The 56,399-nt window shown below is 69.0% G+C and carries 51 protein-coding genes (1 of these 51 running past the window's edge); 20 read left to right on the forward strand and 31 right to left on the reverse strand.

What is annotated here, in order from left to right:
- Positions 1-732 precede the first annotated feature (732 nt).
- On the forward strand, positions 733-1,125 hold the full coding sequence (locus P2PM1_RS15615) for a DUF2852 domain-containing protein (RefSeq protein ID WP_244301556.1): 393 nt from the start codon (positions 733-735) through the stop codon (positions 1,123-1,125).
- A 99-nt stretch (positions 1,126-1,224) separates the two neighbouring features.
- On the opposite strand, the gene secB is transcribed toward P2PM1_RS15615, so the two are convergent.
- Positions 1,225-1,716 (reverse strand): protein-export chaperone SecB, encoded by a 492-nt coding sequence (secB, locus tag P2PM1_RS15620; RefSeq protein WP_186390222.1) that lies wholly within the window; start codon positions 1,714-1,716, stop codon positions 1,225-1,227.
- Positions 1,717-2,026: 310 nt separating this feature from the next.
- On the opposite strand from secB, the gene P2PM1_RS15625 reads away from it, so the two are divergent.
- On the forward strand, positions 2,027-3,400 hold the full coding sequence (locus P2PM1_RS15625) for an ActS/PrrB/RegB family redox-sensitive histidine kinase (RefSeq protein WP_186399697.1): 1,374 nt from the start codon (positions 2,027-2,029) through the stop codon (positions 3,398-3,400).
- A 75-nt stretch (positions 3,401-3,475) separates the two neighbouring features.
- Entirely contained in the window at positions 3,476-4,030 is a 555-nt protein-coding gene (locus P2PM1_RS15630; RefSeq protein WP_186390220.1) for an ActR/PrrA/RegA family redox response regulator transcription factor, read from the forward strand.
- Between the two features lie 46 nt (positions 4,031-4,076).
- On the opposite strand, the gene P2PM1_RS15635 is transcribed toward P2PM1_RS15630, so the two are convergent.
- Positions 4,077-4,574 carry an MmcB family DNA repair protein gene (locus tag P2PM1_RS15635; RefSeq protein ID WP_186390219.1) on the reverse strand — a complete coding sequence of 166 codons (498 nt, stop codon included), beginning with the start codon at positions 4,572-4,574 and terminating at the stop codon, positions 4,077-4,079.
- A 175-nt stretch (positions 4,575-4,749) separates the two neighbouring features.
- On the reverse strand, positions 4,750-5,826 hold the full coding sequence (trpS, locus tag P2PM1_RS15640; protein ID WP_186399698.1) for a tryptophan--tRNA ligase: 1,077 nt from the start codon (positions 5,824-5,826) through the stop codon (positions 4,750-4,752).
- Positions 5,827-6,169: 343 nt separating this feature from the next.
- Between trpS and hemA the strand changes: the two genes are divergently transcribed.
- Positions 6,170-7,390, forward strand: coding sequence for a 5-aminolevulinate synthase (gene hemA / locus P2PM1_RS15645; protein WP_186399699.1), 1,221 nt, complete (start codon positions 6,170-6,172; stop codon positions 7,388-7,390).
- A 101-nt stretch (positions 7,391-7,491) separates the two neighbouring features.
- Here the strand turns inward: hemA and P2PM1_RS15650 are convergent, their stop codons facing one another.
- The 7 genes from P2PM1_RS15650 to P2PM1_RS15680 all read right to left on the reverse strand — a co-directional run bounded on the left by P2PM1_RS15650 (position 7,492) and on the right by P2PM1_RS15680 (position 14,193).
- Complete coding sequence (locus P2PM1_RS15650) at positions 7,492-7,881, reverse strand: Rap1a/Tai family immunity protein (protein ID WP_186399700.1); 390 nt, start codon at positions 7,879-7,881, stop codon at positions 7,492-7,494.
- A 153-nt stretch (positions 7,882-8,034) separates the two neighbouring features.
- On the reverse strand, positions 8,035-8,316 hold the full coding sequence (locus P2PM1_RS15655) for a DUF2160 domain-containing protein (protein ID WP_186390215.1): 282 nt from the start codon (positions 8,314-8,316) through the stop codon (positions 8,035-8,037).
- A 24-nt stretch (positions 8,317-8,340) separates the two neighbouring features.
- Complete coding sequence (locus tag P2PM1_RS15660; RefSeq protein ID WP_186399701.1) at positions 8,341-9,141, reverse strand: carbohydrate ABC transporter permease; 801 nt, start codon at positions 9,139-9,141, stop codon at positions 8,341-8,343.
- A gap of 12 nt (positions 9,142-9,153) precedes the next feature.
- The gene (locus tag P2PM1_RS15665; RefSeq protein WP_186397407.1) at positions 9,154-10,017 is read right to left on the reverse strand and encodes a carbohydrate ABC transporter permease; all 864 of its coding nucleotides are present in this window, start codon (positions 10,015-10,017) and stop codon (positions 9,154-9,156) included.
- 10 nt (positions 10,018-10,027) lie between these two features.
- Complete coding sequence (locus P2PM1_RS15670; protein WP_186399702.1) at positions 10,028-11,104, reverse strand: ABC transporter ATP-binding protein; 1,077 nt, start codon at positions 11,102-11,104, stop codon at positions 10,028-10,030.
- 9 nt (positions 11,105-11,113) lie between these two features.
- A complete protein-coding gene (locus tag P2PM1_RS15675) occupies positions 11,114-12,193 on the reverse strand; it encodes an ABC transporter ATP-binding protein (protein ID WP_186399703.1) in 1,080 nt (359 codons plus the stop codon).
- A 263-nt stretch (positions 12,194-12,456) separates the two neighbouring features.
- On the reverse strand, positions 12,457-14,193 hold the full coding sequence (locus P2PM1_RS15680) for an ABC transporter substrate-binding protein (protein WP_186399704.1): 1,737 nt from the start codon (positions 14,191-14,193) through the stop codon (positions 12,457-12,459).
- A 188-nt stretch (positions 14,194-14,381) separates the two neighbouring features.
- On the opposite strand from P2PM1_RS15680, the gene P2PM1_RS15685 reads away from it, so the two are divergent.
- Together P2PM1_RS15685 and glpD are read left to right on the forward strand one after the other, a co-directional pair.
- Positions 14,382-15,206: a DeoR/GlpR family DNA-binding transcription regulator gene (locus P2PM1_RS15685; RefSeq protein ID WP_186399705.1), complete on the forward strand. Its 825-nt coding sequence runs from the start codon at positions 14,382-14,384 to the stop codon at positions 15,204-15,206.
- Positions 15,203-16,756: a glycerol-3-phosphate dehydrogenase gene (glpD, locus tag P2PM1_RS15690; protein ID WP_186399706.1), complete on the forward strand. Its 1,554-nt coding sequence runs from the start codon at positions 15,203-15,205 to the stop codon at positions 16,754-16,756. Before P2PM1_RS15685 ends, glpD begins: the two co-directional genes overlap by 4 nt.
- A 144-nt stretch (positions 16,757-16,900) precedes the next feature.
- On the opposite strand, the gene P2PM1_RS15695 is transcribed toward glpD, so the two are convergent.
- The 9 genes from P2PM1_RS15695 to P2PM1_RS15735 all read right to left on the reverse strand — a co-directional run bounded on the left by P2PM1_RS15695 (position 16,901) and on the right by P2PM1_RS15735 (position 26,375).
- Positions 16,901-17,878, reverse strand: coding sequence for an ABC transporter substrate-binding protein (locus tag P2PM1_RS15695; protein WP_186397413.1), 978 nt, complete (start codon positions 17,876-17,878; stop codon positions 16,901-16,903).
- A gap of 34 nt (positions 17,879-17,912) precedes the next feature.
- Positions 17,913-19,091: an ABC transporter permease gene (locus P2PM1_RS15700; RefSeq protein WP_244301537.1), complete on the reverse strand. Its 1,179-nt coding sequence runs from the start codon at positions 19,089-19,091 to the stop codon at positions 17,913-17,915.
- Positions 19,088-19,957, reverse strand: coding sequence for an ABC transporter permease (locus P2PM1_RS15705; protein WP_244301557.1), 870 nt, complete (start codon positions 19,955-19,957; stop codon positions 19,088-19,090). Before P2PM1_RS15705 ends, P2PM1_RS15700 begins: the two co-directional genes overlap by 4 nt.
- Before the next feature lie 43 nt (positions 19,958-20,000).
- The gene (locus P2PM1_RS15710; protein ID WP_186390205.1) at positions 20,001-20,792 is read right to left on the reverse strand and encodes an ABC transporter ATP-binding protein; all 792 of its coding nucleotides are present in this window, start codon (positions 20,790-20,792) and stop codon (positions 20,001-20,003) included.
- Between the two features lie 121 nt (positions 20,793-20,913).
- Complete coding sequence (locus tag P2PM1_RS15715) at positions 20,914-21,300, reverse strand: hypothetical protein (protein ID WP_186399708.1); 387 nt, start codon at positions 21,298-21,300, stop codon at positions 20,914-20,916.
- Positions 21,301-21,308: 8 nt separating this feature from the next.
- Positions 21,309-22,766: a dihydropyrimidinase gene (hydA, locus tag P2PM1_RS15720; RefSeq protein WP_186399709.1), complete on the reverse strand. Its 1,458-nt coding sequence runs from the start codon at positions 22,764-22,766 to the stop codon at positions 21,309-21,311.
- Positions 22,767-22,884: 118 nt separating this feature from the next.
- Positions 22,885-23,172, reverse strand: a complete 288-nt coding sequence (locus P2PM1_RS15725; protein WP_208985304.1) for a GIY-YIG nuclease family protein — start codon at positions 23,170-23,172, stop codon at positions 22,885-22,887.
- A gap of 397 nt (positions 23,173-23,569) precedes the next feature.
- Positions 23,570-24,820, reverse strand: coding sequence for a Zn-dependent hydrolase (locus P2PM1_RS15730; RefSeq protein WP_186399710.1), 1,251 nt, complete (start codon positions 24,818-24,820; stop codon positions 23,570-23,572).
- Between the two features lie 43 nt (positions 24,821-24,863).
- Positions 24,864-26,375, reverse strand: a complete 1,512-nt coding sequence (locus tag P2PM1_RS15735) for a CoA-acylating methylmalonate-semialdehyde dehydrogenase (protein WP_186399711.1) — start codon at positions 26,373-26,375, stop codon at positions 24,864-24,866.
- 411 nt (positions 26,376-26,786) lie between these two features.
- Between P2PM1_RS15735 and P2PM1_RS15740 the strand changes: the two genes are divergently transcribed.
- From P2PM1_RS15740 to P2PM1_RS15750, 3 genes are all read left to right on the forward strand, one after another.
- A complete protein-coding gene (locus P2PM1_RS15740; RefSeq protein ID WP_186399712.1) occupies positions 26,787-27,518 on the forward strand; it encodes a TetR/AcrR family transcriptional regulator in 732 nt (243 codons plus the stop codon).
- On the forward strand, positions 27,515-28,231 hold the full coding sequence (gene rutR, locus P2PM1_RS15745; protein WP_244293216.1) for an HTH-type transcriptional regulator RutR: 717 nt from the start codon (positions 27,515-27,517) through the stop codon (positions 28,229-28,231). The genes P2PM1_RS15740 and rutR overlap by 4 nt, the downstream gene beginning before the upstream one ends.
- 88 nt (positions 28,232-28,319) lie before the next feature.
- Complete coding sequence (locus P2PM1_RS15750; protein WP_186390198.1) at positions 28,320-29,135, forward strand: lytic transglycosylase domain-containing protein; 816 nt, start codon at positions 28,320-28,322, stop codon at positions 29,133-29,135.
- 67 nt (positions 29,136-29,202) lie between these two features.
- On the opposite strand, the gene P2PM1_RS15755 is transcribed toward P2PM1_RS15750, so the two are convergent.
- From P2PM1_RS15755 to P2PM1_RS15765, 3 genes are all read right to left on the reverse strand, one after another.
- Positions 29,203-31,284, reverse strand: coding sequence for a methyl-accepting chemotaxis protein (locus tag P2PM1_RS15755; protein WP_186399713.1), 2,082 nt, complete (start codon positions 31,282-31,284; stop codon positions 29,203-29,205).
- Between the two features lie 207 nt (positions 31,285-31,491).
- On the reverse strand, positions 31,492-32,802 hold the full coding sequence (gene preA / locus P2PM1_RS15760) for an NAD-dependent dihydropyrimidine dehydrogenase subunit PreA (protein ID WP_186390196.1): 1,311 nt from the start codon (positions 32,800-32,802) through the stop codon (positions 31,492-31,494).
- Positions 32,803-32,864: 62 nt separating this feature from the next.
- A complete protein-coding gene (locus tag P2PM1_RS15765; RefSeq protein ID WP_186399714.1) occupies positions 32,865-34,220 on the reverse strand; it encodes an NAD(P)-dependent oxidoreductase in 1,356 nt (451 codons plus the stop codon).
- A gap of 371 nt (positions 34,221-34,591) precedes the next feature.
- On the opposite strand from P2PM1_RS15765, the gene maiA reads away from it, so the two are divergent.
- On the forward strand, positions 34,592-35,239 hold the full coding sequence (gene maiA / locus P2PM1_RS15770; protein ID WP_244301538.1) for a maleylacetoacetate isomerase: 648 nt from the start codon (positions 34,592-34,594) through the stop codon (positions 35,237-35,239).
- 164 nt (positions 35,240-35,403) lie between these two features.
- Here maiA and cysK read toward each other — a convergent pair whose 3' ends face one another.
- The 4 genes from cysK to P2PM1_RS15790 all read right to left on the reverse strand — a co-directional run bounded on the left by cysK (position 35,404) and on the right by P2PM1_RS15790 (position 39,576).
- Positions 35,404-36,366: a cysteine synthase A gene (gene cysK / locus P2PM1_RS15775; protein ID WP_186399716.1), complete on the reverse strand. Its 963-nt coding sequence runs from the start codon at positions 36,364-36,366 to the stop codon at positions 35,404-35,406.
- A 172-nt stretch (positions 36,367-36,538) separates the two neighbouring features.
- Positions 36,539-36,988, reverse strand: a complete 450-nt coding sequence (dut, locus tag P2PM1_RS15780; RefSeq protein ID WP_186397428.1) for a dUTP diphosphatase — start codon at positions 36,986-36,988, stop codon at positions 36,539-36,541.
- 106 nt (positions 36,989-37,094) lie between these two features.
- Complete coding sequence (gene coaBC / locus P2PM1_RS15785) at positions 37,095-38,321, reverse strand: bifunctional phosphopantothenoylcysteine decarboxylase/phosphopantothenate--cysteine ligase CoaBC (RefSeq protein ID WP_186399717.1); 1,227 nt, start codon at positions 38,319-38,321, stop codon at positions 37,095-37,097.
- 46 nt (positions 38,322-38,367) lie between these two features.
- Complete coding sequence (locus tag P2PM1_RS15790) at positions 38,368-39,576, reverse strand: penicillin-binding protein activator (RefSeq protein ID WP_244301539.1); 1,209 nt, start codon at positions 39,574-39,576, stop codon at positions 38,368-38,370.
- A 176-nt stretch (positions 39,577-39,752) separates the two neighbouring features.
- Here P2PM1_RS15790 and rsmI point away from each other — a divergent pair, with 176 nt between their 5' ends.
- The 8 genes from rsmI (at position 39,753) to P2PM1_RS15830 (ending at position 48,911) form a co-directional block, all read left to right on the forward strand.
- The gene (rsmI, locus tag P2PM1_RS15795; protein ID WP_186399718.1) at positions 39,753-40,673 is read left to right on the forward strand and encodes a 16S rRNA (cytidine(1402)-2'-O)-methyltransferase; all 921 of its coding nucleotides are present in this window, start codon (positions 39,753-39,755) and stop codon (positions 40,671-40,673) included.
- Positions 40,674-40,761: 88 nt separating this feature from the next.
- Positions 40,762-40,935 (forward strand): hypothetical protein, encoded by a 174-nt coding sequence (locus tag P2PM1_RS15800; RefSeq protein ID WP_186390190.1) that lies wholly within the window; start codon positions 40,762-40,764, stop codon positions 40,933-40,935.
- Complete coding sequence (locus tag P2PM1_RS15805) at positions 40,932-41,333, forward strand: YraN family protein (protein ID WP_186399719.1); 402 nt, start codon at positions 40,932-40,934, stop codon at positions 41,331-41,333. Before P2PM1_RS15800 ends, P2PM1_RS15805 begins: the two co-directional genes overlap by 4 nt.
- 135 nt (positions 41,334-41,468) lie before the next feature.
- Positions 41,469-42,455 (forward strand): glutathione synthase, encoded by a 987-nt coding sequence (gshB, locus tag P2PM1_RS15810; RefSeq protein WP_186399720.1) that lies wholly within the window; start codon positions 41,469-41,471, stop codon positions 42,453-42,455.
- Between the two features lie 151 nt (positions 42,456-42,606).
- Entirely contained in the window at positions 42,607-44,133 is a 1,527-nt protein-coding gene (locus P2PM1_RS15815; protein WP_186399721.1) for a YifB family Mg chelatase-like AAA ATPase, read from the forward strand.
- A 64-nt stretch (positions 44,134-44,197) separates the two neighbouring features.
- A complete protein-coding gene (locus tag P2PM1_RS15820; protein ID WP_186399722.1) occupies positions 44,198-45,196 on the forward strand; it encodes an LLM class flavin-dependent oxidoreductase in 999 nt (332 codons plus the stop codon).
- 114 nt (positions 45,197-45,310) lie between these two features.
- Positions 45,311-47,728, forward strand: a complete 2,418-nt coding sequence (locus tag P2PM1_RS15825; RefSeq protein ID WP_186399723.1) for an ATP-binding protein — start codon at positions 45,311-45,313, stop codon at positions 47,726-47,728.
- A gap of 310 nt (positions 47,729-48,038) precedes the next feature.
- A complete protein-coding gene (locus P2PM1_RS15830) occupies positions 48,039-48,911 on the forward strand; it encodes a GNAT family N-acetyltransferase (protein ID WP_244293037.1) in 873 nt (290 codons plus the stop codon).
- Positions 48,912-48,981: 70 nt separating this feature from the next.
- On the opposite strand, the gene P2PM1_RS15835 is transcribed toward P2PM1_RS15830, so the two are convergent.
- On the reverse strand, positions 48,982-49,284 hold the full coding sequence (locus P2PM1_RS15835; RefSeq protein ID WP_186397436.1) for a DUF1330 domain-containing protein: 303 nt from the start codon (positions 49,282-49,284) through the stop codon (positions 48,982-48,984).
- A gap of 256 nt (positions 49,285-49,540) precedes the next feature.
- Between P2PM1_RS15835 and P2PM1_RS15840 the strand changes: the two genes are divergently transcribed.
- Positions 49,541-51,751 (forward strand): transglycosylase domain-containing protein, encoded by a 2,211-nt coding sequence (locus P2PM1_RS15840; RefSeq protein ID WP_244301540.1) that lies wholly within the window; start codon positions 49,541-49,543, stop codon positions 51,749-51,751.
- 41 nt (positions 51,752-51,792) lie between these two features.
- On the opposite strand, the gene P2PM1_RS15845 is transcribed toward P2PM1_RS15840, so the two are convergent.
- The 4 genes from P2PM1_RS15845 to hrcA form a co-directional block, all read right to left on the reverse strand.
- On the reverse strand, positions 51,793-52,980 hold the full coding sequence (locus P2PM1_RS15845; RefSeq protein ID WP_186399724.1) for a multidrug effflux MFS transporter: 1,188 nt from the start codon (positions 52,978-52,980) through the stop codon (positions 51,793-51,795).
- Positions 52,981-53,066: 86 nt separating this feature from the next.
- Complete coding sequence (locus P2PM1_RS15850) at positions 53,067-53,759, reverse strand: M48 family metallopeptidase (protein ID WP_186400054.1); 693 nt, start codon at positions 53,757-53,759, stop codon at positions 53,067-53,069.
- 68 nt (positions 53,760-53,827) lie between these two features.
- Positions 53,828-54,634: a molybdopterin-synthase adenylyltransferase MoeB gene (gene moeB / locus P2PM1_RS15855; RefSeq protein ID WP_186399725.1), complete on the reverse strand. Its 807-nt coding sequence runs from the start codon at positions 54,632-54,634 to the stop codon at positions 53,828-53,830.
- Positions 54,635-54,667: 33 nt separating this feature from the next.
- Positions 54,668-55,735, reverse strand: a complete 1,068-nt coding sequence (gene hrcA, locus P2PM1_RS15860; protein ID WP_186387889.1) for a heat-inducible transcriptional repressor HrcA — start codon at positions 55,733-55,735, stop codon at positions 54,668-54,670.
- 268 nt (positions 55,736-56,003) lie between these two features.
- On the opposite strand from hrcA, the gene rph reads away from it, so the two are divergent.
- Positions 56,004-56,399 carry the 5' portion of a ribonuclease PH gene (rph, locus tag P2PM1_RS15865; RefSeq protein WP_186387888.1) on the forward strand. The gene runs 318 nt beyond the window's last position, so 396 of the gene's 714 nt are visible here — the first part of the coding sequence; it begins with the start codon at positions 56,004-56,006; its stop codon lies off the right edge, out of view.

Consider the following 56,399-nt stretch of genomic DNA (forward strand, 5'->3'; position numbering starts at 1 on the left):
TTACCGAAGCGACAAGAAATCCCAGCACCCCGAAGGGCGCAACCCCATGTCAGTTCGTATCAGGTGATAGCGACAGTCAAAGCCGCCGGTGAACCCCGGCGGCGCCGTCGTTGTGGGAGCTATATACTCACCACCCCCCAACACCGTCAACCCACCTCACCAAAAAAAATCAAACCAAACCCAAAAACCAATCCAAACCCCCAACCCCACTTGGGGAAAACAACCCCAACAAACACACAAACCAAAACAATATCAATTACATAACAATATGCACAGGAGAGAGGGCACGCCGACACCGGCCGCCTGGCGCCGCGCTCGAGCCCACCGCAAGGCGCCGATTTGCGGGAAATCGGCCTGGATCCGTCATCCCCCCGTCGCAGTCCGCGGCCAGTCTTGCAGGTCTTGCCCTCGCTGTTGCGGGCCTCTCCCGTCTCACCGCCCTTGTCGCCCGCCGATCTCCCCTCGTAAGGCGGGGACGCTGCGCGGCATCTGATCGCCGCCTCGCTGGCGCCTCGGACGCCGCTCGCGGCCAGCGCCGCGCGGGTCGCTTGAATAGGGATTTCCTTGAACAGGGGGGCGTGCATTCCCACATCAAACTCGTTCTCGAACAGGAGAGGAGTGTAGATGAGCTACGGAACCGCAACCCATGCCAGTGGCCCGGCTGGCGGCCGCGCGGGGGCTACCTGCCGTCCGGCGATCCGTCCCGGCTGGTCGCCGGTGACGATCGGCCTGATGGTGCTCGGCTTCGTCGTCTTCTGGCCGCTCGGCCTGGCGATGCTGGCCTATATCCTGTGGGGCGACCGCCTTCCGAACCTCGCACGCGATGCGCGCGAGCAGTGGAACGCCAGCCCCCTCGCCCAGGGCCTGTCGTCCGGGCGCGGCTTTTCCGGCGTGCACCCGACCGGCAACGCCGCCTTCGACGACTACCGTGCCCGCGAATTGAAGCGGCTCGAGGAAGAGCGCGCCCGCATCGACGAGATGCGCGCCGAGTTCGACGCGTTCCTGCGGGAGCTGCGCCGGGCCCGTGACCAGGAAGAGTTCGACCGCTTCATGGCCGATCGCGGCCGCGGCCCGGCATCGCCGAGCGCCGGGACAGGGGCAGGGAGAGGGGCACCGGAGGCATAACGCCGCCAGTCGCCCGACACCGCCGAACACGAAAAAAGCCCCGGAGCACCAAGCTCCGGGGCTTTTTCGTATCCCTGCCGCAAGAGGCGCGCTGGCGCGTCAGTTCGGCTTCTGCGCCGCCTGGGCCTGCGCCTGGGCGGCGTTCTGGCGATAGAGGGCGGCGAAATCGATCGGGTCGAGCATCAGGGGCGGGAAACCGCCATTGCGCGAGGCCTCCGCCAGGATGTTGCGGGCGAAGGGGAACAGCATGCGCGGGCACTCGATCAGCACGAAGGGGTGCAGGTGCTCCTCCGGCACGCCGACGATGCGGAACAGGCCGCCATAGACCAGCTCGATGGCGAAGACGGTCATCGCCGAGGTCCTGGCCGTGGCGGTCAGCGTCAGCACCACCTCGAACTGGTTCTCGCCCATCGGCTGGGCGCCGACATTGACGTTGATGTCGAGCTTGGGCTGCTCCTGCGGCTGCAGCGATCCCGGCGCGTTGGGGTTCTCGAAGGAGAGATCCTTGATGTACTGGGCAAGAATGCTCATGCCCGGTACAGCGCCGGCCTCGTTGCCCTGGCCAGCGGCCGCGTCGTTCGTGTCGCTCATGCGTCAGCTATCCTGTCTCGATGACATCCCATGCCGGCAAGGTCCGGCACATTCCGGCGCGGCCGTCCCCCGTCGCTGCAAAGGCCCGGCGCGCAAACTCGCAGCATCGGCTAGCATGGCAGGGCCGCGCTGCCAAGGGCTGATTGGCCGCCGCCGCGATCGGAGCGCCGCGGCCCGCACGCCAGCGGGAAGCAGCGGCGGGAGCGGGGTCTCCCGTATTTGACGCGGCACCGGCGGCGCGCCACAACAGGCATCCAGACCTTGCCCCGTCCCGGAGCGATCGCTCCAAGGATCACGCCAGAAGGATCATATGGACGATACCGACAGACCCGAACTCGGCTCCCCGCACCGGCGGCTGAAGCTGGATACGCTGGTGCGCCTGCGCTGGCTCGCCATCGGCGGGCAGACCGCCGCCCTCGTCGTCGTGCATTTCTATCTGGCCTATCCGCTGCCCCTGTCGCTCTGCGCGGCGCTGGTCGCCGCCTCGGCCTGGCTCAACATCTTCCTCAAGGTCCGCTCGCCGCAGTCGCAGCGCCTGTCGGAACGCTCCGCCGCCCTGCAACTGGCCTATGACCTGATGCAGCTCGGCGGCCTGCTCTATCTCACCGGCGGCCTCGGCAATCCCTTCGCCTTCCTGCTGCTGGCCCCGGTGATGGTCTCGGCCGCCGGCCTGTCGGCCCGCAACACCATCTATCTCGGCCTGCTGGCCGCCGCCATCGCCACGCTGATCGCCGCCGTCCACCTGCCGCTGCCCTGGCCGGAAGGGCAGACGTTCCGCCTGCCGCCCGTCTATGCGATCGGCGTGTGGATCGCCCTGGTCTGTTCGCTGACTTTCATGAGCATCTATGCATTCCGCGTCGCGGAGGAGGCCCGGCAATTGTCCGATGCGCTGATGGCCAGCGAGCTGGTGCTGGCGCGCGAGCAGCACCTGCACGCGCTCGACGGGCTGGCCGCCGCCGCCGCCCATGAACTCGGCACGCCGCTCGCCACGGTCTATCTGTCGGCCAAGGAACTGGCGCGCGATCTCGCCAATGAAAGGGACATTCCCTCTCCCGAGATGCTCCGGGAGGAGATGGCGCTGATCCTGTCCCAGGCGGAGCGCTGCCGCGAGATCCTGTCGAAACTGTCCTCGCTGTCCGACGACCGCGACCAGCACTTCCGCGGAGAAAAGCTGTCGCATGTGCTCGACCAGGTGGCCGAGCCGGCCCGCGCGGCCGGCGCGCGGATCCGCATCGACGTGCAGGGCGAGGGCGGGGAGCCCGTCGCCCATCGCAATCCGGCGATCCATTACGGGCTCGGCAACCTGCTGGAAAACGCCGTCGACTTCGCCGACAGCACGGTGACGGTCACCGCCCGCTGGAACGACAGCCAGGTCCTGCTGGAAATCGCCGACGACGGTCACGGCTTCACGCCCGATGTGATGTCGCGGCTCGGCGAGCCCTATGTGACCGCGCGCGGGGCGCGGGACGGCCGGCCGGGGCAGGGCCAGACCGGCGGCGGGCTCGGCCTCGGCTTCTTCATCGCCAAGACGCTGCTGGAGCGCACCGGCGCGGAGCTGCGCCTGCGCAACCGGCCGCCGCCGGAGCACGGCGCGGTGGTGCGCATCGCCTGGCCGCGCGACGGCCGCTCACCCTGGCGGGCGGAGGCCGGGGCGGAGCCGGCGAGGCAGGCCGATTTGCCCTGAGCGGAAACGCACTTATAAAGGACAAAACAGGTCCGTCGGCGAGATTCGGGGCGGCAGAATGAACGGGACGATGGGATGAGTGAACAGTCAGGGGCGGACACCGTCGCACGGGGCAATCTGCTTATCGTCGACGACGACCGCCCGTTCCAGCAGCGGCTGGCGCGGGCGATGGAAAAGCGCGGCTTCACCACCGTGACCGCCGACAGCGTGCGCGAGGCGCTGGAGGCGCTGCAGAGCCTGGCGCCGGACTATGCGGTGGTCGACATGCGGCTGGAGGACGGCAGCGGCCTCGACGTGGTCGAGGCGATCCGCGCCCGCAAGCCGGAGGCCCGAGTGGTGATCCTCACCGGCTACGGCAATATCGCGACGGCGGTGACCGCGGTGAAGCTCGGCGCCGTCGACTATCTGGCCAAGCCCGCGGATGCGGACGATGTGCTCGCCGCCCTGCTGTCGGAGGGCGAGGAGAAGGCGCCGCCGCCGGAGAACCCGATGTCCGCCGACCGGGTGCGCTGGGAGCATATCCAGCGGGTCTACGAATTGTGCGACCGCAACGTGTCGGAAACCGCGCGCCGGCTCAACATGCATCGCCGCACGCTGCAGCGGATCCTCGCCAAGCGCGCGCCGCGCTGACCCCCGCGCCGGACTTCCAGAGCAGACCGGCAAAGCAGACCGGGCCTCAGATCAGGTCATAGCCCGTCGCGGCCCGGGCGTCGGGATCGTGCAGGTCGTGCAGCCGCAGCGCGGCGGATTGCGCGAAGCGCAGAAGCACCGCCTTGCGGGTCGCCGCCGGCAGACGGTGTTCGGGCGCCGGGCGCAGGATCTCGGCGGCAAAGCCGTCGGACAGGATGAGGCCGGCGTCTTGCGGAAAGACGTCCGCCGGCACCTCCGCATGGGTGGCGAAGAACAGCCGGTCGCAATGCAGGCGGTAGTCCGGCCACTTGCTGTCGGCGCGCAGATCCGCCAGCGACGACTTCACCTCGACGATCCAGATTTCGCCCTTCGGGCCGACGGCGGCGATGTCGGCGCGCCGGCCCGATGCCAGCGTCAACTCGCCGATGCAGGCAAAGCGCAACTGCCGCAACAGGCGCGCCGCGCCGCGCCAGACCCGCAAGGCCGTTTCCGACTGCCGGCCGTCGACCAGCGGCTGGTCGAGCTGGATGCGCTGTCCGCTCATCTGCCTCAATCCCGTTCCTCTTTTGTTCGACCCGAACACTAGCCCCAGACAGCCGGGAAAGACAAGCCCGTTGCCGGCGCTCCGGCGACGGGGCGGTCGATGGACGCAAAAAGGGCCGCGGACAGTGCCCGCGGCCCCCGAGGATATATGGAGACGAGATCCAGCCGCTGCCGGCTCAGCGCCCTTCCAGGAAGCCCATGATGCGGCGGGCATCGCGCAGCACCGGGCCGGCGATCTCCGAGGCCCGGCCGGCGCCGTCGCGCAGCACCGCGTCGATATGGCCGGGATCGGCGAGCAGCCGGTTCATCTCGCCGGTCATCGGCGCCAGCTTGTCGACCGCCAGATCGGCCAGCGCCGGCTTGAACACCGAGAAGGGCTGGCCGGCGAAGTCCGACAGGACCGCGTCCTTGGACTTGCCGGAGAGCGCCGCATAGATGCCGACCAGGTTGGCCGCCTCGGGGCGCTCGGCAAGGCCGTCCATCTCGCTCGGCAGCGGCTCCGGATCGGTCTTGGCCTTGCGGATCTTCTTGGCGATCTCGTCGGCCGAATCGCGCAGGTTGATGCGCGACAGGTCGGACGGGTCCGACTTCGACATCTTCTTGGTGCCGTCGCGCAGGCTCATGATGCGGGTCGCGGGACCTGCGATCATCGGCTCGGTCAGCGGGAAGAACAGTTCGTCCGGCAGTTCCGGGCTCGGCGTCGGGTTGGCGATGCCGAGACCCAGTTCCTTGATCCGGTCGGCGAAGTCGTTGTTGAACTTCTGGGCGATGTCGCGGGTCAGCTCCAGATGCTGCTTCTGGTCGTCGCCCACCGGCACATGCGTCGCCCGATAGGCGAGGATGTCGGCGGCCATCAGCGTCGGATAGGCAAAGAGGCCGACCGAGGCGTTCTCCCGGTTCTTGCCGGCCTTCTCCTTGAACTGGGTCATGCGGCTCAGCCAGCCGATGCGCGCGATGCAGTTGAACAGCCAGGCAAGCTCCGCATGCTCGCGGACCTGGCTCTGGTTGAAGATGATCGCCTTCTTCGGGTCGATGCCTGCGGCGAGATAAGCGGCAGTCACCTCGCGCGTCGTTCCGGCGAGCAGCGCCGGATCGTGCTTGACGGTGATCGCGTGCAGGTCGACGACGCAATAGATCGCCGGCATCTCGTCCTGCAGCGGCACGAAACGGGCGATGGCGCCAAGATAATTGCCAAGATGCAGGTTGCCGGTCGGCTGGACGCCGGAAAACACGCGCGGCTGGAACTCACTCAACTGATTGTCCCCCAGTTTGGGCCTCGGAGTTTGGACCTCCGGTTGATCGGGATGCGGGCGCGGCCGGTGCCGGCGCGCGCCTGCGGGTTATGGCGAAGGCGGGGGCGCGGTGCAAGCGGCAAGGCGAGGGGCCGGCGCGCTTTCCCGGTGCCCTTTGGCGGACGCGCAACGCCGCGCATCCGGCGCTGCCTGCGTCGAAACGCCCATTCGGCATATTCCCAATTCACGCAGGCGGATCGATCGGCTATAGACTGGAATAAGACTAATTTGCGAGCATTTGAAACCTCGTATGAATCGACGCATCGTTGCCGTCAGAACCCCCGCAAGAGGTCCGGAGGCCGGAATGGATTACGAGAGCTTCTTTCGACACAAGATCGAAGGGCTGCACAAGGAAGGCCGTTACCGGGTTTTCGCGGATCTCGAGCGCCAGACCGGGAATTTTCCCCGGGCGACCCGCTATACGCGGGACGGCTCCCACGAGGTCGCCGTCTGGTGTTCCAACGACTATCTCGGCATGGGCCTGCATCCGGTCGTGACCGATGCGATGCACGAGGCGATCGAGCGCTGTGGCGCCGGTGCCGGCGGCACCCGCAACATCTCCGGCACCAACCACTATCACGTGCTGCTGGAGCGCGAGCTGGCCGACCTGCATGGCAAGGAGTCGGCCCTGCTGTTCACCTCCGGCTATGTGTCCAACTGGGCCGCGCTCGGCACGCTCGCCTCGCATCTGCCGGGCTGCGTGGTGCTGTCGGACGCGCTGAACCACGCCTCGATGATCGAGGGCATCCGCCATTCGCGCGCCGAAAAGCGGATCTGGAAGCACAATGACGTTGCCGACCTGGAGCGTCAGCTTGCCGAGATCGAGCCGGGCCGGCCGAAGCTCGTCGCCTTCGAATCCGTCTATTCGATGGATGGCGACATCGCGCCGATCAAGGAGATCTGCGACGTCGCCGAGAAATACGGCGCGATGACCTATCTCGACGAGGTGCATGCGGTCGGCCTGTATGGTCCGCGCGGCGGCGGCATCGCCGAGCGCGAGGGCCTGATGGACCGGCTGACGGTGATCGAGGGCACGCTCGGCAAGGCGTTCGGCGTGATGGGCGGCTATATCGCCGCCTCCGAGGCGCTGTGCGACTTCGTCCGCTCCTTCGCCTCCGGCTTCATCTTCACCACCGCACTGCCGCCGGCACTGGCGGCCGGCGCCCGCGCCTCGATCCAGTACCTCAAGTCGGCCGAGGGCGAGGTGCTGCGCACCCGCCACCGCAACCGGGTGGCGACGCTGCGGCGCAAGCTCGATGCCGCCGGCATCCCGCACATGCCCAATCCCAGCCACATCGTCCCGGTGATGGTGAAGGACCCGGTCAAGTGCAAGATGATCTCGGACATCCTGCTCGACAATTACGGGATCTACATCCAGCCGATCAACTATCCGACGGTGCCGAAGGGGCTGGAGCGGCTGCGCATCACCCCCTCGCCGCTGCACAGCGACGGCGACATCGACCATCTGGTGCGCTCGATCGAGTCGCTGTGGTCGCAGTGTGCGCTGGCCCGGGCGGTCGCCTGACCCTTCAGGCCGACCGGTCTTTCGCCCGGTCTTCCGCAACAGCTTCGCAACGCGCCGGCCCCGCCGGCGCGTTTTGCGTTTCAGCACGAGGCCGGCGCGTCTCAGCGGGCCGAATAGCGGGGCATGTGGGCGCAGGCCGGCCAGGCCTCGGCAAAGGCGTCATAGACCAGCATCGGGCCGCTGGCGGCGAGCCTGTCGGGATGCCGCTCGGCATGCTCCACGAGGATGCGCCGCAAGCCGTTGGCATCGACCCCCGGCGGCACGCAGTTGGCGCGCCCGAGCAGGAAGGCATCGAGCGTGCCTTGCAGATAGCCAAGGCAGAAGGTCACGGCGACCGGGCTGGTTTCGGGGTCGGCCTTGCAGATGGTGGCGATCTGGCTCGCGCTCTGCCAGCCCTCCGCCGACCCCGGCGCGGCGGTGGCCAAGGCCCCCGCGAGGGCGCAAAGACAGGCGCCGGCAACGGCTGCCGCCCTGGCGCGCAGCGCCGACATGGCGGAACCGCCTCCCCCTGACGGGCGGATGCGGGTCGTCCCTGCCACCGCGATCAGGCCGCCTTCCATTCTCGCTCGCGCTTTGCCGGTTGCCATTGGGCAATCATCCGGCGAGTCGGATCGAAGGACAAGAGGCGCGGCTAGGACCGCTCGTCACACCCAGCGGAACACCGCCACCGCATAGGCCACGGCGATCGCCAGCGGCACCCACAGGTCGGGCCCGACCAGTCCGAGCCAGGCCAGGAAGATGAAGGCGCTGCCGAGCAGCGAGATGAACAGCCGGTCGCCGCGCGTCGTGTCCAGTCCGAGAACGCCGTGCCGCGGCCCGCCGCCGGGCGAGACATATTCCCAGACGGACATGGCGACAAAGCACAGGCCGATGAAGATGAAGAAGGCGGCGGTCGGCCCGGTCCAGGCCATCCAGCTCAATCCCATGACGTGTCTCCCCTTGGCCTGCCGCTACACCCGGCCGAGCGCGAAGCCCTTGGCGATGTAGTTGCGGACGAAATAGATGACGAAGGCCCCCGGAATGATGGTCAGCGTTCCCGCCGCCGCCAGCAGGCCGAGTTCGTAGCCCGATGTGCTCGCCGTTCGGGTCATGGTCGCGGCGATCGGCTTGGCGGCGACCGAGGTCAGCGTCTTGGCCAACAGCAGTTCCACCCAGGAGAACATGAAGCAGAAGAAGGCGGCGACGCCGATGCCGGCGGCGATGGTCGGCACGAAGATCTTCAGGAAAAACGACCAGAAGGAGTGGCCGTCGACATAGGCGGTCTCGTCCAGCTCCTTCGGCACGCCCGACATGAAGCCCTCCAGAATCCAGACCGCCAGCGGGATGTTGAACAGCGTATGCGCCAGCGCCACCGCGATCGGCGTGTCGAACAGGCCGATCGCCGAATAGAGCTGGAAGAAGGGCAGCGCGAAGACGGCCGGCGGCGCCATGCGGTTGGTCAGCAGCCAGAAGAACAGGTGCTTGTCGCCGAGGAAGCGGTAGCGCGAGAAGGCATAGGCGGCCGGCAGGGCGACCGTCACCGAGATCGCCGTGTTGATCAGCACATAGATCAGCGAGTTGACATAGCCCATGTACCAGGTCGGATCGGTGAGGATCTTGACGTAGTTCTCGACGGTGAAGTCGTGGGGGAACAGCGTGAAGCTGCCGAGGATCTCGTTCGTCGTCTTGAACGACATGTTGACGAGCCAGTAGATCGGCAGCATCAGGAAGATGATGTAGAGGATCGGGACGAGAGCCTTGGTCTTGTTCATCGGTGAGCCTCCTCACTGCTGCTCGTTGCGCATCATCAGGGTGTAGAACACCCAGCTCAGCAACAGGATGATCAGGAAGTAGATCAGCGACATCGCCGCCGCCGGGCCGAGGTCGAACTGGCCGAGGGCGATCTTGACGAGGTCGATCGACAGCAGCGTCGTCGCGTTGCCGGGTCCCCCGCCCGTCAGCACCGACAGTTCCGTGTAGATCATGAAACTGTCCATGAAGCGCAGCAGCACGGCGATGGTCAGCACCCGCTTCATCTTCGGCAACTGGATGTAGCGGAAGATGGCAAACGAGCTGGCCCCGTCGATCCTGGCGGCCTGGTAATAGGCGTCGGGGATCGAGACGAGACCGGCATAGGCGAGCAGCACCACCAGCGACGTCCAGTGCCAGACATCCATCAGGATCAGCGTGAACCAGGCATCGCCCGGCTGGCGGGTGAAATTGTAGTTGAAGCCGAGCGCGTTGAGGCTGCGGCCGAGCAGGCCGATATCGGGCAGCGCGAAGATGTTCCACATGGCGCCGACCACATTCCACGGAATGAGCAGCGGCAGCGCCATCAGCACCAGGCAGACCGGCACCCACGGTCCCTTGCGCGGCATGGCGAGCGCGATGGCGACGCCGAGCGGGATCTCGATGGCGAGGATGGTGAAGGTGAAGATCAACTGCCGGCCGAGCGCGTTGTGAAACCGCTCCGACTGCAGCACCTGCTCGAACCAGGTGACGCCGGCCCAGAAGAACACGTTGTCGCCGAACGTTTCCTGGACGGAATAGTTGACGACGGTCATCAGCGGAATGATGGCGTTGAAGGCTACCAGCGCCACCACCGGAAGGACGAAGAACCACGCCCTGTTGTCATGCGTCTTGTTCATCTAGAGCCCCTCAGTTCACGATCCAGCCGTCGCGATAGACCGCGGTGCGCTCCGGATCGAAGCGCAGCAGGGCGCTTTCGCCCGGGATCGCGACCCCTTCGGGCACCAGCAGCTTGACCCTGTGCCCCTGCGCCTGCGCCTCGACGATGCTGAAGCGGCCGGCATCGCTGACCTTGACGACGCTGGCCGGCAGTCCCTCGCCGCCGCCCTCCGGCGCGAAGCGGACGAATTCCGGCCGCACGCCCACCTCCAGCCGGCCACTGCCGGTCGCGGCGGCCGGCGGGCAGTCGGCAACGGGCGCGCCGGCGACCACGGCCTTGCCGCCGGCGACCTCGCAGGGCAGCACGTTCATGCCCGGCGAGCCGATGAAGTGACCGACAAACGTGTGCTGCGGCCGCTCGAACAGCTCGACCGGCGTGCCGATCTGCACCACCTCGCCCTGGTTCATCACCACCACCTTGTCGGCGAAGGTCAGCGCCTCGGTCTGGTCGTGGGTGACGTAGATCATCGTCGTGCGCACCCGCTGGTGCAGCTCCTTGAGCTTGGAGCGGAGCTGCCATTTCAGATGCGGATCGATCACCGTCAGCGGCTCGTCGAACATGATCGCGTTGACGTCCGAGCGCACCAGGCCGCGGCCGAGCGAGATCTTCTGCTTGCCGTCGGCGGTCAGCCCGGCGGCGCGCCGGCCGAGCATGTGGGTGAGGTCGATCATGCCGGCGATCTCGCGGACCCTGGCATCGACCTGGAGCTCGGCGACGCCGCGGTTGCGCAGCGGGAAGGCGAGATTGTCGTAGACGGTCATCGTGTCGTAGACGACCGGGAACTGGAACACCTGGGCGATGTGCCGGCGGTCCGGCGGCAGGGCGGTGACGTCCTCGCCGTCGAACAGCACCCGCCCTTCCGTCGGCCGCAGCAGGCCGGAAATGATCGACAGCAGCGTGGTCTTGCCGCAGCCCGACGGGCCGAGCAGCGCATAGGCGCCGCCATCCTCCCATTCCAGGTCGAGGCGCTTCAGCGCCCAGTCGCTGTCGGAGGCCGGTGCCGGACCGTAGGCATGTCGCAGGGCGTCGAGTACGATTCGTGCCATGTCGTTCTCCTAGGTCGTGGACTGGCCGGCGATGCGCCGGCCGGCGCCGTCGAAGACCAGCGCCTTCGACATGTCGGCATAGAGCCGCTGCCGCGTGCCGACCTCGAAGGGATGGATGCCATGCGCCTGCGACACCCAGGTCCGCTCGTGGAAGGTGAAATGGATGATGCTCTCCGAGCCGGAGAGTTCGGTCACCAGCACGTCGCCCTCGATGGCCACCGGCTGGGCGCCCTCCGGGGCGGGGCTGACGTGATGCGGGCGCACCCCCAGCGTATAGGCCCCGTCGGCGAGGCCGGCATGGCCGGCCGGCACCGGGAAGCTGCCGCCGTCGGCCAGGCGGAAGTCGCCGCCCGCCTTGGTCACCTGCGCCGTGTTGATCGGCGGGTCGGAAAAGACCTGGGCGCTGGTGAGGTCGAGCGGGCTGCGATAGACCTCGCCCGTCGGGCCGAACTGCACCACCCTCCCCTCGAACAGGCAGGCGGTATGCCCGCCGAACAGCAGCGCCTCGACCGGCTCGGTCGTCGCATAGACGACGATGCAGTCGCGATTGGCGAAGAGGCGGGGCAGTTCGTCGCGCAGCTCCTCGCGCAGCTTGAAGTCGAGATTGGCGAGCGGCTCGTCGAGCAGCACCAGATCGGCGTCCTTGACCAGCGCCCGCGCCATCGCCGTGCGCTGCTGCTGGCCGCCGGAAAGTTCGGACGGCCGCCGGCCGAGCATCGGCGTCAGCCGCAGCAGCTCGGCGAAGGTGCCGACCCGCCGCTTGATCTCGTCGTCCGGCAGCCGCGCCACCTTGAGCGGCGAGGCGATGTTCTCGTAGACGGTCATGTTCGGATAGTTGATGAACTGCTGGTAGACCATCGAGACGTTGCGGTTGCGCACCGACACGCCGGTGACGTCGCGGCCGCCGAAGTGAACCTCGCCGGAGGTCGGCCGCTCAAGGCCCGCCATCAGCTTCATCAAGGTGGTCTTGCCGGCCAGCGTCGTGCCGAGCAGGACGTTGAAACTGCCGGGCTCGCAGACGAGATCGGTCGGGTGAATATGCGTCTCGGCACCGACGCGCAGGCTCACGCGCCTCAATTCAAGGGACATCTCGGTCGCCTTCATGCAAGGGTCGATGGGCAGTCTCTCGGGTCCGGCGGGGTCCGGGCGGGGTCCGGGAGAGGGCCGGCCGTGCCCGGCGCTCCGCTTGCCCGCGGTTCTCGGTCCCCGCGCGGCGCGTCCCGGCAGGGCGCGCCCTGGCTGGCCGCGGCCCGCGACCATGCCGGGAGGCCCGGCCTTCCCGCATCCGCGACCGGTGCCGGGCAGGCGGCCCGGGACCTGTCCCGGACCGCCGCTCGCGTGAGCCGAAAGGCTCAGTTCTCTGCCCAGCGCTTGACCAGTTCGTCGTAGTTGACGGTCTCGCCCTGCGGCTTCTCGTTGTCGAGCTTGGCCTTGGCGCCGCCCTTGCCGATCCACTCGGACGGGTCCTTCGGCTCGTTGATGCGCGGGCCGCAGCCGCCATAGGTGTTGTTGGCCTCGTCGGCACGCTGCATGCGGATCATGATCGTGTCCATCTCGTCGGCGAGACGGTCCATGGCCTCCTGCGGCGTGAACGCACCCGAGTTCACGTCACCGATCTGCTGCCACCACAACTGGGCGAGCTTGGGATAGTCCGGCACGTTGATGCCGGTCGGCGTCCACTTGTCCCGCTCGGGCGAGCGGTAGAACTCGACCACGCCGCCGAGCTTCGACGCACGCTCGGAGAAGGACTCATGCCGGATCGAGCTGTCGCGGATGAAGGTGAGACCGACATGGCTCTTCTTCAGGTCGACGGTCTTGGAGACGACGAACTGGGCATAGAGCCAGGCCGCCTTGGCGCGGTCGGTCGGCGTCGACTTGAGGATCGTCCAGGAACCGACGTCCTGATAGCCGACCTTCATGCCCTCTTCCCAATAGGGACCATGCGGGCTCGGAGCGGCGCGCCACAGCGGCATGCCCTCGTCGTCGACCGTGTTGTTGCCCTCGGCCTTGGACTTGACCATCTCGGCCAGGAAGGCCGTGTACCAGAAGATCTGCTGGGCGACATTGCCCTGGCTGAGCGCCGGCAGCGACTGGTAGAAGTCGTAGTCGGCCGCACCCGGAGGCGCGTATTTGCGCAGCCACTCGTCCCACTTGGCGATGGCGTAGACGGCGGCCGGACCGTTGGTGGCGCCGCCGCGGGCGACCGACGCACCCGACGGATTGCACGAGCCTTCCTCCATGCGGATGCCCCATTCGTCGATGGGACGGCCGTTGGGCAGGCCGGGCGAGCCGGCACCGGCCATCGACAGCCAGGCGTCGGTCATGCGCCAGCCGAGATCGGGGGCGCGCTTGCCGTAGTCCATGTGGCCGTAGATGCGGACGCCGTCGATCTCCTTGACATCCACGGAGAAGAACTCGGCGATGTCCTCATAGGCCGACCAGTTGACCGGCACGCCGAGATCGTAGCCGTATTTCTCCTTGAACCGGGCCTGCAGGTCCTCGCGGTCGAACCAGTCCTTGCGGAACCAGTAGAGATTGGCGAACTGCTGGTCCGGGAGCTGGTAGAGATCGCCGTCCGGGCCGGTGGTGAAGGCAAGACCCATGAAGTCGCCGAGATCGAGCGTCGGCAGGGTGACGTCCTTGGCCTCGCCGGCCATCCACTCGGTCAGGTTCACGGCCTGCTGCAGGCGCGAATGCGTGCCGATCAGGTCGGAATCGTTGACATAGGCATCGTAGAGATTGCGATTGGTCTGCATCTGGGTCTGCACCGCCTGGACGACCTCGCCCTCGCCCAGGATCTGGTGGTTGACCTTGATGCCGGTGATTTCCTCGAAGGCTTTCGCAAGAACCCTCGATTCATACTCGTGTGTCGGAATACCTTCCGACAGCACGTTGATCTCCATCCCGCGGAACGGTTCGGCCGCCTTGATGAACCAGTTCATTTCCTCGATCTGCTGGTCCTTGGTCAGGGCGGAGGGCTGGAACTCGGTCTCGATCCAGCGCAACGCATCTTCGGGACCGGCGAAAGCCGAACCCGCGCCAGCCATCAGCGCGACGGCCGCAACAGCCGTCAGCATCTTGTATCTCATGTGCAGTCCTCCCTTGCACGTCTGCAATATGACTATCAAACGAAAAAAAATGAACGTCAACTCGAAAATCGACTTGCCATTCCTTGCTCTCAAGAGGCAAAATTTGTCTGCTTCCGACAGAATGTTGCAGGTGCGAACGAGACCCGCCTAAGACCCGCGCCATATCGAAAAAAAACGAAAGATCACCCATGGAGCCCGTAACCCCCCGGCAGAGCGAGATTCTCGACCGCGCGCGACGCGCCGGACGGGTCGATGTGGATGGGCTTGCGGCGGACTTCGACGTCACGCCGCAGACCATCCGCAAGGACCTCAACGACCTGTGCGAGCGCGGCATGCTGCAGCGCGTGCATGGCGGCGCCGTGCTGCCCTCGGGCATCGCCAACTACGCCTATGACGCAAGGCGCCAGCTCGCGGCCGAGGAGAAGCGGCGGATCGGCCTGCGCGCCGCCAGCCTCATTCCCGACAATGCCTCGATCATGCTCAATATCGGCACCACCACCGAACAGGTGGCCAGGGCCCTGCGCCAGCATGACGGCATCATGGCGATCACCAACAACATCAACGTCGCCAACATCCTGCGGGCGGCGCCGGCCGTCGAGGTGATCATCGCCGGCGGCCAGGTGCGCGCCTCGGACGGGGGCATCGTCGGCGAGGCGGCGGCCGACTTCATCCGCCAGTTCAAGGTCGACTACGCGCTGATCGGCGCCTCGGCGATCGATCCGGACGGGACGATCTTCGACTACGACTTCCGCGAGGTGCGCGTCGCCCGCGAGATCATCACCCATGCGCGGCAGACGATCCTCGTCGCCGACAACATGAAATTCGAGCGCAGCGCTCCGGTGCGCATCGCCCACATGTCGCAGATCGACATCTTCGTCACCGACAAGGCCCCGCCCGAGCCGGTGATGGAGATCTGCCGCGAGCATGGCGTGCGCGTCGAGATCGCCGGAGACGGGGACCCCGACGCCGGCGGCGCGGAGCCCGAGGACGGCCGGGGAGGCCACAGGAAATGACTGCAGCGACGCAAGCGGCGGAGTTCGACATCCTGGTCATCGGCGGCGGCATCAACGGCTGCGGCATCGCCCGCGACGCGGTCGGGCGGGGCTATTCCGTCTGCCTTGCCGAGATGAACGATCTCGCCAGCGGCACCTCGTCCTGGTCGACCAAGCTGATCCATGGCGGGTTGCGCTACCTGGAGCATTACGAGTTCCGCCTGGTGCGCGAGGCGCTTGGCGAGCGCGAGCTCCTGTGGGCCAACGCACCGCACATCATCCGGCCGATGCGCTTCGTGCTGCCGCACCAGAAGGGCCTGCGGCCGCGCTGGATGCTGCGCCTCGGCCTGTTCCTCTACGACCATCTGGGGGGCCGCAAGCTGCTGCCGGGAACCCGGACGCTGAACCTTGCAAGCGACCCGGCCGGCGGGCCGCTGAAGGACGGGTTCGGCACCGGCTTCGAATATTCCGACTGCTGGGTGGACGATGCAAGGCTGGTGGTGCTCAACGCCCGCGACGCCGCCGACCGGGGGGCTCAGGTCCACACCCGCACCGAGGTGGTGGCGCTGGAGCGCGAGGGCGACATCTGGCGCGCCACCCTCAAGGACCGGGAGAGCGGCGCGACCCGCTCCGTCACCGCCCGGCTTGCCGTCAACGCCGCCGGGCCCTGGGTCGACCGGGTGCTGAAGGGCGCGTTGAAGCGCAACGACACCCACAATGTCCGGCTGGTGCAGGGCAGCCATATCGTGGTGCGCAAGCTGTTCGACCACGACCGCGCCTATATCTTCCAGAACGGCGACGGGCGCATCGTCTTCGCCATTCCCTACGAGCAGGATTTCACCCTGATCGGCACCACCGACCGCGACTACGAGGGCGATCCGGCCGACGTCGCCGCGACGGAGGAGGAGATCGTCTACCTGACCGAGGCGGCGAGCGAGTATTTCCGCAAGCCGATCACCCGCGGCGACGTGGTGTGGACCTATTCGGGCGTGCGGCCGCTGTTCGACGACGGCGCCTCCAAGGCGCAGGAGGCGACCCGCGACTATGTGCTGAAGCTCGACGAGGGCGGGCGCCGCGACGGCGCGGCATTGATCAACATTTTCGGCGGCAAGATCACCACCTATCGGCGCCTTGCCCTCTCCGTGCTGGAGATGATCGAGAAGGCGCTCGGCGCCAAGGGACCGGACTGGACGGCGACGGCCTTGCTGCCGGGCGGCGACTTCCCGACCACCGGGCTTGCCGACCTCGAAGCCGCTCTTGCACGCGACTTCGCCTTCCTGCCGCGCCCGCTCATTGCCCGCCTCGCCCGCAGCTACGGCACCAGGGCGCGCGACCTGCTGGCCGGCGCGACCTCGATCGACGACCTCGGACCGCATTTCGGCGCCGATCTTTACGGCCGCGAGGTCGCCTATCTGATGCAGCACGAATGGGCCCGGCGCGCCGAGGACGTGCTGTGGCGACGCAGCAAGCTGGGCCTGCGGGTCTCCGCAGAACAGGCGCAGGCGCTGGAGGCCTGGATGGCCGGGCGCCTCGACACCGCCGCCCCGGCCGAACGCAGCCAGGGCGTCTGAAGCCAGCGTGCCGGAAGCCAGAGCACCCGAAGCCAGAGCTTGCACCGAAACGCAAACCGCCGGACGGGAGGCCCGTCCGGCGGTCTTTTCTTGCGAGGAATGCGCCTGTCCCGAAAAACAGGACCGAGGAGCAGAGCTGATCAATCAGAGCTGGTCGGTCACCACGGTGGTGGTCGCGCCGACCGGCTCCTTGGTGATCACCGGGTCGGAGCCGCCGCTCAGCAGCGTGTTGACCGTGCGCTGGTAGTCTTCCATGTCCAGCCGGCCGTCGGAGCCTTCCGTCAGCTTGTTGATCTCGCGGACCATGCGCTTCTGGTGGTTCTCGGTCTGGGCGCCGGTGGCGTCGTTCTCCAGCACGATCTCCGCCGCCTCGTCCGGGTTCTCGCGGGCATAGTCCCAGCCCTTCATGGTGGCGCGGACGAAGCGGGCCATCTTGTCGACGAAGGCCGGGTCGGAGAGCTTGTCCTCCATCACATAGAGCCCGTCCTCCAGCGTCGCGACGCCCTGCTCCTCATACTTGAAGACCACGAGATCGCTTTCGGCGATGCCGGCGTCGATCACCTGCCAGTATTCGTTGTAGGTCATGGTCGAGATGCAGTCGGCCTGCTTCTGCAGCAGCGGATCGACGTTGAAGCCCTGCTTCAGCACGGTGACGCCGTTCGGCCCGCCATCGGTCGGGATGCCGAGCTTGCTCATCCAGGACAGGAACGGATACTCGTTGCCGAAGAACCAGACGCCGAGCGTGCGGCCGCGGAAGTCCTCCGGCTTGGTGATGCCGGTCTCCTTCAGGCAGGTCAGCATCATGCCCGACGCCTTGAACGGCTGGGCGATGTTGACCAGCGGCACGCCGCGCTCGCGGCTGGCGAGCGCCGCCGGCATCCAGTCGATGATCACGTCGGCGCCGCCGCCGGCGATCACCTGCGGCGGGGCGATGTCCGGCCCGCCCGGCTTGATCGTGACGTTGAGCCCCTCTTCCTCGTAGAAGCCCTTGTCCTTGGCGACGTAATAGCCGGCGAACTGGCCCTGCGTGACCCATTTGAGCTGCAGCGTGACGTCGTCGGCCGCCTGCGCGGGACCGAATGCCAAGGCAAACGCGGCGGCGGCTAGCAAAGTCTTCCTCATTTCCTGCTCCCTCTGGTGATGCAGCCGCCGTCCGTTATCGCCGGACTGACGGATGCCAAAACGTGACCGCCCGCTCCGCGAGGGTCACCAAGCCGTAGAACAGCGACCCCGCAAGCGCGGCGACGGCGATCGAAGCCCAGACCATGTCGATGTTCATCCGCCCCACCTCGGTGGAGATGCGGAAGCCCATGCCGACGATCGGCGTGCCGAAGAATTCGGCAACAATGGCCCCGATCAGCGCCAGCGTCGAGTTGATTTTCAGGGCATTGAAAACGAAGGGCATGGCCATCGGCAGGCGCATCTTGAGCAGCGTCTGCGGATAGTTTGCCGCGTAAGTGTGCATCAGGTCGAGCTGCATGCGGTCGGCGGCGGCAAGCCCCGTCACCGTGTTCACCAGCATCGGGAAGAAGGTCATGATGACGACGACCGCCGCCTTGGACGGCCAGTCGAAGCCGAACCACATGACCATGATCGGGGCGACGCCGATGATCGGCAGGGCCGAGACGAGATTGCCGATCGGCAGCAGCCCGCGCCGCAGGAACGGCACCCGGTCGACCAGGATGGCGACCAGGAAGCCGGCGCCGCAGCCCAGGGCATAGCCGATGAGAACCCCCTTCAGGAAGGTCTGGCGGAAGTCGGCCCACAGCACCTCGGGCGAGGCGAGGAGCCGCACCCAGATGTCGGAGGGCGGCGGCAGCAGCACCTTGGGCACGGCAAAGCCGACCACCAGCACCTGCCACAGGATCAGCAGCCAGGCGCCGAAGGTGAGCGGGATGGCGAGCGCGATGGCGCGGCCCCACAGCGGCTGCCGGGGCTTCAGCCCGGCCATTTCCTCCACCGACAGCCAGGCGATGGCCCAGGCGACGACGACAAGGGCCCAGAAGCCGGATCCCGCCTGGCCCGGATGGGCGGCGATCAGCGAGATCAGCACGAAGGCCATGAGATAGGAAACGGCCGCGAGCAGGCCGGCGGCCCGCGGCCCGCGCAGCAGGCACAGGCGATAGGGCGCCAGCACGATCACCGCGGCTAGCACCATTGCCGCCAGCAGCGGAAAGGCAAGCAGCCCGAGCTGCAGCGTGTCGGAGGCGATCACCGGCATCATCGTCGCGACCAGGGCGAGGGCGAGCGCCAGCGAGGCCAGCACGGTTCTCACCGCGCCGAGCCGGTGCGGCCGCGGCGCCGGTGCGGGGGTCGTCCCCTCCCGCGCGCTCATCGCCGCATCCCCATGCGCTTCAGCGCCAGCCGCTCGGCGACGCCGATCAGCGCCACGAGCGTTGCCGCCAGCACGGCGGCGGCGATCAGCGCCGACCAGATCTGCACCGTCTGGCCGTAATAGGAGCCCGACAGCAGGCGGGCGCCGAGGCCGGCGACCGCACCGGTCGGCAGTTCGCCGACGATGGCGCCGACAAGGCTCGCGGCAACGCCGACCTTCATCGAGGCAAAGAGATAGGGCATCGCCGAGGGCAGGCGCAGCTTCCACAGCGCCTGGGCGGGCGAGGCCGAATAGGTCTTCATCAGGTCCATCTGGATCGCCTCGGGCGAGCGCAGGCCCTTCACCATGCCGACCGTCACCGGGAAGAAGGAGAGATAGGTCGAGATCATCGCCTTCGGCAGCAGGCCGGAAATGCCGATGGCGTTCAGCACCACGATAATCATCGGCGCGATGGCAAGGATCGGGATCGTCTGCGAGGAGATCACCCAGGGCATCAGGCTCTTGTCGAGGACCCGGCTGTGCACGACCAGGATCGCCAGGCCGATGCCGAGGGCGGTGCCGAGCACGAAGCCGAGCAGGGTCGAGGACAGGGTGATGCCGCCGTGATAGACGAGGCTGCGCTTGGAGGTCACCGCCTTGTTGGCGGTGGTGTCCCACAGCTCGACCGCCACCTGATGCGGGGCGGGCAGCACGGGGCGGTCCTGCGACAGCGTGTCGGCAACGAGCTGCGCCAGCGGCGCCTCCTCGATGCCGCCGCGCTTGTACATGTCGCGCTGGAACGGCGCGTTGAGCATCACCGCCGCCAGATACCAGACGGCGATGATCGCCGCGACGACCACCAGCACCGGCCCGGCGGTGCCCTGCATCAGGCCGGCGAAAGGCGAGCGGGCGGGCGGCGCCAGCGAGGCCTCAATCGTCATAGCTGTGCCCCGCCCGCAGCCCCTCGCGCACCCGGTGGGCGATCTTCAGGAATTCCGGCGTCTCGCGGATGTCGAGCGTGCGCTCGCGCGGCAGGTCGCTTTCGATCACGTCGTAGATGCGGCCCGGACGCGGGCACAGCACCACGATCCTGGTCGACAGGAACACAGCTTCCGGGATCGAATGGGTGACGAAGACCACCGTCTTGCGGGTCTTGGCCCACAGTTTCAGCAATTGCTCGTTGAGGTGATCGCGAACGATCTCGTCGAGCGCGCCGAACGGCTCGTCCATCAGCAGCAGGTCGGGATCGAAGGACAGCGCGCGGGCGATGGAGGCGCGCTGCTGCATGCCGCCCGACAGTTGCCAGGGATATTTGCGCTCGAAGCCGGAGAGGTTCACCAGCTCCATGTTGCGGCGGATGCGCTCCTCGCGCTCTCCCTTCGCAAAACCCATGATCTCCAGCGGCAGGGCGATGTTGTCGGCGATGGTCCGCCAGGGATAGAGCGCGGCGGCCTGGAAGACATAGCCATAGGCGCGCTTCAGCCGCGCCTCCTCCGGGCTCATGCCGTTGACGCTGATCGTGCCGCCGGTCGGCGCCTCCAGATCGGCGATCACCCGCAGAAGCGTGGTCTTGCCGCAGCCGGACGGACCGATCAGCGAGACGAAATCGCCCTCGCCGATCGACAGGTCGATGTCCGACAGGGCATGCACCGGGCCGTCATTGGTCTCGAAGGTCAGCGACAGGTTCTCGATGTCGATCACGCTGCGCTCCGGCCCGGTCATCCTTGCGTCCCCTGTCGCCCTTGCGGCGTCCTTGCTTGCATCTGTCGCGATCATGACCGGACTTGCGGCTCCCTGCATCCATCTCGATCCGTGCCCATCGCCCCGCACCCGCCCGTCCGGGTCATGGCGCGCAGCGCATCAACGGTCCCCATGTCATCCCGTCGGGAAAGGCGACGAGATAGCCCTCGCCTTCCCGCCGCAGGGTGAGGGTGAAGGGCGTCACCTCCTCCTCGCCTTCCTCGTGGCACTGCGCGAGGATTTCCAGGCCGTCCGCCCGCATCCGCCGCTCCGGCGAAAAGGCGCAATAGGAGACGGCGGTGGAAATGCCCTCGTCGTCCATCAGGAAGAAGAACTCGGGCCCCGTCACCGCTCCCCCCTCTGCCGCCCCCGCGGCCATCAGAGCGCAGCCTTCCGCATCGCCGTAGCGCCCGTCGATCGCCGTCGTGTCGGCGGCGGCCGGCGCGCCGGCAAGGAGCAGAGCCAGAAAGGGCAGCAACCGGATGGTCATGTCGTCCCTCACACGCCGCTTGCAGGAATGCCCGAGCGCTCCACCTTGCGCGGCGAGGTCAGTTCCTTCCAGGTCGACAGCGCCGCGTTGACCGCCTGGAACGGCGGGCGAGCGACAAACTTGCCGTGCCCCTCGCGCGTCTTGATCGCACCGTCCTCGATGGCGACCTCGCCTCGGGTCAGTGTGAAGCGCGGCAGGCCCTTCACCTTTTTGCCCTCGAACACGTTGTAGTCGATGGCCGACTGCTGGGTCGCGGCGGAAATCGTCTTTTCCTTCTGCGGATCCCAGACCACCAGGTCGGCATCGGCGCCGACCAGGATCGCCCCCTTCTTCGGGTACATGTTGAGGATCTTGGCGATGTTGGTCGAGGTCACGGCGACGAATTCGTTCATGGTCAGCCGGCCGGTGGCGACGCCATGGGTCCACAGCATCGGCAAGCGGTCCTCGAGCCCGCCGGTGCCGTTGGGGATCTTGGTGAAGTCGCCGAGCCCGGTGCGCTTCTGCTCCGTGGTAAAGGCGCAGTGGTCGGTCGCCACCACCTGCAGCGTGCCCGCCTGCAGGCCGGCCCACAGGCTGTCCTGGTGCTTCTTGTCGCGGAAGGGCGGCGACATCACCCGGCGCGCCGCATGGTCCCAGTCGGGATGGCGATACTCGCTCTCGTCCAGCGTCAGGTGCTGGATCAGCGGCTCGCCATAGCAGCGGATGCCGTTCTGCTTGGCCCGGCGGATCGCCTCATGCGCCTGTTCGCAGGACGTGTGCACCACATAGAGCGGCACGCCGGCCATGTCGGCGATCATGATGGCGCGGTTGGTCGCCTCGCCTTCCACCTCTGCCGGGCGCGAATAGGCATGGGCTTCCGGCCCGTCATTGCCCTCGGCCATCAGCCTGGCCTGCAACTGGGCGACCACGTCGCCGTTTTCCGCATGCACCATCGGCAGGGCGCCGAGCTCGGCGCAGCGCTGGAACGAGGCGAACATCTCGTCGTCGTCCACCATCAGCGCGCCCTTGTAGGCCATGAAATGCTTGAAGCTGTTGATGCCCTTGTCGCGCACCACCGCTTCCATGTCGTTGAACACCTGCTCGCCCCACCAGGTGATCGCCATGTGGAAGGAGTAGTCGCAATTGGCCCTGGTCGACTTGTTGTCCCACATGGTCAGCGCTTCCAGCAGCGACTGGCCGGGCGAAGGCAGGCAGAAATCCACCACCATGGCGGTGCCGCCGGCAAGGGCGGCGCGCGTGCCGCTCTCGAAATTGTCGGCGGAATAGGTGCCCATGAAGGGCATTTCCAGGTGCACATGCGGGTCGATGCCGCCCGGCATCACGTAGCAGCCGGTCGCGTCGAGCACCTCGTCGCCGGAAAGGTCCGGCCCGATCTCGACGATCCTGCCGCCGTCGATTTTCACATCCGCGCGGTAGGTGAGATCGGCCGTGACGACCGTTCCGCCCTTGATCACTTTGCTCGCCATCGCTGTTCCCCAATCTCGTCTGTCGTTTCCTGACAACTCACCCGCGTGCCGCTCGCGCCTCTCTCCGGCGTCATCCCGGGCAAGGCGAAGCCGCGACCCGGGACCGGAGAGCCACAAACTATCGGTTCATCGTCTCATACAGGTCGGCCCATTCCGGGTTCATCGTCTCGATCAGCTCGAACTTCCATTTTCGGTGCCATCGCTTGATCTGCTTCTCCCTGCGAATGGCATTTTCGATGTCGTCGTACTCTTCGTACCAGACCAGCGCCTTCACGCCGTAGCGCGCGGTAAAGCCGGAAACGAGGCCGGTGCGATGCTCATACGCCCGTCTCGCAAGATCCGTCGTCACGCCCGTGTAGAGGGTCTCGTATGGCCGCGAGGCCATGATGTAGACCCATGACGCCACCCATCACCCTCCCCGGCTCGCCGATCCCGGATCTCGCTGACGCTCGTCCGGGAAGACGCGGCAAGGCAGTGCCCAACTCTCGCGCCCCGCCTGTCGCTCCATCCTCTCCCTCGCCCTCACGGGCAAGGCAGCGCCAACTCTCAAATCCCACCCTTCACACCACCCCCTCCGGCGTCATCCCGGGCAAGGCGAAGCCGCGACCCGGGATCGGAGAGCCACAAACCGGCCTGCCGCGCACCGCCGCTTTCCGCGTGCGCGGAAAGGCAGCGCCAACTCTCGAACCCCACCCTGCACACCACCCTCTCCGGCGTCATCCCGGGCAAGGCGAAGCCGCGACCCGGGACCGGAGAGCCACAAACCTGTCCGGCACGCGCGCCATCACCACGCGCGCCAGCGCTCACTCCACGATCTCCGCCGCTTCCAGCACCGCATGCAGCAGCACGTCGGCGCCGGCCCGCGCCCACTCCTTGGTGATCTCCTCGGCCTCGTTGTGCGACAGCCCGTCGACACAGGGGCACATGATCATCGCCGTCGGCGCGACCTTGTTGATCCAGCAGGCATCGTGACCGGCGCCGGAGATGATGTCCATGTGGCTGTAGCCGAGCTTTTCGGCGGCATTGCGCACGGCCTTGACGCAGGTCTCGTCGAAGGTCACGGGATCGAAATGGCCGACCGCCTCGATCGTCGCCATCAAGCCCAGATCCTCGGCGATCTTCGGCACGCGCGCCTCGAACTCCGCCTTCATCGCGTCCAGCGTCTGCCGGTCGGGCGAGCGGAAGTCGACGGTGAACACCACCTTGCCGGGGATGACGTTGCGCGAGTTGGGATAGACGTCGCAATGGCCGATGGCGCCGACCGCGCGCGGCTGGTGCTTCATCGCGATCTCGTGCACCAGCTCGGTCATCCGCGCCATGCCGAGGCCGGCATTGCGGCGCATCGGCATCGGCGTCGAGCCGGTATGGCTGTCCTTGCCGGTCACCGTCACCTCCAGCCACCACAGGCCCTGGCCGTGGGTGACGACGCCGATATCCTTGCCCTCGGCCTCCAGGATCGGGCCCTGCTCGATATGCAGCTCGAACATCGCGTGCATCTTGCGCGCGCCGACCGCTTCCTCGCCGACCCAGCCGATGCGCTTCAGCTCCTCGCCGACCGTCTTGCCGTCCGCGTCCTTGCGCGCATAGGCCCAGTCGAGGTCGTGCACCCCGGCAAAGACGCCGGAGGCCAGCATGGCGGGGGCAAAGCGCGTGCCCTCCTCGTTGGTCCAGTTGGCGACGACGATGGGCCGCCTGGTGCGGATGTTGAGGTCGTTGAGGGTGCGCACCAGTTCCAGGCCGCCGAGCACGCCGAGCACGCCGTCATATTTGCCGCCCGTCGGCTGGGTGTCGAGATGCGAGCCGACATAGACCGGCAGGGCGTCCGGATCGGTGCCCGGCCGCGTCATGAACATGTTGCCCATGGTGTCGACGCCCATGCTCATCCCGGCCGCCTCGCACCAGGCCTGGAACAGCTTGCGCCCCTCGTTGTCGGCATCGGTCAGCGTCTGGCGGTTGTTGCCGCCGGCAACGCCCGGGCCGATCTTCGCCATCTCCATCAGGGCGTCCCACAGGCGGTCGGCGTCGATGCGCAGGTTCTTGCCCGGTGCGGTCATTCAGGTCACTCCCTCGGTCGATCCTCAGCCGGCGGCGCCGGCCTCACTCCATGTTGGGAAAGGTATAGACGGCACCGTCCTTGATACCGGCCGGCCAGCGCGTCGTCACCGTCTTGAGGCGCGTGTTGAAGCGCACGCCTTCCATGCCGTAGATCGAATGGTCGCCGAACAGCGAGCGCTTCCAGCCGCCGAAGGAGAAATAGGCGACCGGCACCGGGATCGGCACGTTGATGCCGACCATGCCCACCTCGATCCGGTCGGCGAAGGCGCGCGCGGCATCGCCGTCGCGGGTGAAGATCGCGGTGCCGTTGCCGTATTCGTGCTCGTTGATCAGCGACAGCGCCTCGTCGTAGCCCTTGGCGCGCACCACCGACAGGACGGGACCGAAGATCTCCTCGCGGTAGATCGTCATGTCGCGGGTCACCCGGTCGAACAGGGTGCCGCCGACGAAATAGCCGTTCTCGTAGCCCTGCAGCGAGAAGCCGCGGCCGTCGACCAGCAACTCGGCGCCTTCCTTGACGCCCTGGTCGATGTAGCCGAGCACCTTGCGCATATGCGCCTCAGTCACCAGCGGGCCCATCTCCGCCTCGCGGTCGGTGGCCGGGCCGATCTTCAGCGCCTGCACGCGCGGAACCAGCTTTTCCACCAGCCGGTCGGCGGTCTCCTCGCCGATGGGAACGGCGACGGAGATCGCCATGCAGCGCTCGCCGGCCGAGCCGTAGCCGGCGCCCATCAGCGCGTCGGCGGCCTGGTCCATGTCGGCATCCGGCATGACGATCATGTGGTTCTTGGCGCCGCCCAGCGCCTGCACCCGCTTTCCATGCGCGGTGCCGGTCGCATAGACATATTCGGCAATCGGCGTGGAGCCGACGAAGGACACCGCCTTGACGTCCGGATGGGTCAGCAACACGTCGACCGCCTCCTTGTCGCCATGCACGACGTTGAGCACCCCGTCCGGGAAGCCGGCCTGGTGGAACAGGTCATAGACCACCATGACGGCGGAAGGGTCGCGCTCGGACGGCTTCAGCACGAAGGTGTTCCCGCAGGCAACCGCGATCGGATACATCCACAGCGGCACCATCGCCGGGAAGTTGAACGGGGTGATGCCGGCGACAACGCCGAGCGGCTGGCGGTCGGAATGGCTGTCGATGGCCGGGCCGACATTGCGGGCGAACTCGCCCTTCAAGAGATGCGGGATGCCGCAGGCGAATTCCACCACCTCGATGCCGCGCGCCACCTCGCCCAAGGCATCGTCATGGGTCTTGCCGTGTTCGGCCGAGATCGCCCTCGCGATGTCGTCGGCATGGGCGGAAAGCAGTTCCTTGAAACGGAACATCATGCGCGCGCGCTTCAAGGGCGGCGTGTCGCGCCAGGCAGGGAAGGCGGCCTTGGCCGCGGCGATCGCCTCCGCCACCTCGGCGGCGCTCGACAGCGGCAGGACGGCGGTCTGTTCGCCCGTCGCCGGGTTGAACACCGCTTGCGTCCTCGTCGAGCGGGAGACGACACGCGCCCCGCCGATGGCGTTCTCGATGCTGGCAAGGCCGGACTTCGGCATGTTCCCTCCGCTCGCCCGGCGCGACATGCGGTTCCGGGCGCCCTCGTGCGTCTGCGATCGCGGCCGGGATCGGCGGGAAGCCACGCACGCGCGCCGGCCTCTCCTGTCCTCTCCCTCGATGCCTCTCCGGCATCGGGCGGCGCTGGTCGCGCCGCCGGCCATTCCCCGTTCCGGATGGTTCGGCCATCCGGGCGGCCTTCGCGTCCTCGCGCTCCGGCCGAAATCTGAAAGGTGCGCGGCCCCGGTCTGTTGTGCCCGCCGGGTTGCCAGTCGCGTCTTTGCCATTGCGCCAGGCGGAAAAACCTGACCAAATGGTCAAATCGAGCGTAGGAAGGCTTGACCATCCGGTCAAGATCATTTTTTCGGCTCGCCTGCCGAATTGGCACTCACCGCAGCGGACGGCCCGGAGAGATGAGCGGCACGGACAGGTTAAAAGGCAGGGCGCAGGCCCGAATACCGGACAGGACGCAGAAGAGCGCGATCCGGGCGGAGAACGAGCGCGTCATCCTCAAGGCGGCCGAGGAGGTCTTCGCGCAGAGCGGCTTTCGCGGCGCCACCACCGGCATGATCGCCGACCGGGCCGGCATCCCCAAGGCCAACCTGCACTATTATTTCCCGACCAAGGAAGTGCTCTACCGGCGGGTGGTCGAGCATATCTTCAACATCTGGCTGGAGGCGGCGAACTCCTTCGACGAGAGCGACGATCCGGTCGAGGCGCTGACCAGCTACATCGCCAAGAAGATGGACATCTCGCGCGCCCATCCGATGGGCTCCAAGGTCTGGGCCAACGAGATCCTGCACAAGGCGCCGGTGATCCAGGACTATCTGGAGACCACCTTGCGCGAGTGGACCGCCTCCCGCGTCGCGGTGATCGAGCGCTGGATCGCCAGCGGCCGGATCGCGCCGATCGACCCGCAATACCTGCTGTACATGATCTGGGCGACGACCCAGCACTATGCCGACTTCAACCACCAGATCGACACGCTGAACGGCGGCCGGCCGCTCTCCGATGCCCAGTTCGAGGACGCCAAGCGCACGGTGACCGGCATCATCCTCGCCGGCATCGGCGCTGTCCCCCCGGCCGGGCTTGCCGCCGCCGGGCCGCCGCGCGATGCTGCCGCCCGCAACGGCGCGGCCCGATGACCGCCGCAATGGCGCCCGACAGCGAAGGACAGCAGCAGATGGAGGCAGGCCGGATACCGGACGCAGGCACCGAGCCCGAAAGCGACGGCGCCCCGCGCACCCGCATCCAGGAGAAGAACCGCGCCCGCATCCTCGAGGCGGCGCTCGGCACCTTCTCGCGCTTCGGCTATCGCGGCGCCCGCGTCGACCAGATCGCCGAGGACGCGGGCATGTCGAAGTCGAACCTGCTCTATTATTTCGGCTCCAAGTCGGAGATCTACAAGGCGGTGCTCGCCGACCTGCTCGACCGCTGGCTGGCGCCCTTGCGCACGCTCGATCCGGATGGCGACCCGCGCAAGGAACTCACCGCCTATATCGAGCAGAAGCTGCAATTTTCCGCCGACTATCCGCAGGCCTCGCGCCTCTTCGCCAACGAGATGCTGCAGGGCGCGCCGGTGATCCGCGACGTGCTGGCAGGACCGCTGAAGGCGCTGGTCGACGAGAAGTCGCAGGTGCTGCGCCACTGGGCGGAGCGCGGCCGCATCCGGCCGGTCGACCCCACCCACCTCATCTTCCTGATCTGGGCGACGACCCAGACCTATGCCGACTTCGCCCCGCAGATCGAGGCGATCACCGGCACCGGCGTCCATGACGAGGCGTTCCGCCGCCAGGCGCTGCAGGCGTTGACCGACCTGATCTTCGGCGGGCTGCTGCCGCGGCCCGGTTCGCCTTGATCTTGCCCTTACCGCCTGTATCCTGCTTTTTTGCAAGGGACGTGCGTCGCCGTCCCCGATCGACCCTGCGACCCGACCGGGAGACCGCATGCGCAAGGCCCTCGTTTTCGCCGCCCTTCTGCTCTTTGCCCCGCTGACGCTGGCCGGTCCGGCGCTCGCCGCCAAATGCGGCAACAACGCCGCCGGCTTCCCGGCCTGGCTCGCCAGCTTCAAGCGCGAGGCGGTGGCCGCCGGCATTTCCAGCCGCACGGTGGAGGCGGCGCTCGGCGGCATGACCTATAACAGCCGGGTGATCCGGCTCGACCGCAACCAGAAATCCTTCAAACTGTCCTTCGAGGAATTCCTCGCCCGCCGCGCCCCGCCCTCGACCATCGCCATGGGCAAGCGGCGGCTGCAGCAGCATGCCGTGCTGCTCGACCGGGTCGAGCGCAGCTATGGCGTGCCGAAGGAGATCATCGTCGCGATCTGGGGGCTGGAATCGGGCTTCGGCGGCTTCATGGGCGACATCCCGATCTTCTCCTCGCTCTCGGCGCTCGCCTATGACTGCCGCCGCTCCGAGTTCTTCACCAAAGAGCTGATGAGCGCGCTCAGGATCGCCGACCGCGGCTTCATGCGGATTTCCGAGATGAAGGGCGCCTGGGCCGGCGAGATCGGCCAGACCCAGTTCCTCGCCTCCAGCTACGAGCGCTTTGCGGTCGATTTCGACGGCGACGGCCGGCCGAACCTGATCCACAGCCATGCGGACGTCTTTGCCTCGACCGCCAATTTCCTGCGCCAGCACGGCTGGAAGCCCGGCGGCGACTGGGCACCGGGCAGCCACAATTACGGGGTGCTGCGCGACTGGAACCGGGCGGAGGTCTATCGCCGCACCATCGCCCATATGGCGAGCGAGCTGCGCCGCTAGAGCCCTTTCGTGTAACCCCTTCCGCGGGCGGTCACGCCGCCCGCTAGCTTGGTTTTTCTGCGGGCGGTCAAGCCGCCCGCACGTGACCGAGAAAACTCTCGATCTGCCGCGACAGCGCCGCCGACTGGTCGGACAGTTGCGAGGCCGCCGCCAGCACCTCGCTTGCCGCCTCGCTGGCGTCGGAGGCCGCGGCGGTGACCCCGGAGATGTTGCGCGAGACGTCGGCCGTGCCCGTCGAGGCCTCGGCGACATTGCGCGCGATCTCCACCGTCGCCTGGCCCTGGCTGCCGACCGAGTCGAAGATCTCGGACGAGATGTCGCTCATCCGGCGGATCGTCTCGCCGATCGCCTTGATCGCCTCGGCCGCGCCGAGCGAGGCCGCCTGCATGTCGGCGATCTGCCTGCTGATGTCGGAGGTCGCCCTGGCGGTCTGGTCGGCCAGTTGCTTGACCTCGCCGGCGACGACGGCGAAGCCCTTGCCGGCTTCGCCCGCCCGCGCCGCCTCGATGGTGGCGTTGAGCGCCAGAAGGTTGGTCTTGGCCGCGACGTCCTCGATCATGATGACGATCGAGCCGACGCGCTCGGCGGCGGCGGCGAGCCCGGCCACCTGCTTGTTGGTCTCTTCCACCTCGGCCACCGCCGTCTCGGCGATCTCGCTCGAGCGGCCGGCCTGGCTGCGGATTTCCGTCACCGAGGACGACAGTTCCTCGGTCGCGCCGGCGACGGAGGCGACATTGGCCGAGGCCTGTTCGGAGGCGGCGGCAACGGCGATCGCCTGCCCCGAAGTGCGTTCGGCGACGCTCGACAGGCCCGACGCGGTGCTCTTCAGCCGCTCGGCCGCCTGGGTCAGCGCGCTCACCGAGGAGCCGACCGCCTCGTCGAAACTGTCGGCCAGGCGCATCATGTCGGCTCGCCGCATCTCGGCGGCATCGCGCTCCTTCTCCGCCTCGCGCTGGCGCAGCCGCTCGGTTTCCAGCGCGTTCTCGCGGAACAGGGCGAGCGCCCGGCCAAGCGCGCCGATCTCGTCCTGCCGGTCGACGAAGGGCGCCTGCGTGTCGAGCTGGCCGTCCGCCAGCAGCCGCATGCGCTCGGTCACCACGCCGAGCGGGCTGGTCACCCGGCGGCCGACCAGGAACAGCAGCAGCGCGGCCAGCACCAGGCCGATGCCGAGAAAGCCGAGCTGCCGATAGACATGCGCCTCGGCGGCAGCGGCGGTTTCCGCCGCCGCGACCTCGGCCTGGGCCAGCGCCTCGATGGCGATGGAGGCGATGGCGTCGAGCGTGGGCAGCGTCGCGGCCATCCACTCGGCCAGGGCGAGCGGCGGGGTGGTGCCGGCCTGCAGGGCCAGGAACTGGCGCTCGCTCAGCTCGCGGAAGCCGGCATTGTAGATCGCATCCGTATCGGTGAAGGCCTTGGCGAGCCCAGGCGACAGCGGCAGGTCGCCGAGCAGCGACCGGGCCATCTTCAGCGACGCCAGCGCCGAGGCCGTGGACCCGTAGAACCTGCGCGTGGCATCGTCCGGCAGCGCGACGCCCGAGGTCGCGTTGGAGACGAGAAGCGAGGCCTCGCCCGCCGTGCTGCGCGCATCCAGGGCGGCGGACTGGGAGGCCAGCAGCGCGTCGACGACCGGATCCTTGTACTGGACGCGGGTGCCGAGCTCGCCGGCAAAGGCGAAATTGGCGTTGATCTGGCTGGTCAGTTCATCGCGCCAGCGCTCGGCCACCGCGCCGCGCCGGGCCGCATCCGTTTGCTCCAGCGCGGCGTCGACCTCCTGCATCAGCGCGAAAAGCCGGTCGCGCGCGCCGGTGAATTCCGCCAGCCGGGCGTCGCGGTCGCTGATCGAGGACTGTTCGATGGCGCTCACGACCCGTTCGGCCGCGGAGCGTCCGGCAAGGCGCAACTCGCGCGTGCGCTCCGTCAGGCCGACCACATCCGCCTTCAGGTCGCGGAAGCTGTTGCCGCGGTCGAGGCGCAGATACAGCAGGGTATCGAGCAGCGGCGCCGCGATCCGCGCGATGTCCTGCACCTGGCGGGCGGTCTGGAACTCCGTCCAGGCCGACCGGGCCGACAGGGCGAGCAACACCCCGATCGCCAGCGTGAACCCCAGGAACGAGGCGCGCAAAATGGTGGATACGCTGATCTTGGTCATAAGTTCGCCGGACCTCCTGGCGTCGTCTCCCGTCTCCCAGGCGATTGATCGCCGCAAACTGCCAAGATCGGGTTAACGCAGGGGAACCTGCGGACCAGCGCCGCGCCGGAAACGACGAGGCCGGGCCCGCCGCGCGGACGGACCCGGCCTCGCAGTTGGTGCCCGTTGGCGGCAACCGTTACCGCGCCGCCGACGGGCACCCTTCGATCATTCCGCCGCTTCCGCCACCCGGTTCGGGTTGTTCGGATGGGTCGTCCAGTTGGCGTAGTTCGGGTTGATCGGCTTGCCGGTGCGCGGGTCGCTGCCCTCGGTGATCTGCTCCAGGGTGATGCAGTCCTCGACCGGGCAGACCGAGACGCACAGGTTGCAGCCGACGCATTCCTCGTCGATCACCTCGAAATGGCGCAAGCCGTCCTTCATCGCGGTGATCGCCTGGTGCGAGGTGTCCTCGCAGGCGATGTGGCAGCGGCCGCACTTGATGCAGGCATCCTGGTCGATGCGCGCCTTGACCACATAGTTGAGGTTGAGCCGCTGCCAGTCGGTGACCTTGGGCACCGCCCGCCCGACCACCTGGTCGATCGAGGTATAGCCCTTCTCGTCCATCCAGTCGGACAGGCCGTCGATCAGGTCCTCGACGATGCGGAAGCCATAGGTCATCGCCGCCGTGCAGACCTGCACCGTGCCGGCGCCCAGCGCCATGAACTCGGCCGCGTCCCGCCATGTGGTGACGCCGCCGATGCCGGAGATCGGCAGGCCGTGCGTCTGCGGATCGCGGGCGATCTCGGCGACCATGTTGAGGGCGATCGGCTTCACCGCCGGGCCGCAATAGCCGCCATGGGCGCCCTGTCCGTCGATGGTCGGATAGGGGGCCATCTGATCGAGATCGACCGAGACGATGGAGTTGATCGTGTTGATCAGCGACACCGCGTCGGCCCCGCCCGCATGGGCGGCGCGGGCCGGGTTGCGGATGTCGGTGATGTTCGGCGTCAGCTTGACGATCACCGGCATGCGCGTGTGCTGTTTGCACCAGCGCGTCACCATCTCGATATATTCGGGCACCTGGCCGACGGCCGAGCCCATGCCGCGCTCGGACATGCCGTGCGGACAGCCGAAGTTCAGCTCGACGCCGTCGGCCTCCGTCTCCTCGACGCGCTTCAGGATATCGATCCAGTTCCGCTCCTCGCAGGGCACCATCAGCGACACGACCAGCGCCCGGTCCGGCCAGTCGCGCTTGACCTGCTTGATCTCGCGCAGGTTCACCTCCAGCGGGCGGTCGGTGATCAGCTCGATATTGTTGAACCCGATGAGCGAGCGGTCCGGCCCGTGGATCGCGCCGTAGCGCGGGCCGTTGACGTTGACCACCGCCGGGTCCTCGCCCAGCGTCTTCCAGACGACGCCGCCCCAGCCCGCCTTGAAGGCGCGGACGACGTTGTATTCCTTGTCGGTCGGCGGCGCGGAGGCCAGCCAGAACGGGTTCGGCGACTTGATGCCGAGAAAATTGCTGCGAAGATCGGCCATCTGAGAATCCTCCCCACGGATGTTCGGGAGTGAAAGCTAAGGGTTCGGGAGACCTGCCGCGCTCAGGCGGTCAGCGCCGCATGGATCGAGGCCGCGGCGATCTTGCCGTCCTCGACCGAGGCGACCGTCAGGTCCTCGCCGCCGGCGACGCAATCGCCGCCGGCCCACACGCCGGCAAGCGAGGTGCGGCGGTCGGCATCGACGCCGATCCGGCCGCCATCGAGCTCCAGCGCCTCGCTGCCGCCCAGCGCGTCCGGCACGAAGGTCTGGCCGATCGCCTTGAACACCTGGTCCGCTTCCAGCGTGACCGTCTCGCCGGTTCCCGTCAGCCGGCCGGCGCTGTCGGGCAGCATCCGCTCCAGCTCGATGGCCCGCACATGGCCGCCCTCGCCGATCAGCCGGCGCGGCGCCAGACACTCGCGGATCACCACCCCGTTGGTCAGGGCGATCTCCTGCTCATAGGCGCTGGCCTTCATCGCCTCGCGGTCGCGGCGATAGGCGATGGTCACCTCTTCCGCGCCGAGGCGCTTGATCTGCACGGCGATGTCGATGGCGGTCATGCCGCCGCCGATCACCACGACCTTGCGGCCGACCGGCAGGGCGGAGAGGTCCTGCGCCTGGCGCAGCTCGGCGATATAGGCGACCGCGTCGATGACGCCGGCCAGGTCCTCGCCCTCGGTCTTCAGCGCATTGACGCCGCCGAGCCCCATGCCGAGGAACACCGCGTCGAAGTCGCGGCGCAGACCTTCCAGCGTGACGTCGCGGCCGAGCGCCTTGTTACACTCCACGGTGATGCCGCCGATCGAAAGGACGAAGTCGACCTCCGCCTGGGCGAAATCCTGCGTCGTCTTGTAGGCGGCGATGCCGTATTCGTTGAGGCCGCCGAGCTTGGGACGGGCCTCGAAGATCGTCACGTCATGGCCCTGGCGCGCCAGGGCATGGGCACAGGAAAGCCCGGCCGGGCCGCCGCCGACGACGGCAACGCGCTTACCCGTGGGAGCGGCGCGCTCGTAAGGCAGGGATGCATCCCGCGCGAGAAACGTATCCGTCGCATGGCGCTGCAGCAGGCCGATGGACACGGGCCGGTCCTCGGCGAGGTTGCGCACGCAGGCCTCCTCGCACAGGGTCTCGGTCGGACAGACGCGGGCGCACATGCCGCCGAGAATGTTCTGCTCGAAGATCGTCTTGGCCGAGCCGAGCGGATTGCCGGTGGCGATCTGGCGGATGAATTTCGGGATGTCGATCGAGGTCGGACAGGCGATCGTGCAGGGCGCGTCGTAGCAGAAATAGCAGCGATCCGCCTCGACCCGCGCCTCATGGACGCCGAGCGGCGGATGCAGGTCCTCGAAATTCTCCAGGTAGTCGTCGGCCGTCAGGCGCCCCGCGCGAATGTCGGGGGTCACGAGTGCATCAGCCATGGCTGCACCTCCGATAGCACCGGGCCGCTGCCGCGGGTCCGGCGTCGATGTTCTCCTCTGGAGCGCAGGCGATCCGTTTCGTCGTCGGACCGGGACCGGAAGGGGGTCCCGCTGTCGGCCTGCGCCGGCTCTGGCGATTTGCTTGGCAGATCTCCTCGGCAGATCTGCCAAGAAGATCTCAATGGCGCGCGCCTCGTTGGTTGGGAGCGCGTCCGGGGTCATTGGGCCGAATTTTGACCAAATAGTCAAATTTTTTGTGAGCCGTCCGAATCCGGCCGATCCCGGCAGCACTTGGCCGGCGGCGACGGCCATGCGATATGCGGGGGAACAGGCCGCATCGCGGCAGAAACATCTTCACGGGAGAGAGATCGGTGACGCAGCCCGTCCTTCACGACTACTGGCGTTCGTCCGCAAGCTACCGCGTGCGCATCGCGCTCAACCTGCTCGGCATCGCCTATCGGGCGGCCCCGGTGAACCTGCTCACCGGCGCCCACCGGGCGGCGGAGAACCTTGCCCGCAATCCGCAAGGGCTGGTGCCGACGCTGGAGATCGACGGAAAGGTGCTGACCCAGTCGCTCGCGATCATCGAATATCTGCACGAGACCCGCCAGCCGGCCTCGACCCTGCTGCCGGGCGATGCCCTTGGCCGCCACCGGGTCCGCGCGCTGTCCCATGCCATCGCCATGGAGATCCACCCGGTCTGCAACCTGTCGGTCGCCAGTCACGTCGCCGAGCTCGCCGGCGGCGGCGACGAGACCAAGGCCGCCTGGATGCGTACCTTCATCGGCAAGGGGCTCTCGGCGCTGGAGCGCATGCTCGACGATCCCCGCACCGGGCGGTTCTGCCACGGCGACACGCCGACGCTCGCCGACCTATGCCTGGTGCCGCAGATCTACAATGCCCGCCGCTGGGGCGTCGACCTCGCCACCCTGCCGAAGCTGGTGGCCATCGACGCGGCCTGCAACGCGCTGGAGCCCTTCGCCGCCGCCCATCCCGACCGCATCGGCGCCCCCGCCTGAGACGGGGCGTGTTGGACGGCGCAGACGCCCGGCCCCGCAGTGCCGTCCATCCGCGCACCCCACGCGCCCACCCCTTCCTGGCGTCCTCCCGGACGGCGCGCAGCGCCGATCCGGGACCGGCGAGCCGAGGGCCTACGGGGCCCGCTTCCGACAGGCAGTGACCCTTACTCCAGCCCCTCGAACAACGCCGTCGACAGGTAGCGCTCGGCGAAGGAGGGAATGATCACGACGATGCGCTTGCCCTTCATCTCTGCCCGCGCGCCGACCTTGAGCGCCGCCGCGATGGCAGCGCCGGAGGAGATGCCGACCGGCAGGCCCTCGACCCGCGCCGCCTTGCGCGCCATCTCGAAGGCCTCGTCATTGCTCACGGTGACGACCTCGTCATAGGCCGCCGTGTCGAGGATGCCGGGCACGAAGCCGGCGCCGATGCCCTGGATCTTGTGCGGGCCGGGCGTGCCGCCGGACAGGATCGGGCTGTCGGCCGGCTCGACCGCGACCACATGCAGGCCGGGCTTGCGCGCCTTCAGCACCGAGGCGACGCCGGTGATCGTGCCGCCGGTGCCGATGCCGGAGACGAACACGTCGACCGTGCCGTCCGTGTCGTTCCAGATCTCCTCGGCGGTGGTGCGGCGGTGGATCGCCGGGTTGGCCGGGTTCTCGAACTGCTGCGGCATCACCGCGCCGTCGATCTCCTTGACCATCTCCTCGGCGCGGGCCACGGCGCCCTTCATGCCCTTCGGACCCTCGGTCAGCTCCAGCTCGGCGCCGAGCAGTTTCAGCATCTTGCGCCGCTCGATCGACATGGTCTCCGGCATCACCAGGATCAGCCGGTAGCCCTTGGCGGCGGCGACGAAGGCGAGCGCGATGCCGGTATTGCCGGAGGTCGGCTCGACGAGGGTGGTCTTGCCGGGGACGATCTTGCCCTCGGCCTCCAGCGCCTCGATCATCGACACGCCGATGCGGTCCTTGACGCTGGAAATCGGGTTGAAGAATTCGAGCTTGCCGAGGATCTCCGCCTCGACGCCGGCCTCGCTCGCCAGCCGGTCGAGCCGCACGAGCGGCGTGTCGCCGATGGTTTCGGTGATCGAGGCATAGATGCGGCCGCGGCCGGGCTTCTTGTCGCTCATGCTGAACTCCCTTGGTCTCGCCGGATCGCGCAAGGCCCGGCGCGTCATTCTCTCCCAATCTAGGCAGGCATCGTCGCCCTGACGAGCCCCTGCCGTCGCCGGAAACCGCGCAAGCCTGGAACTTCAATCCGAAATCGGCCGGTTCTTTGGAAAAACATACCCCAATGCGGGATCAATGATGCCCGGTCGAGCCGAAGCCGCCTTCGCCGCGCCGGGTCTCGTCCAGCTCGTTGACCTCGATCAGCTCGGCCCGCGCCACCGGCGCCACCACCATCTGGGCGATGCGGCTGCCGCGCTCCACGGTGAAGGGCTCCTCGCCGAGATTGATCAGGATCACCTTCACCTCGCCGCGATAGTCCGGGTCGATGGTGCCGGGCGTGTTGAGCACGGTGACGCCGTGGCGCGCGGCAAGGCCGGAGCGCGGGCGCACCTGCGCCTCCGTATGCGGCGGCAGGGCGATGGCGATGCCGGTCGGCACCAGCGCGCGGGCGCCCGGCGCGATCACCAGCGGCGCCTCGACGGCGGCGAGAAGGTCCATGCCGGCGGCCTCCTCGCTCTGGTAGGAGGGCAGCGGCAGGTCGAGGCCATGGGCAAGGCGGCGCACGCGCAGGGGAAGGGTCATGGGCTGGGATCCGTGTGTGGATGCGGGAAACATGGGCAAAACGGACTGAAGACGGGCTTGCGGGAGGGCAGCCGCCTCACGCCGGGCCGCTCCACGCCGGGCCGCCTCACGCCGGGCCGAGTGTGGCGGCGAGCCGGCGGGCGATCTCGGCGACCAGCCGGCGCGCCACCTCGTCCTTGGCCAGCGTCGGCCAGTCGGTGACGCCGTCATGGCCGACCAGCCGCACGGTGTTGGCATCGCCCCCCATGACGCCGGTTTCCGGCGACACGTCATTGGCGACGATCAGGTCCGCGCCCTTGCGCTGCAGCTTGCCGCGGGCATTGTCGACGACGTCGTTGGTTTCGGCGGCAAAGCCGACGACGAGGCGCGGGCGCGCGGTCGGGTGACGGCCGATCGTGGCGAGAATGTCCGGGTTTTCGGCGAGCGCCAGCACCGGCACCTTGCCGCTGCCGTCCTTCTTGATCTTGCGCCCGCTCTCGCTGTCGCTGCGCCAGTCGGCGACGGCCGCCGCCATCACCGCGACATCGGCCGGCAGCGCCGCCTCGACGGCGGCCAGCATCTGCCGCGCGGTCTCCACCTTCACCACCGTCACGCCCGGCGGATCGGCCAGCGTCACCGGCCCGCTGACCAGCGTCACGCGGGCGCCGTGCCGCGCCATCCAGCCGGCGATGGCATGGCCCTGCTTGCCGGAGGAGCGGTTGGCGATGTAGCGCACCGGGTCGATCGGCTCATGCGTCGGCCCGGAGGTGATCAGCACATGCCGGCCGGCAAGGTCCTGCGGCACCGGTGTGAGCATGGCTTCCAGCGCGGCGACGATCTCCAGCGGCTCGGCCATCCGGCCGAGGCCCGCCTCGCCGCTCTCGGCCATTTCGCCGGCATTCGGCCCGACGAAGGCAAGCCCGTCGCGGGCAAGCTGGCCGACATTGCGGCGGGTCGCGGGACTTGCCCACATCGCCGGGTTCATCGCCGGGGCGAGCAACACCGGCTTGTTCGCGGCGAGCAGCACGGCGCTGGCGAGATCGCCGGCAAGCCCGGCCGCCATCTTCGCCATCAGGTCGGCGGTCGCCGGCGCGACGACGATGGCATCGACCTCGCGCGACAGGCGGATATGGCCGACATCGTGCTCGTCGTCGCGGTCGAAGAGATCGGTGAACACCTTGTCGCCGGCGAGCGCGCCGGCCGCCATCGGCGTGACGAAGCGGCAGGCGCCCTCGGTCATCACCACCCGCACGCTCGCCCCGCGCTCGCGCAACCGGCGGATCAGGTCGAGGCTCTTATAGGCGGCGATGCCGCCGCCGATGATGAGAAGGATGCGCGTGTCAGTGAGGCTCAACGGTCCCTCCCGCGGGCTGGATGACGGGTGGCGGCGGCTGTCGCCGTCAGCTTCCCGAGCCGAAGGCGCGCGGCGCCGGCGAGATCACCCGCGAACCGCTGCCCGTCACCTCGTAGACCGCAAGGCCGCGCTCGTTGCGCCCGTCGCGGTCGAAGCGGAAGACGCCGTCGATGCCGAGGAAGCCGTCGCGGTTGGTCAGCACCCGCTCGGAAAACCGCGCCGGGCCGGCGGAGCGCACAAGGCCGGCGGCGAGGATCGTCGCGTCATAGGCGAGCGAGGCGTTGCGCGGCGGCTGGCTGCCATAGCGCGCCTGGTAGCGCGAGGCGAAGGCCTGGAAGCCGGACCCGTCCGGACCCGGATACCAGGCGCCGGTCAGCGGCGCCGCGTTCAGCACCTGCGGCGTTTCCCACTGGCCGCTGCCGAGCAGCCGGGTCTGGCCGAGATTGACGCCCCCGGTGGACAGGGTCTGCGCCACGAAGGGCGCGACATTGCCGGCCGGCACGAAGATCGCGTCGATCTGCGCTGCGTTGGCGGCGATTCGCCCGGCCTTGGCGGCAATGTCGGTGGTGTCGTTGCCGCTCAGGCTGTAGCGCTCGATGGAGACGATACGCCCGCCGGCCCGGCCGACCTCCTGGCGGAAGGCGGCCTCGACCACCGCGCCATAGGTGTCGTCGGGCAGGAGCGCGGCGAAGGAGCGCTTGCCCTGGCGCGAGGCGTGGGAGACGATCCGCGCCACGTCGCTGCGCGGCAGGAAGCTCAGCAGATAGACGCCGCGCGAGGCGACGGATTCGTCGCTGGAAAAGGCGACGACCGGAATGCCGGAGGAGCGCGCGGTCGCGCCCGCCCCGCCGACCGCCGGCGCGAAGACCGGCCCGAGAATCAGTTCCGCCCCTTCCGCGATCGCCGCCTGGGCGGCGGCCTGCGCGCCCTGCGCCGTGCCGCCGCTGTCCTTGATCAGGATCTGCACGTCGGCGCCCTGGAAGTCGGACAGCGCCAGTTCGGCGGTGTTGCGGAACACGCTGGCGATGGAGGAGGCATTGCCGCCGCCGCTCATCGGCAGCAGCATGGCGACGCGCACCGATCCCTGGCCGAGCGTCTCGCCGCTCGGGGCGGGCGGACCCGACGGCGTCGAGGGGTAGCCCGGATACTCGCCCATGGTCGAGCCGCTGCAGCCGGCAAGCGCCAGGGCAGCTCCGAGCGAGAGCGCAAGGACGGATCGCCGCGCATGCATCATCTTGTCCAGACCTCCAAGCACTGTCCCCGATCTCCCGTTTGCCCGGCCCCGTCTGCCCAAGGCATCCGCCGGAAATGCTTATCAGCCCCGCCCGCCGGCTGCAAATCCTCGCTCGCCGCCTTGGCCTTGCCGGCGTTTCCTGCCAAAACGGGCGAAAGCCCGCCGCGCGGGCTCCCGTTCGCATGAAAGCCGACCGCATGTCCTCCACCGAGCCGGACCAGAGCGAAGCGCCGAAGCCGGCCTCCCGCGATTTCTTCATCGGCGCCCATCGCATGACGGCGCCCTCGCTCGCCTGCGGCCTTTATATCGTCGCGACACCGATCGGCAATCTCGGCGACATGACGGTGCGCGGGCTGGAGGTGCTGGCGGGCGCCGATCTCGTCGCCTGCGAGGACACGCGCGTCACCGCGGTCCTGATGCAGCGCTTCGGGCTGAAGACGCCGCTCACCGCCTATCACGAGCACAATGCCCAGAAGGTCCGCCCGCGGCTGATGGCGGCGCTGGAGGCCGGAAAGGCCATCGCGCTGGTCTCCGATGCCGGCACGCCGCTCGTCTCCGATCCCGGCTACCGGCTGGTGCGCGAGGTGGTCGAGGCCGGCCACAAGGTCTTCCCGGTGCCCGGCGCCAGCGCGCCGCTCGCCGCCCTCGTCGCCTCCGGCCTGCCGTCGGACACGTTCTGCTTTGCCGGCTTCCTGCCGCAGAAGGGCGGGCCGCGCCTTGCCCGGCTGGAGGAGCTCTCGCGCATTCCCGCGACGCTGATCTTCTTCGAAAGCCCGCACCGCATCGCCGCCTCGCTCGCCGACATGGCGCAGGTGTTCGGCGGCGCGCGGGAGGCGGCGGTCGCCCGCGAGATCACCAAGCGCTTCGAAACCTTCGAGCGCGGCACGCTGGAGGACTTGGCCCGCCATTTCGCGGAAGGCCCGGCGCGCGGCGAGTTCGTGGTGGTGATCGCCCCGCCGCCGGATCGGCCTGAAGCCGAGGCGGGCGATGCCGACGCGCTGCTCGCCGAGGCGCTGAAAACCATGAAGGCGGCGGGCGCCGCCAAGCATGTGGCGCAGCTCACCGGCCTCGACCGCAAGGAGCTTTACGCCCGCGCCCTGGAGATCAAGGCGAAGTGAGGCCGCGCGCCGCTCCTTTGCCCTGCCGTGCCGCCCGTGCTACTCGGGCGGTTGAGCCTCGTCACCCCGACCCTGCGGAGCGCCGCGCATGACCAAGATCATCATGGTGTTCTTCGCCGCCGTCGCCGCGATCCAGGTGATCAAGCCGCTCGGCTGGCCGGGGCTGAAGCACCGCCGCGATGCCTGGAAGCTCGCCGTCGGCGGCTTTCTCGTCACCGTGCTGGCGGTGATCCTCGCCGCCATGTTCCAGCCCTCCGCATGAGTGCGGGCGGCGCGCAAGGTCCGGGCCGCACCCGCCGCCGGCGGCGCGGCGCCTACCGGCTGGGGCTGAGGGCCGAAACGCTCGCCGCGCTCTATCTGCGGGCGAAGGGCTGGCGGATCCTCGCCCGGCGCTTTCGCGCCGGCAGCGGCGAGATCGACATCATTGCCCGGCGCGGCGACACCATTGCCTTCATCGAGGTCAAGGCGCGCGCCGACCGGGACGCGGCGCTTGCCGCGATCACCCCGGCGACCCGGCGCCGGATCGCCGCCGCTGCCCGGACCTGGTGCGCCGGGCGCGAGGATCTCAGCCTTATGACGCTGCGCTTCGACGCGGTGCTGGTCTGCCCCTGGGCGCTGCCGGTGCATGTCGCCGACGCCTTCACCGTCGCGGAAGCGTGAGCGGCCGGGCCGCTCTGGACAAAGCCCGGCGCGGGCCGCATATCCTGTCCCCAACCGCGGGGCGTCCGCCCCGCCTTCCCGTCCGTCGTTCAGCGCGCCGATCCGGCGCCGGAGACCTTCCCCGGAGACCTTCCGATGACCTCTTCCACCCCTTCGACCGCCGGCCAGGCCTCCCCCCGGCTGAAGGTCGCGGTCCAGATGGACCACATTTCCTCGATCAACATCGCCGGCGACAGCGCCTTCGCGATGATGCTGGAGGCGCAGGCGCGCGGCCACGCGCTCTTCCACTACACGCCGGACCGGCTGGCGATGACCGGCGACACGGTCACCGCCGCGCTGGAGCCGGTCACCGTGCGCGACGAGCCGGGCAACCACTTCACCCTCGGCGAGCGGAAACTGACCGACCTTGCCGAGATGGACGTGATCCTGATGCGCCAGGACCCGCCCTTCGACATGGCCTATGTCGCGGCGACCCACATGCTGGAGAAGATCCACCCCAAGACCCTGGTGGTGAACGACCCGGCCTCGGTGCGCAACGCGCCGGAAAAGCTCTTCGTCACCGAGTTCCCCGACCTGATGCCGGAGACCCTGATCACCCGCGACCGCGCCGCCATCGACGCCTTCCGCGCCGAGCATGGCGACATCGTCATGAAGCCGCTGTTCGGCCATGGCGGGGCGGCGGTGTTCCGCATCACCTCGGACGATCTCAACTACGGCTCGCTCTACGATTTCTTCGCCGTCACCTTCCGCGAGCCCTGGGTGATCCAGCGCTTCCTGCCGGAGGTCTCCAAGGGCGACAAGCGCATCCTTCTCGTCGACGGCGAGTTCGCCGGGGCGGTCAACCGGGTGCCGCAGGAGGGGGACCTGCGCTCCAACATGGTGCGCGGCGGCGCGGCGCGGGAGGCCGACCTCACCCCGCGCGAGCGCGAGATCTGCGCAAGGCTTGGCCCGGCCTTGCGCGACAAGGGCCTGATCCTCGTCGGCATCGACGTCATCGGCGGCTACCTGACGGAGATCAACGTCACCGCCCCGACCGGCATCCGCGCCGTCGCCCGCCTCGGCGGACCCGACATCGCCGCCCGTGTCTGGGACGTGGTCGAGGCCAAGCGGGCCGGCGCGTAAGCGCTCCGCCCCTCTCCTCGCGCCCCGCCCCTCTCCCTCCCTCTCCTCGCCGTGGTTGTGACCGACCTGCGGTTGCGCTAGGTTGCAGTCCATTGCGGTTGCAGCGGTTTCGCGCAAGCCATTGCGGCGGGGCGAGGGGGGCGGTCAATCAATGGTCTCGCGGGTCACCACGGTCGCGTTCCAGGGCATCGAGGCGAAACCTGTCGACGTGCAGGTGCAGATCGGCCCCGGCCAGGTCGCCTTCACCATTGTCGGCCTGCCGGACAAGGCGGTGGGCGAGAGCCGCGAGCGGGTGCGCTCGGCGCTGATCGCCTCCGGCCTGTCGCTGCCGGCCAAGCGCGTCACGGTCAATCTCGCGCCGGCCGACCTCCCCAAGGAAGGCTCGCATTTCGACCTGCCCATCGCGCTCGCCCTGATGGCGGCGATGGGGGCGCTGCCGGCGGCCGAGCTGGAGCGCTATGTGGTGCTCGGCGAGCTGGCGCTGGACGGCACGATCTCGCCCGTCGCCGGAGTGCTGCCGGCGGCGATCGGCGCCAACACGCTGGCCCGCGGGCTGATCTGCCCCGCGGCTTGCGGCGCGGAAGCGGCCTGGGCCGATCCGGAGATGGAGATCCTCGCCCCCGTCTCGCTGATCCAGCTCGCCAACCATTTCAAGGGCACGCAGATCCTCTCCCGGCCGCAGCCGAAGCTCAGCGCCAACCCGTCCGTCCTCCCCGACCTTGCCGAGGTGCGCGGCCAGGAAAGCGCCAAGCGGGCGCTGGAGATCGCCGCCGCCGGCGGCCACAACCTGTTGATGATCGGCCCGCCGGGCGCCGGCAAGTCGATGCTGGCGATGCGCCTGCCGTCGATCTTGCCGCCGCTCAGCCCGCGCGAGCTGCTGGAAGTCTCGATGATCGCCTCGATCGCCGGCGAGCTTGCCGACGGCAAGCTCAGCGAGCGGCGGCCGTTCCGCGCGCCGCATCACTCCGCCTCGATGGCAGCGCTGGTCGGCGGCGGCATCCGCGCCCGGCCGGGCGAAGTGTCGCTCGCCCATAACGGCGTGCTGTTCCTTGATGAACTGCCCGAGTTCCAGCCGCAGGTGCTCGACGGACTGCGCCAGCCGCTGGAAAGCGGCGAGACGGTGATCGTGCGCGCCAACCACCGCACCAGCTACCCCTCGCGCGTCCAGCTCATCGCGGCGATGAACCCCTGCCGCTGCGGCCATGCCGGCGAGCCGGGCCATGTCTGCCGGCGCGGCGAGCGCTGCGCCTCCGAATACCAGTCGCGCCTGTCCGGCCCGCTGCTCGACCGGCTCGACCTTCGGATCGAGGTGCCGGCGGTTGCCGCCTCCGACCTGTTGCGCCCGGCACAGGGCGAAAGCTCCGCCACCGTCGCCGAGCGGGTGGCGCGGGCCCGCCGGCGCCAGAGCGAACGCTTCGCCGCGCTCGGCGTTGCCGCCCGCACCAATGCGGCGGCCGGCGCGCGACTGATCGAACAGGTCGCCGCCCCCGATGCCGCCGGCCTCGACCTGCTGCAATCGGCGGCCGACGCGCTGCATCTCTCCGCGCGCGGCTATCACCGGGTGCTGAAGGTGGCGCGAACGCTGGCCGATCTCGACGGCTCGGAGGCTGTCTCGCGGCTGCATCTCGCCGAGGCGCTGAGCTACCGGGGCGCCGCGCTGGAGCGGCGCGCCGCCTGAGCAAGCGTTCCACCCTTGGCTGCCGGGCTCCCGCGTCCTAAGTGAGGCTCCAACGGAGATCCTCATGAAACATTATTCCCTTCTCGATCTGGCCCCCGTGCCGGAAGGCAGGACGGCGGCCGACGCGCTTGCCAACACCATCGACCTCGCCCGCAAGGCGGAAGCTGTGGGCTATCACCGCTACTGGCTTGCCGAGCACCACAACATGCCGGGCATCGCCAGCGCGGCGACCGCCGTCGTCATCGGCCAGGTGGCGGCGGCGACGAAGACCATCCGCGTCGGGGCGGGCGGCATCATGCTGCCCAACCATTCGCCGCTGGTCATCGCCGAGCAGTTCGGCACGCTGGCAACGCTGTTTCCCGGCCGCATCGATCTTGGCCTCGGCCGTGCGCCCGGCACCGACATGGCAACGGCCCGCGCCCTGCGCCGGCACATGGCGGGCGAGGACAATTTCCCGCAGGATGTCGTCGACCTCATCGCCTATCTCGGCGACCCGTCTGAGGGCGGGCCGGTGCGCGCCATTCCCGGCGAGGGCACCCATGTGCCGGTCTGGATCCTCGGATCGAGCCTTTACGGCGCCCAGCTTGCCGCCGCCTTCGGCCTGCCTTACGCCTTCGCCTCGCATTTCGCCCCCGCCATGCTGGAGGAGGCGCTCGCCGTCTATCGCAGCACCTTCCGCCCCTCCGACCAGCTCGCCGAACCCCGCGTGATGGTCGCCGCCGGCGTCTTCGTCGCCGACACGGATACGGAAGCCCGCTATCTGCGCTCCTCGCAGGTGCTGTCCTTCGCAAGGCTTCGCTCCGGACGTCCGGGCAAGCTGCCCGCCCCGGTCGAGGACGTGACCGCCGAGATCCCACCCCATCTGCTGGCGCAGGTCGACCAGGCGCTCAGCGTCTCGGCCACCGGATCGCCCGACACCGTCCGGCGGGGGCTGGCTGCGATCCTCGAGCGCTACCGGCCCGACGAGCTGATCGTCACCGGGATGATCCACGACCATGCCGCCCGGGTCCGGTCCTTCGAGCTGGCGGCCGGCATCCTCGACGACCTGACGGCGGCTGCCTAGGGTCAGGACCCGCTGGCGCAAAGCCTTTTGCCGCAACGGTTTCTCAATCTCTCCGGCCGACACTGGGCGGGTTCGTGCGCCCTGCGCGAGCCAGCCGAGTGACGAGGAGAGCAGGTGGCCGCCCCGAAACGCCAGGACGGAACGGAGCACCGCGACAGCGCGGTCCCGGCGCCCGAGCGCGCCCAGGCCCGCGCGGGCGAGGCGTCGCTGCGCCCCGAGACCCGCCCCGACACCCGCCCCGACACCCATGCGGCGACCGCCTCCGCGTCGTCCGGCCCCTCGCTGCTGACGCTTAGCGTCGCCGCCGCCAGCTTCCTGGCCGGCGCCGCCCTGGCCGTCTGGCTGGTTCCCGAGCATCTGCGCCTTGTCGCCGCCGGCAGCGCGCTGGCGGTCGCCGGCCTTGCCATCGGCCTTGCCGGCGTGCTGCAGGGCGAGCGCGGCGCCCATCGCCGCGCCATGGCGCAGGCAAACGCCCGCCTTGCCGCGCTCGACGCCGAGCGCGGCCTGCTCACGGCCGAGACCGAACGGCTGCGCGACGAGATCTGGCGGCTGAAGGAGAGCGACGGCCGGCTGCGCGACGTGCTCGACACGCTCGGCGACGTGGTCACCCGCTGGCGCGCCGGCGGCGAGATCGTCTATGCCAACGACGCGGCCGAACGGCTGCTGCCCGAGGGCTGGGCGCCGACCCTGCCGGCGGAGACGGAGCAGGGCGGCGAGGCCGAGGCCAGCCGCGACATCCGGATCGAGACCGCGACCGGTCCGCGCTGGTTCGCCCGCCGCGACGTGCCGGTGCGCGACGGGCGCAGCGGCGAGCCCCTGATCCAGACGATCCTGCGCGACGTCACCGACCGGCGCCGCATCGAGGACGCCCTGCTTGCCGCCTGCACCCAGGCGGAGACCGCCAACGCTTCCAAGAGCCGCTTCCTTGCCACCGTCAGCCACGAGATCCGCACGCCGCTCAACGGCATTCTCGGCATGACCGGCCTGCTCGCCGACACAAGGCTCACCGCCGAGCAGGCGAGCTATGTCGAGGCGGTGCGCGCCTCCGGCGAGATCCTGCTGCTCCTGATCAACGAGGTGCTCGACCTCTCGCGCATCGAGGCCGGCCGGCTGGACCTTGCGCCCGAGGAGATCGCGCTTGCCCCGCTCGCCGAAAGCGTCGTCGAACTCCTGTCGCCGCGCGCCCAGTCGAAGGGGCTGGAGATCGGCTGCTACATTTCGCCGGAGATGCCGGCCCGGCTCGTCGCCGATCCGACGCGGCTGCGCCAGATCCTGTTCAACCTGGCCGGCAACGGGCTGAAATTCACCGAGCAAGGCGGCGTCGAGGTGTCGATCGAGCCGGTGGCGGAGCAAGCCGGCGCGGCGCCGCGCCGCTTTGCGATCACCGTGCGCGACACCGGCATCGGCTTCGCGCCGCAGGAGGCCGAGCGGCTGTTCGAGGAGTTCGAGCAGGTCGACCACGGCCCGGCCCGCCGCTTCGACGGCGCCGGCCTCGGCCTTGCCATCTCGCGCCGGCTGGCGCGGCTGATGGGCGGCGATGTCACCGCCCGCTCGGCGCCGGGCGAGGGCGCGACCTTCCGCGTCGAGTTGCCGCTGGAGATCGCGGCCTCCGCGCGGCAGGCGGAGCCGGCCCCGCAGGCGCTCGCCGGCGCCCGCATCGCGCTGGTCTCGACCAGCCGCATCGAGATGCCGCTGATCGCCCGCTCGCTCGCCGCGCAGGGCGCCGCGGCCGTGCTGCTCGCCCCCGGCAACGAGGAGGACGACGACGCCCTGCTCACCGCCGACCTCGTGCTGCTCGACCCGCTCGCGGTGGCCGATGCCGGCGCCTGGCTCGCCAGCGCCCGCGCCGCCGGGCTGGCCGCCCCCGCCGGCGTGCTGCTGGCGCCGAGCGAGCGCGACCGGCTGCCGCGCCTGCGCGAGGCCGGCTTCGGCGGCTATCTGATTCGCCCGGTACGCGCCGCCTCGCTGCGCGAGTTGTGCGCGACGCTGCTCGGCCGCGACACCGGCCTCGGTTCCGGCCTCAGTTCCGGCCCCGGTTCCGGCCCCGGTTCCGGCATGTCGCCCTGGGACCGGCCGGAGCCGCGCGCCCTGACCGAGGCCGAGGCGGCGGAGCGGGACGGCCCCCACAGCGCCCGGCCCTTGCGGGTCCTCGTTGCCGACGACAACGACATCAACCGCATGCTCAGCGAGGCCTTGCTGCGCAAGCTCGGCCACGAGCCGGTGGTGGTCGCCGACGGCGCCGCCGCCCTTGCCGCCGCCGCCGACGGGTCCTGCGACATGCTGTTGATGGACCTGCACATGCCGGGCATCGACGGGATCGCGGCGATCCGCCGCTTCCGCCAGATGGAGCAGGCCGGCGGCTGGCCGCGCGCGCCGGTCTATGTGGTCACCGCCGACGTCACTCCGGACGCCGAACAGGCGGCCCTTGCCGCCGGTGCCGATGCGGTCCTGTCGAAGCCGCTCGACCCGGATCTGCTTCGCCGGCGCATTGTCCGCCGCCTCCCCGAGACCCCGCTTCCGGGCGCCGACTGAAAACTTCGCCGATTGTCACGCAAGTGTTGGGAAAGTATGGTCTACGGCACGGTCAACGCAAACGACCGTCCGCCATGCGCGGCCGACTCGCACCAGGCTGATGCCGGCATGCTTTGCCGGCTGTCTCCCTGCCGTATGCGCGACGGCCGGCACCAACGACAAGACCCTGACCGGACCAGGCATTCGGACCGGCAGAGATATCTGGCGGCGTCTGCGGGAGGCAAGCAGGGAAGGCTTCGGGGCCATGACGAGAAACGTTGTTCTTTCGCCGCTGTCGCCGCGCGGCCTGATGCGCAAGTTCGTGCCGGCGATGGCCTCGTCCGGCTGGCTGCCCGGCATCAAGGCCGCACCGGCAAGCCGCGACGTTCCCAGCCTCGGCCGGATCGGCTCGCTGGAGGTGCGCCTGGCGCGCAGCGCCAAGGAGATCCGCAAGGCCCAGCAGCTTCGCTATCACGTCTTCTACGAGGAAATGTCGGCGATCGCCGATGCCGCGACCGAAGCGAACAAGCGCGACGTCGACGCCTATGACGACATCTGCGACCACCTCCTGGTGCTCGACCACGAGGCGTTCGAGCGCAACAAGCTCGGCCGCAAGGTGCCGCGCATCGTCGGCACCTACCGGCTGCTGCGCCAGGACGTCGCCGAGCGCCATGGCGGCTTCTACACCTCGGCCGAGTTCGACATCCAGTCGCTGGTCGACGCCCATCCGCGCCTGCAGTTCCTGGAGCTCGGCCGCTCCTGCGTGCTCAAGCCCTATCGCACCAAGCGCACGGTGGAGCTGCTGTGGCACGGCATCTGGGCCTATGTGCTGATGCACCGCATCGACGTGATGGTCGGCTGCGCCTCGATCGAGGGCACCGATCCGGACCGGATGGCCTCGCAGCTCGCCTTCCTGCACCACAATGCGCGGGCGCCGGAGCCCTGGCGGGTGCGCGCCCTCGACGCGCGCTATGTCGAGATGAACCGGATGCCCAAGGCCGAGGTCAACGAGCGCCAGGCGCTGCGCGAGCTGCCGCCCCTGATCAAGGGCTATCTGCGGCTCGGCGCCTATATCGGCGAGGGCGCCGTGGTCGACCACCAGTTCGGCACCACCGACGTGCTCATCGTCATGCCGGTGGAGGCGCTGAACAGCCGCTATGTCAACCATTACGGGGCGGATGCCGGCCGTTACGCCGGCCAGTAGCCGCTGCGCCCCCCGTTCCGCCCCTCAGCTCCGGCCCTCCCTCCGGCCCCTCCGTTCCGGGGGCCGGCGGTTACGGCTGCGGGCCGTCATAGCCCTCGATGATCACCAGGTCCGACACCGCATGGGCGGCGCGCAGCGACTTGGCATAGGCATAGCCGGCGCTCTCGTAGCAGGCGAGCGCCTGTTCGTAGCTGTCGAACTCGATCACCACGTTGCGCTGGCGCGCCGTGCCTTCCTTGCACTCGAAGCGGCCGCCGCGCACGATGAAGCGGCCGCCATAGGCACGGAACGCCTCGGCATTCGCCTCGATATATTTCCTGTAGGCGTCCGGATCGCTCACATCGACCCGTGCCACCCAGTATCCCTTTGCCATGCTTGCACCTTTCGCGGAGTTGCGGCGGCGCGGCGCCGCCTGCCTCGTCGTCCCGAGCCGGTCAAGGCGTAGCGCGCGGCGGGCCGGGCTGTAAAGCCGCGCGGTGCATCCGGCGCCGCCGGCGACCAGGCTTAACACCCCCTTAAATCGCCGCATTTAGGCTCCAAGGCGAAGCTTGGACGCGCGCGCATCTGACCCGCGCGGGTCTGGCCGGCGCGGCGAGATCCGCGCGCACTGGAGGGAACAGGCCGAATCGATGGCTCGGGGATCGTCAACCGGAGGCCGGCGCACCACCCGCGTCGAGCCGAAGATGGAGCGTGGCGGCGCGACGCTCGACATGCGCCTGACCGGAGCCGACCGGCCGGCCGCCGGCGGCCGCGTGCCCGCCTCGCCGCCCCCGCGGGGGCGTCCGGCCCGCAAGCCCGCCGCCAGCGGCGGCGACGGCGGCGGCCTCGACCTTGGCGCGGTCAAGGGCGGCGGACGCGGCAAGTCGCGCGCCAAGCGCCAGCGCGGCGGCCTGACCCGGTTCTTGCGGCGCGGCCTCTACTGGAGCTTCGTCCTGTGCATCTGGGCCGGCATCGCCGGCATCGGCGTCCTCATCTATTACGCCGCCTATCTGCCGCCGACCTCCGAATGGAAGGTGCCGCAGCGCCCGCCCAATGTGCGCATCGTCGCCTCCGACGGCACGTTGATGGCCAATCGCGGCGACACCGGCGGCGAGGCGGTGCGGCTGGAGCAGTTGCCGCCCTATCTGCCGCAGGCGGTGATCGCCATCGAGGACCGGCGCTTCTATTCGCATTTCGGCCTCGACCCGCTCGGCCTCGGCCGGGCGGTGGTGACCAACCTCACCTCCGGCCGGCTGGCGCAGGGCGGCTCGACGCTGACCCAGCAGCTTGCCAAGAACCTGTTCCTGGAGCCCGACCGCACCCTGCGGCGCAAGGTGCAGGAAGCGGTGCTGGCGCTGTGGCTGGAGACCAACTACTCCAAGGACGAGATCCTGGAGATGTATCTCAACCGGGTCTATTTCGGCGCCGGCGCCTATGGCGTCGATGCCGCCGCCCGGCGCTATTTCGGCAAGTCGGCGCGGCTCATCAGCGTCTCCGAGGCGGCAACGCTGGCCGGCCTGCTCAAGGCGCCCTCGCGCTATGCCCCGACCCGCAATCCGGACCTTGCCCAGGACCGCGCCGCCACCGTGCTGGCGGCGATGGCCGAGGAAGGCTATCTCAGCGACGCGGAGGCGCGCGATGCCCTTGCCGCGCCGATGCGCGTCGTCACCCACCACACCTCGGCCAGCGAGAACTATGTCGCCGACTGGGTGATGGAGCGGCTGCCCGGCTATGTCGGCGCCATCGAGACCGACATCATCGTCGACACGACGATCGATCTCGGCCTGCAGATCATCGCCGAGGATTCCCTGCGCCGGGCGCTGTCGGAGGAGGGCGCCAAGCTCGGCGTCGGCCAGGGCGCCATCGTCACGCTGGACGGATCGGGCGCGGTCAAGGCGCTGGTCGGCGGCCGCGACTATTCCCAGAGCCAGTTCAACCGGGCGGTCAATGCCAGGCGCCAGCCCGGCTCCGCCTTCAAGCCCTTTGTCTATCTCGCCGCGCTGGAGCGCGGGCTGACGCCGGCGACCGTGCGCGTCGACGAGCCGGTCAGGATCGGCAAATGGGCGCCGCAGAACTACACCAAGACCTATCGCGGCCCGGTGACGCTCACCGAGGCGCTGTCGCTGTCGCTCAACACCGTCGCCGCGCGCCTCGCCGAGGAAGTCGGCCCGCGCGCCATCATCCGCGCCGCCCGCAAACTCGGCATTTCCTCGCCGCTCGCCTCCAACCTGTCGATCTCGCTCGGCACCTCGGAAGTGACGCCGCTGGAGATCGCCGCCGCCTACACGCCCTTCTCCAATGGCGGCTACGCGGTGGTGCCGCATGTCATCCGCTCGATCCGCACGGTCGACGGCAAGGTGCTCTATGCCCGCGCCGGCGACGGTCCCGGCCGGGTCGTCGACCATGCGACGCTCGCCGACATGAACATGATGATGGCGCAGACCCTGATGACCGGCACCGGCAAGATCGCCCATCTGGAGGGCCGGCCGGCCGGCGGCAAGACCGGCACCAGCCAGGATTTCCGCGACGGCTGGTTCATCGGCTATACCGGCACGCTGACCACCGCCGTCTGGCTCGGCAATGACGACAATTCGCCGACCAAACGCGCCACCGGCGGCTCGCTGCCGGCCAAGATCTGGAAGGACGTGATGCAGGCCGGCCACCAGGGCCTGCCGGTCGCCAGCCTGCCGGGCGTCTCCGACCGGCCGGTGCGGGTCGCCGAACCCGCCACCACGCCGCTCGACATGCCGATGCGCGACATCCCGGCCGAGGGCGATCCGGCGCGGCGGCTGCCGCCGATGCAGGACGGCGAGGGCGGCGGCGGCCCGCTCGACCTCATCAACCGGATCTTTGGCGGCTGACCTTCCCCGGCTGACCTTCGCCGGCTGACCAGGCTCCCGCCTCAGGTGGCGGAGCGCACCCGGCGGCTCGCCAGCAGCGCCAGCACCGCGCCGAAGCCGTTGACGGCGACAATCAGCGCCAGCGGCAGGGCGGTGGCGCCATGGGTGGCGCCGACGCCGATGCCGACCAGCGCGGCGATGCTCATCTGGCAGATGCCCATCAGCGAGGAGGCGCTGCCGGCCCGGTCCGGGAAGGGCATCAGCGCCGCCGCCTGCGCCTGCGGCAGGGCAAGGCCCACCCCCACCATATAGAGCATCATCGGCGCGATGACGGAGGCGGCCGAGGGCGCGGCGAGAACCGCGGCGATCATCGCCGCCCCGCCCAGCGCCAGCAGCACGCAGCCGGTGAGGATCGTCACCTCCGCGCCCTTTTTCGGCGCCAGCCGCTGGCCGATCAGCGTGCCGACCACATAGGCGCCGGCGCAGGCGCCGAAGGCGATGCCGTAGAGCTGCGGGGTCAGTCCGAAAATGTCCTGCAGCACGAAGGACGAGCCGGAAATGAAGGCGAAGAGGCCGCTATAGGTCAGCGTCACCACCGCCAGATAGGCGACATAGGCGCGGTGGCGCAGCAGGCCGGCAAAGCCCGACAGCACGGCGCGGACGGAAAAGGGCGCGGTCTCGCGCGCCCGGATCGTCTCGGGCAGGCCGCGCCAGACGCTGGCGATCACCAGGGCGGCGAAGGCGACCGACACCAGGAAGACGAGGCGCCAGCCGCCGGCCGCCGCGATCAGCCCGCCGAAGAACGGCGCGATCGCCGGGGCAAGGCCCATGATCGAGCCCATGCGGGCGAGTTCCTGGCCGGCGCGCGGCCCCTCGTAGAGGTCGCGCACCACCGCGCGCGCCAGCACCACCGGCCCGGCGGCGCCGAAGGCCTGGCAGAAGCGCGCGACGATCAGCACCTCGACGCTCGGCGCCAGCGTGCAGGCAAGGCTCGCCACCGCATAGATCGCAAGGCCGGCGATCAGTCCCGGCTTGCGGCCGATCCGGTCGGCGAGCGGGCCGTAGACCACCTGGCCGACGGCGAAGCCGACGAGAAACACCGACAGGGTCAGTTGCACCGAGGCATGGGTCGCCTCGAGATCGCGCAGGATCGAGGGCAGCGCCGGCAGATACATGTCGGTGGAGATCGGGCCGAGCGCCGTCAGGCTGGCGAGCAGGATGGTGAGCGCCCAGGTGTCCGGCTTGAGCATGCGATCGGCCTTCGTGCGGGGGCGCCGGCCGCGCGGGCGGGCGGGCGCCGTGTGGGAGGCGGCTGCGGCGGGTCTTGCGGGCCGCCTCAGCCGTAGAGATGCAGGCGGCCGCCCTCGCGCTTCAGCCAGTCGCGCGCCTCTTCCGTATGCGGGGCCAGGCGGCGGCAATGGGCCCAGAAGCGCGGGCCGTGGTTCATCTCGGCAAGATGAGCGACCTCATGGGCAGCGACGTAATCGAGGATCGAAGGCGGCGCAAGCACAAGCCGCCAAGAGAAGGAGAGCCGCCCGTCCGCCGTGCAGGAGCCCCAGCGGCTGCGGGTGTCGCGCAGGGTAAGGCCGGAGGGGCGGCGTCCGAGCGCCGCCGCGTGGCGCGCCACCGCGGTCTCGAGGTCCCGCCGCGCCTCGCGCTTCAGCCAGTCGGTGAGCTTGCGGGCAATGTGCTCGGCAGCGCCGGGCACCAGCAGGTGGCCGATCGCGCCGGCCTCGGCCTGCGTTTCCGCCTGCGTCTCGCGCCGCACCAGCCCGCGCAAGCCCCCCGCTGCAACGATCCTGTGCGCCGCCCCGCGCAGCGGGATCACCCCGCCTTCGACGAAGGGCACCGCCTCGGGCCGCTCGCCCAGCCGCCCGGCCAGCCAGCCGCGCTGGCGCTGCGCGAAGTCGCGCGCGGTGGCAAGGCTGCCGCCCCTCGGCACGGTCAGCACCGGCGGGCCGCCATCGGCCGGCACGCGCAGGATGTAGCGCTGCGCCCGCGGATTGGCGCGCAGCGCGATGCGCTGCATCCGCCCGTCGATCTCCAGGGTGATCTCCTCGGGCAGGGCCGGCTGGCGGCGCAGGCGGAAGAAGGAGCTCACGCGCCGGCCAGTTCGTCGAAGCGCTTGCGGACGGTGCCGCTCAAGGGGTTCTTCGCGCTCCAGCGGTAGCGGATCGTCTCGAAGCGCATCGAGCGCGCGTCGATCAGCAGCAGCCGGCCGAGCAGACCCTCGCCGAAGCCGGCGATCTCCTTGATCGCCTCCATCGCCTGCAGCGTGCCGACGATACCGGTCAGCGCGCCGAGCACGCCGGCCTGCGCACACGTCGGCAGCAGCCCGTCCGCCGGGCGCTCGGGGAAGAGGCAGCGATAGGTCGGGTTCGGCGTGCCGTCCTCACCGCTCTCATGCGGCTTCAGCAGCGTCAGCGAGCCGTCGAGCCGGCCGACCGCGCCGGTGACCAACGGTTTGCCGGCAAAGAAGCAGGCATCTGAGACGAGATAGCGGGTGGCGAAATTGTCGGAGCCGTCGATGACGAGGTCGTAGCGCGAAATCAGCGCCAGCGCGTTCATCGCGGTCAGCCGCGCCACATGCGGCTCGACCTTCACATGCGGGTTCAGCCGGGCGATCGCCTCGGCCGCGCTCGCCACTTTCGGCTCGCCGAGATGGTCGGTGTCGTGGATCACCTGGCGCTGCAGGTTGGAGAGCGACACGGTGTCGTCGTCGACGATGCCGAGCGTGCCGACGCCGGCCGCCGCCAGATATTGCAGCACCGGCGCGCCGAGCCCGCCGGCGCCGATCACCAGCACCCTTGCGGCTTTCAGCTTCTGCTGGCCGGGGCCGCCGACATCCTGCAGGACGATGTGGCGGGCGTAGCGTTCGAGTTCTGCGGGCGAAAGCGGGGTCATCTGAGGGTCCGGCAAGGCAACGGAAAGGGGCGGTCAGCGCAGCAGTCGGCCGACCAGCCGGGCGGTGTAATCGACCATCGGGATGACGCGGGCATAGTTCAGCCGGGTCGGGCCGATGACGCCGAGCACACCGATGATCCGCTCGTCCTGATCGCGGAAGGGCGAGACGACGATGGAGGAGCCGGAGAGCGAGAACAGCTTGTTCTCCGAGCCGATGAAGATGCGCACGCCCTCGCCGCCCTCGGCGGCGGTCAGAAGCTGGATCAGCTCGCGCTTGTTCTCCAGATCGTCGAACAGCAGGCGGATGCGCTCCAGGTCCTGCTCCGCCTCCAGATGCGACAGCAGGTTGGAGCGGCCGCGCACGATCAGCGAGCCGGCCGCGTCGACCGCGCCGGAGCGGGTGGCGATGCCGGCTTCCACCAGCTTGGCGGTCAGCGCGTCCAGCTCCTTCTGGTGGCGGTCGCGCTGGGTCTCCAGCTCGCGCCGCGCCTCGGCCAGGGTGCGGCCGCGGATCAGGCTGGTGAGATAGTTCGACGCCTCGATCAGGGCGGTCTGCGGCAGGCCGGGCGGCAGGTCGACGATGCGGTTCTCCACCGAGCCGTCGTCGCCGACCAGCACGACCAGCGCCTTCAGCGGCTCGATGCGGACGAATTCGACATGGCGCAGGCGCACGTCCGCCTTGTGGGTGAAGACGACGCCGGCGCCGCGCGACAGGCCGGAGAGCATCTGGCTCGCCTCGGTCAGGAGCTGCTCGCTGGTGCGCTCGCTGCGCGCCGCCTTGACCTGGATGTCGATCTGGTCGCGCTCCTCGCGCGTCAGGTCGCCGACCTCCAGCAGCGCATCGACGAAGAAGCGCAGGCCCCCTTCCGTCGGCATCCGCCCGGCCGAGGTATGCGGCGCGTAGAGCAGGCCGGCATGTTCCAGGTCGGACATGATGTTGCGGATCGAGGCCGGCGACAATTGGATCGAGGGCAGCCGCGACAGGTTGCGCGAGCCGACCGGCTCGCCGGTGTCGAGATAGGATTCGACGATGGCGCGGAAGATCTCCCGCGACCGCTTGTCGAGATCGCTCAGGCTGACGGACGGCACACCCAGCGTCACGTTCGCGCTCCCCGGTTCAGCAACTCCAGCTTCCGCACCTTGACATCCTGCCTTGCCGCCAACGCGGCCAGCCTCAGCGAATATAGTGCGGCCCGCCCGCGATTGCCCATATCCCGTGATTGCCCCTGACAAAGGCGCCGACCGGCCGGCGAGGCGGGACAAGCGGCAGACAGGCATTTCATTCCTGTCCCATATTGGATTAAGAGGGACGCGGAACAGGAGCAAGGGGCATTGGCGCCCCGAGCGGCAGGCTTTGAAGGGGATCGACATGCGGCCATCCAAACGCGCGGCGGACGAGCTGCGCGCCGTGACGCTGGAACGGAGCGTTTCCAAACACGCGGAAGGCTCGTGCCTGGTCAAGTTCGGCGACACCCATGTTCTGTGCACCGCGAGCCTGGAAGAGCGGATTCCGCCCTGGCTGCGCGGCCAGGGCCGCGGCTGGGTGACCGCCGAATATGGCATGCTGCCGCGCGCCACCGGCGAGCGCATGCGCCGCGAAGCGTCCTCCGGCAAGCAGTCGGGCCGCACGCTGGAGATCCAGCGGCTGATCGGCCGGTCGCTGCGCGCCATTGTCGACCTGCCGCTGCTCGGCGAGCGGCAGATCTCGGTCGATTGCGACGTCATCCAGGCCGATGGCGGCACCCGCACCGCCGCGATCACCGGC

Origin of the sequence: Stappia sp. P2PMeth1, from assembly GCF_900185735.1 — a bacterium.
In the GTDB taxonomy this organism is placed as follows: domain Bacteria; phylum Pseudomonadota; class Alphaproteobacteria; order Rhizobiales; family Stappiaceae; genus Stappia.

Bases quoted from the DNA above. Each gene is read 5' to 3' on its own strand.
- P2PM1_RS15765 (WP_186399714.1), bottom strand. From the start codon at position 34,220: ATGGCTGATGCACTCGTGACCCCCGACATTCGCGCGGGGCGCCTGACG.
- cysK (WP_186399716.1), bottom strand. From the start codon at position 36,366: ATGAGCGACAAGAAGCCCGGCCGCGGCCGCATCTATGCCTCGATCACC.
- P2PM1_RS15695 (WP_186397413.1), bottom strand. From the start codon at position 17,878: ATGAGGAAGACTTTGCTAGCCGCCGCCGCGTTTGCCTTGGCATTCGGT.
- dut (WP_186397428.1), bottom strand. From the start codon at position 36,988: ATGACCCTTCCCCTGCGCGTGCGCCGCCTTGCCCATGGCCTCGACCTG.
- rutR (WP_244293216.1), top strand. From the start codon at position 27,515: ATGACCGCCGCAATGGCGCCCGACAGCGAAGGACAGCAGCAGATGGAG.
- gshB (WP_186399720.1), top strand. From the start codon at position 41,469: ATGACCTCTTCCACCCCTTCGACCGCCGGCCAGGCCTCCCCCCGGCTG.
- P2PM1_RS15665 (WP_186397407.1), bottom strand. From the start codon at position 10,017: ATGAACAAGACGCATGACAACAGGGCGTGGTTCTTCGTCCTTCCGGTG.
- P2PM1_RS15655 (WP_186390215.1), bottom strand. From the start codon at position 8,316: ATGGGATTGAGCTGGATGGCCTGGACCGGGCCGACCGCCGCCTTCTTC.
- P2PM1_RS15615 (WP_244301556.1), top strand. From the start codon at position 733: ATGGTGCTCGGCTTCGTCGTCTTCTGGCCGCTCGGCCTGGCGATGCTG.
- P2PM1_RS15715 (WP_186399708.1), bottom strand. From the start codon at position 21,300: ATGACCATCCGGTTGCTGCCCTTTCTGGCTCTGCTCCTTGCCGGCGCG.
- P2PM1_RS15815 (WP_186399721.1), top strand. From the start codon at position 42,607: ATGGTCTCGCGGGTCACCACGGTCGCGTTCCAGGGCATCGAGGCGAAA.
- P2PM1_RS15630 (WP_186390220.1), top strand. From the start codon at position 3,476: ATGAGTGAACAGTCAGGGGCGGACACCGTCGCACGGGGCAATCTGCTT.
- P2PM1_RS15735 (WP_186399711.1), bottom strand. From the start codon at position 26,375: ATGCCGAAGTCCGGCCTTGCCAGCATCGAGAACGCCATCGGCGGGGCG.
- preA (WP_186390196.1), bottom strand. From the start codon at position 32,802: ATGGCCGATCTTCGCAGCAATTTTCTCGGCATCAAGTCGCCGAACCCG.
- P2PM1_RS15755 (WP_186399713.1), bottom strand. From the start codon at position 31,284: ATGACCAAGATCAGCGTATCCACCATTTTGCGCGCCTCGTTCCTGGGG.
- P2PM1_RS15635 (WP_186390219.1), bottom strand. From the start codon at position 4,574: ATGAGCGGACAGCGCATCCAGCTCGACCAGCCGCTGGTCGACGGCCGG.
- P2PM1_RS15800 (WP_186390190.1), top strand. From the start codon at position 40,762: ATGACCAAGATCATCATGGTGTTCTTCGCCGCCGTCGCCGCGATCCAG.
- P2PM1_RS15660 (WP_186399701.1), bottom strand. From the start codon at position 9,141: ATGAACAAGACCAAGGCTCTCGTCCCGATCCTCTACATCATCTTCCTG.
- P2PM1_RS15845 (WP_186399724.1), bottom strand. From the start codon at position 52,980: ATGCTCAAGCCGGACACCTGGGCGCTCACCATCCTGCTCGCCAGCCTG.
- P2PM1_RS15830 (WP_244293037.1), top strand. From the start codon at position 48,039: ATGGCCTCGTCCGGCTGGCTGCCCGGCATCAAGGCCGCACCGGCAAGC.
- P2PM1_RS15680 (WP_186399704.1), bottom strand. From the start codon at position 14,193: ATGAGATACAAGATGCTGACGGCTGTTGCGGCCGTCGCGCTGATGGCT.
- P2PM1_RS15835 (WP_186397436.1), bottom strand. From the start codon at position 49,284: ATGGCAAAGGGATACTGGGTGGCACGGGTCGATGTGAGCGATCCGGAC.
- P2PM1_RS15710 (WP_186390205.1), bottom strand. From the start codon at position 20,792: ATGACCGGGCCGGAGCGCAGCGTGATCGACATCGAGAACCTGTCGCTG.
- P2PM1_RS15705 (WP_244301557.1), bottom strand. From the start codon at position 19,957: ATGCAGGGCACCGCCGGGCCGGTGCTGGTGGTCGTCGCGGCGATCATC.
- P2PM1_RS15730 (WP_186399710.1), bottom strand. From the start codon at position 24,820: ATGACCGCACCGGGCAAGAACCTGCGCATCGACGCCGACCGCCTGTGG.
- moeB (WP_186399725.1), bottom strand. From the start codon at position 54,634: ATGACCCCGCTTTCGCCCGCAGAACTCGAACGCTACGCCCGCCACATC.
- P2PM1_RS15820 (WP_186399722.1), top strand. From the start codon at position 44,198: ATGAAACATTATTCCCTTCTCGATCTGGCCCCCGTGCCGGAAGGCAGG.
- P2PM1_RS15840 (WP_244301540.1), top strand. From the start codon at position 49,541: ATGGCTCGGGGATCGTCAACCGGAGGCCGGCGCACCACCCGCGTCGAG.
- rsmI (WP_186399718.1), top strand. From the start codon at position 39,753: ATGTCCTCCACCGAGCCGGACCAGAGCGAAGCGCCGAAGCCGGCCTCC.
- P2PM1_RS15750 (WP_186390198.1), top strand. From the start codon at position 28,320: ATGCGCAAGGCCCTCGTTTTCGCCGCCCTTCTGCTCTTTGCCCCGCTG.
- hemA (WP_186399699.1), top strand. From the start codon at position 6,170: ATGGATTACGAGAGCTTCTTTCGACACAAGATCGAAGGGCTGCACAAG.
- P2PM1_RS15850 (WP_186400054.1), bottom strand. From the start codon at position 53,759: ATGCAGCGCATCGCGCTGCGCGCCAATCCGCGGGCGCAGCGCTACATC.
- P2PM1_RS15805 (WP_186399719.1), top strand. From the start codon at position 40,932: ATGAGTGCGGGCGGCGCGCAAGGTCCGGGCCGCACCCGCCGCCGGCGG.
- P2PM1_RS15685 (WP_186399705.1), top strand. From the start codon at position 14,382: ATGGAGCCCGTAACCCCCCGGCAGAGCGAGATTCTCGACCGCGCGCGA.
- hydA (WP_186399709.1), bottom strand. From the start codon at position 22,766: ATGGCGAGCAAAGTGATCAAGGGCGGAACGGTCGTCACGGCCGATCTC.
- glpD (WP_186399706.1), top strand. From the start codon at position 15,203: ATGACTGCAGCGACGCAAGCGGCGGAGTTCGACATCCTGGTCATCGGC.
- secB (WP_186390222.1), bottom strand. From the start codon at position 1,716: ATGAGCGACACGAACGACGCGGCCGCTGGCCAGGGCAACGAGGCCGGC.
- P2PM1_RS15625 (WP_186399697.1), top strand. From the start codon at position 2,027: ATGGACGATACCGACAGACCCGAACTCGGCTCCCCGCACCGGCGGCTG.
- P2PM1_RS15740 (WP_186399712.1), top strand. From the start codon at position 26,787: ATGAGCGGCACGGACAGGTTAAAAGGCAGGGCGCAGGCCCGAATACCG.
- P2PM1_RS15650 (WP_186399700.1), bottom strand. From the start codon at position 7,881: ATGTCGGCGCTGCGCGCCAGGGCGGCAGCCGTTGCCGGCGCCTGTCTT.
- P2PM1_RS15670 (WP_186399702.1), bottom strand. From the start codon at position 11,104: ATGGCACGAATCGTACTCGACGCCCTGCGACATGCCTACGGTCCGGCA.
- P2PM1_RS15675 (WP_186399703.1), bottom strand. From the start codon at position 12,193: ATGTCCCTTGAATTGAGGCGCGTGAGCCTGCGCGTCGGTGCCGAGACG.
- P2PM1_RS15700 (WP_244301537.1), bottom strand. From the start codon at position 19,091: ATGAGCGCGCGGGAGGGGACGACCCCCGCACCGGCGCCGCGGCCGCAC.